This is a genomic window from Campylobacter sp. W0066.1 (assembly GCF_024723635.1).
In the GTDB taxonomy this organism is placed as follows: domain Bacteria; phylum Campylobacterota; class Campylobacteria; order Campylobacterales; family Campylobacteraceae; genus Campylobacter_D; species Campylobacter_D lari_C.
Window position 1 is genome coordinate 1 of the sequence record NZ_JANQCW010000006.1, and the last position, 57,474, is coordinate 57,474.

Here is a 57,474-nt window from a genome sequence, read left to right on the forward strand (position 1 = left end):
TGCTTTTTTAAAACACAACTATTACATTTAAAATAGTTATCGTTTTAAACATACAATATCTTTACTAACTTCTAAAACTATCTAAAGCATAGCATTTATATTTTATTTTACAGTATAAACAGGACATAAAATAAAATATTTAGTATAGTATAATGTAGAAGAAAAAATTTAAATGGTAATGATTTTAAAAATGTTTATAGCTTTGAAAAAATAGCTAAAATTATACTAGGGGTTAAATCTTTAAAATAAGATTAATCTACTTTAGCAATTCATATAATAGCAAATATTCTATTTTTGAAATTGTTTCTTGAATATATTAACACTTACTCTTCATTAGTCAGGCAGTATTTTTCTTTATTAGAATTTAAATTCACAATATTCTTTCCTTGAAATTCACACTCTAAAAATTTTAATACATCACCTATTTAGCAAAACAATATCACTTTTTTACACATTTTTACAATAAAATACAAAGTATGTGCAAATGAAAAATATTTCATTAAAGTATGGATATTTAGGAGTTTAGTTGGTAAATTACACGCCTGCTAAATCCACCATTTTATTTAATCTCGTATTTTTATTTTGGTTAAAACTTTTTTTAAATTACATTCTATTTTGATTATTTTTATATGTTTTATATTAAAGCCAAAAAGCACATAATTTCAAATTTCTTATATGTTTAATTAGAGTATTAACAATACTCAAGAGGCTAATGAAAATCATTAAAAGTAAGATTAACAGTTTTTATTTACTCTATAATTAATTTAAATTCTTTGAAAAATTTTATAGGGAATTGGTTGCGAAGGGGAGATTTGAACTCCCGACCTTCGGGTTATGAGCCCGACGAGCTAACCACTGCTCTACTTCGCGGCATCATATGAAGTGGATGGGGTAAAGGGATTCGAACCCCTGAATGACAGGACCAAAACCTGTTGCCTTACCGCTTGGCGATACCCCAATAAATGAAGTAATTTTTAAATTAAAAGTGGTATTATATATTATTTTTTACATAATGTCAAGAAAAATGCTATAATATTTTTAAAAATATTATCAAGGAATAATTTTATGGGATATATAAGCATAGAACAAGCTATAAAAGAACTTCAAGATGGCAAAATGCTAGTTATGGTAGATGCAGAAGATAGGGAAAATGAAGGGGATTTAATTTTCCCTGCGCAATTTAGCTCACAAGAAAAAATAAATTTTACCATTACTCACGCAAGAGGTGTGGTGTGTGTGGCATTGAGTGAGAACTTAGCTAAAAAATTTGAACTACCTTTAATGGTACCTAAAAATACATCAAATCACGAAACAGCTTTCACCATAACCGTTGATGCAAAAAATGCAACAACAGGAGTAAGTGCTTATGAAAGGGATATGACTATACAAATTTTTGCTGATGATAATGCAAAGGCAAGTGATTTTGTGCGTCCTGGTCATATTAATCCTTTGATAGCAAAAAAAGGTGGAGTTTTAGAAAGAACAGGCCATACCGAGGGAACAGTGGATTTATGTCGCTTGGCAGGATTAAAAGAAGCGTGCGTGATATGTGAGATTGTTAAAGATAATGGAGATATGGCTAGAAGAAGCGATTTGCTTGAGTTTTGCAAAAAACACGATATTAATATGATTACTATTTCAGATTTAATCGAGTATCGTTTAAAAAATGAAAGTTTGATTTCTTTAATCAAAGAAGAAGACAGTATTTTAGCAGGTTTTAAAGCTAAAAAAATGACTTTTAAAGATCACAATGAAAATGAACACATAGCTTTTAGCTTTGGCGCTTTGAAAGAATGTGAGAATGTTAAATTTTATCTTAGTGGAAGCGACTTTGAACTTCTAACTTCTAATAAATTTAATGAATTATTAAAACAAATTGAGTTTTTAAGCCAAAAAGGTGGTGTAATTATTTTCATGAAAAATGAAAAACAAGAAAACACACAATTTAAAAATTACGGCATAGGAGCGCAAATTTTAAGGTATTTAAAAATTTCAAAAATCAAACTTCTAAGTCAAAATACCGATAAAGAATTTATAGGCTTAAAAGGTTTTGGGCTTGATATTACGAGCAGTGATTTTAAAGCTTAAATTCTAAAAACTTAAACTTATCGCCAAAGTTAAACATCAAATTTTTACTTTGGCTGGTAAAGTTTTTACAAATTTGGGGGTTAGTATTTTTAGCATGTTCGATAATTTCTTCTAAGCCAAAGTCAATTAAGGCTTGATTTTGGTTTTTATACTCTAACACTTCAAAGCCCTCTTCTTTTAAAACTTGTAAAAAATGATCAAAATTTACATTATATGTAATATCACTTTTAGCAAAAAAATCTTTTAAATTCTCTTCAAAAAGACTATACACTTGGTGATTTTTATACATTCTAATGCTAATTTTTTCTTCTTTTTTTGCATAATCAAAACATGCAAAAGTTAGTTTTTCACAAGTTTGTTTTAGTTTGGATAAAAAAGGTTTATAAGAGATACAAAGCTCGCTATTGGTGATAGCATATTTTTCACATTCTTTTAAAAGATCTTCATGCATAGGCTTAAAAACAATGTTTAAATCATCATCAACATATGCCATTGTTTTATCTTTTATAAGCTCACACGCAAAACAATCAAATAATTCATTAGCATAAAAAAAGGCATTTTTAAAATGACATTCTTCTAAAGAATTATAAATTTTCACGTCCAAATCATATTCATCAAAAAGTTTTTTTTGAACACATCTTAACTTTTCATGCGGCTCTATGACAAAACATTCAATCTGCTCTAAAACATCAGCTCTAAGAGTGTATAAAGCTTGTATGAAATCAAGCATTAAATGCCCTTCATTTACCCCTATTTCTACAACTTCAACCGGTAAAGTTAATTTTTTATCATCTATAAGTTTTAAAAAATGATTAGCTAAGAGCACTCCAAAAAGATTTCCCACACTAACTACAGTATAAAAATCTCCATTTTTGCCAACACTCACAGCTTGGGAGTAATATTTATCAATCCAGTTTTGAAAAAACTCACTAAAAGCTATCATTATAAAGCATTAAATTTAGCTATAAAATCAAGCGGATCAACTTGCACACCATTGACTAAAATTCCAAAATGCAAATGTGGTCCAGTAACCCTACCACTAGCTCCACTCAAACCTACAAGCTCGCCTTTTTTTACCTTTTGCCCTACTTTTACATTAAGTTTTGATAGATGATAATACTGAGAATAAATCCCATATCCATGATCAATCACTACCGAATTTCCTGCATAGTAACGATTTGAAGCAATCCTTACAATACCATCATTGCTCGCATAAATTTTTGTTCCACTTGCTGCTCTAAAATCAGTTCCGCTATGATAACTTTTAAGAGTATCATTAAACAATCTTGCTTTTCCAAAATCACTTGTAATTTTACTTTCTAAAGGGTATGTAAAATTGCCTTCAAATAAAGCTGTATTAGTATAAGTATTGTAAACCTTAATAGCTTCTTGATATTCTTTGCTAATGCGATCAAGTGTTTCTTTAGGTGGATTAACCTTAGAAGCACTAACTTTTAAAAATTCTTTTTTATAGTTTCCTTCGCTAAATTTTATGTTAATTTCTTCTTTGGAATTATCTTTAAATTCAGCTATTAACTTTCTATCTTTAGGATTTTTATAAGGCATAGCTATGCTAACAACGATTTTATTTTTATACTCAAAAAAAGGAAGTTTTTTAGAATTTGAGCTAACCTGCAAAAAATTATTTTTATCAAATTCTAAAAAAACTACTTGACCTTTTACAAGCTCAATCTCTCTAGCTTCTAAAGTAAAAATCAAAAAACATAGAAAAAAAAGAATTCTTCTCATACACTAAGCTCTTTAATATCAGCTATTTTTAAAAACTCACGATAGATTGCACACACCAAAGCTTGGCGATTATTTTTGATATTTTCATCTTTGTCATTAATCATTACTTTATCAAAAAAAGCATCAATTTGTGGTTTTAGCGCAAAAAGGCTTTCTAAAAGCTCTTGGGTATTATTTTCTTTTGTTTTACAACACGCAAGTGCTGCTGCCGCTGGAAAAGGAAAAAAAACTTTACCTTGAGTGTTGTTTTCTTTTGTTTTACACTGCATAAAAGCTTGGTATAAATCTTTTTCCTCTTGAGTCTTAAACAATTTTTCATCAATTTGAGCTTCACTCAATACTGCAATATTTGCTAAACGCTTAAAAGTAGCAAAATTTTGACTAAAATCTGCCTTATTTGCGCTTTGAATCAAAGCTTTCATACAAGAATCAATATAAATAACATCATAAGTTTTAGAGCTAAGCACAGCTTTAACAAAAGAAGCATTTACTTCATAAAAAGTATATAAACGCTCTAAGATAAAATCTAATAAAATTTTCAAATCAAAGCTTTTATATTCACCAGCTATTGCTTCTAAAAATATCTTAAGATCAAAATTTTTATTTAAAGCTAGGATAATTTTTAAAACACCATTTGCTGCTCTTCTTAAAGCATAAGGATCTTTTGTGCCACTTGGGATTTTCCCCATTGAAAAAAGCCCCATAAGTGTATCAAACTTATAAGCTAAAGCTACAATAGAGCTAAATTCATTACTTGGCATAGCTGAATTATCGCCATTTGGAAGGTATTGCTCTTTAATCGCCAAAGCAAGCTCATCGCTCATACCCATAGCCTTAGCATAATAAGATCCCATAATACCTTGAAGATCAGTAAATTCATACACCATTTGAGTACTTAGATCAGCTTTTGAGTATTCTATGGCTTTTAAGATTTCATCTTTTTGGGTATTAGCAAAAACCTCACAAAGCTTAGCAGCGATTTTTTGTTCTCTAATGATTTTATCTTTTAAGGTTCCAAGTCCTTCAAGATAAACCATTTGGCTTATTTTATCATTATTTAAGCCCTGTGCTAAGTCATTTTTCCAAAAAAACATCGCATCACTTAATCTTGCTCTTAAAACCCTTTCATTTCCATTAATGATTTTAGAATAATCCTCGCAAACCGCATTAGAAACCACAATAAAATGATTGCTTAAAGTATTGTTTTTAAATACTGCAAAATAGCGTTGGTTTTCTCTCATGGAAGTGATGATTACTTCACTTGGGATTTCTAAATACTCTTTTTCAAAATGCCCTAATAATGCTTTTGGATACTCTGTAATAGCTACAACTTCAGCTAAAAGCTCATCATCTTCTGCAATAGTAATATCATTTTCTTTTTCAAGTGTTTTTAGCTGTTCAATAATAAGTTTTTTTCTTTGTTCTTGATCTAAAATAATATAATTTTGCTCTAAAGTTTTAAAATATTCATCAATATTTGCAAAAGGTATTAAATCATAACTAACACTTCTATGAACAAAAGTGCTTTTTGTGCTTTTAACACCATAGCTTTCAAACTCAATCAATTCATCATTTAAAATACAACAAAGCGAGCGGATAGCTCTAATAAATTCAAAGCTACCATCACCCCATCTCATAGTTTTACCAAAGCTCAAGCTTTTTAAGAAAGCTTCAATCATTTGATCTAAAACCGCTTTACTTTGTAAGCCTTGCACTTGTTTTTGACAATACAAGACTTCTTTACCTTTAATTTCTTTAAATTCAAGCTCTTCTTCTTTTAAACCACTTTTTTCTAAAAAACTAAGCCCTGCTTGAGTAAGCTTTCCGTCTTTATAAGCTATCGCCTTAGGTGCACCTATAAATTCCACAAAAGAATCATCTTGTTTTTCTTTAAAATTTTCATGGATAAAAACCAATCTTCTAGGAGTATAGAAAAATTTAAATTCAGATTCTAAATGATACTCTTGTAAAATCTTTTCCCATTTTTTAGTAATATTTGGAAGTTCTTTTAATAAAGGAATAGCAGGAAGCTCTTCTGTGCCTATTTCTATTAACAATTTCATTTTACACTCTTTTTTAAAAATTTTTTAGTGTATTTTACCTATTTTTTTTAAAATCTTTCTTTGTTTTTAATTTTTCTTCTCTTTGTTTGGCTTTTTCTTGCATTTGGCGGTTAAAGCCAAACACAAGAAAAACCATAAAAGCTACAAACAAAGCAATAATAATATAATCTATCATTAGTCCCAACACTCTGCGTTTTTAATACCAAGTTTTGAAGCGCTAAATACCGGATCTCTGCCTTGTCTTTTTTGCTCGCTAAAGTCTTTTAATACCTTTTTCACTATACCACCAAGTAATAAAATAGAAATGATATTAATCGTAGCCATAAACGCCATGGTAGTATCAGCCAAATCCCACGCAAATTTTAAATCCATATTTGCACCAATAAAAATCATAAGCACAGCACTTGCTTTAAAAAGATTGATAATAATAGGATTTTGAGTAAGGTATTTAATATTTGCTTGAGCATAATAGTAATTTCCTATCAAAGAAGTAATAGCAAATAAAACTATACTAACAGTAGTAAAATGTACACCTAAATTTCCATAATACTCTCTCATAGATTCTTGCACCAAAGGCAGGGCTGTTAAAATAGGCTTGCCATCTACGCCGATATTATTTGCATAAGCAAGTGAAAATAACACTAAAAATCCTGAACTTGTACAAATAATCACATCAATTAATACAGAAAATGCTTGAATAACCCCTTGTTTTGCAGGGTGAGTTGTAAGAGCTGAAGCTGCTGCATTTGGCGCTGAACCCATACCTGCTTCATTAGAAAATAATCCTCTTTTTATACCTATAACCAAAGCAGAACCTGCAAATCCACCAAAAATAGCTTCAAAATCAAAAGCACTTTTAAAAATCATAGAAAACACTTCAGGAATTTTATCAAAATTCATAAACATTGCTATGATAGATAAACCAACATAAATCATCGCCATAATAGGAACGATAACTGAGCTTACTTTACCTATTTTAGTATGATCACCAAAAAACATATAAGCTGCAAAAACAGCTAAAATTGCTCCTATTGCAATAGGCCACCAACTTTGAGCAAAGCTTACTTCACTAGCATCAACCATACCTTTATAATAAAACTCAAATGCTGAAGTCATAGTTTGGCTTTGAAGACCATTAAATCCATAAGCATAAGTGATAATCAAAATCACCGCAAATATAGCACCAAGCCATTTTAAATTTAAAGCTTTACTAATATAATAAGCAGGACCACCTTTAAAGCTTTTACCATCACGGCTTTTATAAACTTGCGCTAAAGTACTTTCTGCAAAAGCTGAGGCACCGCCAAAAAACGCCATAGCCCACATCCAAAACAAAGCACCTGGTCCACCCAAAACAACTGCTACTGCGATACCTGCAATATTTCCTATACCAACTCTTGAAGCTGTTGAAATCATCAAAGCTTGAAAAGGAGTAATATGGTGTTTTTCATGCTTTTCTTGCTTTTCTGTTAAGATATCAAACACATAAGGGAGCATTCGAAATTGCACAAAACCGGTCAAATAACTATAATAAAACCCTGTGACAATAAGTAAAATTACTAAAATAGAATAATACTGATTATTCACAAAGGCAACAAATTGGGATATCAAATCCATATTTATCTCCTTTTTTATAATTTCTGAGCATAAATTTATCATAAAAAAATGAATTTGTCATAAAAAAATATAATTTTAGGTTAAATTTATTTTATTTTTTAAAGCTATGTGAAAATTTAACTCAAAATACTAGTAATAAAATCATATAAGACACCTTTAAGTAAAAAGAAAACTTAATTTTTATACACTTAGATTTTTAAAATTTTACAAGGTGCGTAAGTTGAAACAAAATACGATGAAAATTTTTGTATTTTTTGCCATTATTGTTTTTTGGGCTTATTTTTCATTTCCTATTGAAATTTTACAAGTTAAAGATCAAAATGGTTTAGCCACAGGTGAATATGCTTATACTATAGAAGCCAAAGCTTATGTTCATAGTTATTTCACAACACTTGGTTTAACAGTGGGTGGAATTCTAATAGGCATTGTGCTTGGTTTTTTTCTAGCATTTTTAAGATTTTTAGAAATCCAAAGTTTAAATTTTATTATAGATGAATACATAGACATTATACGCGGAACCCCACTACTTTTACAACTTTTAATTTTTTCAGTAGTGATTTTTGCTACTTGGAGTGATAATTTTTATGTGGCTATTATCGCGCTTGGACTTAATAGTTCTGCTTATGTAGCTGAAATCGTAAGAAGTGGAATTCAAAGTGTAGACAAAGGACAAATGGAAGCAGCAAGAGCAATGGGGCTTAATTATTCTGCTTCTATGAGACTAATCATCTTCCCACAAGCAATTAAAAACATTTTACCTTCTTTAATGAATGAATTTATTTCTTTATTTAAAGAAACTTCAATAGTAGGCTATATTAGCGTTATGGATATTACCATGCAAAGTAAAAGCTTGCAAGCAATTTATTATAATCCTAAACCTATTATTTTTACAGGACTTGTGTATTATATAAGTGTTAAAATTTTAACGCTCATTGCAAGATTTATAGAAGTGAGATTAAATAAACATGATTAAAATAGAAAATTTGATTAAAAAATACGGAGATTTAGAAGTTTTAAAAGATATTAGCGTTGAAGTGCATAAAGGCGATATTATTGCTATTATAGGGCCTAGCGGGGGTGGAAAAAGTACTTTTTTACGCTGTTTAAATAAACTTGAAACACCAGATAGTGGTAATATTTATATCAATAATATTAATATACTTGATAAAAAAACAGATATCAATAAAATTCGTCAAAAAGTTAGCATGGTGTTTCAACATTTTAATCTTTTTAACAATAAAAATGTTTTAGAAAATTTATGCTTAGCACCAGTGCAAACTAAAATCATGAGCAAAGATGAAGCAGTAAAAAAAGCACGAGAATTACTCAAAAAAGTTGGCTTAAGTGATAAAGAAAGCTATTTTCCTCACAAGCTTTCAGGTGGACAAAAACAACGTATTGCCATAGCAAGATCATTAATGATGAATCCTGATGTGATTTTATTTGATGAACCAACTTCAGCATTAGATCCTGAGATGATAGGTGAGGTTTTAAACATCATGAAAGAAGTGGCTAAAGAAGGTCTAACCATGCTTGTAGTTACACATGAAATGGGCTTTGCAAGAAATGTAGCTAATCGAATTTTCTTTATGGATAAAGGCATTATAGCAGTAGATGAATGTCCTAAAATAGCATTTGAAAATCCAAAAAATGAAAGATTGAAAGAATTTTTAAATCAAGTTTTGAATCATTAAAATTTTTCAAAAGAGGCAAAATTTTGCCTCAAAGCCTCATAACTCACTATACCTACACTCGTAGCTAAATTTAAACTTCTGCCACAATCTCTCATCGGTATAGTAATAGCATTTTCCCATTTTTTTTGCATTAAATCCATAGGTAAGCCAAAACTTTCACTTCCAAAAAACAAAAAATCGCCTTTTTGATAATTTACGTCAAAGTAAGCTTGAGTGGTTTTAGTTGTCGCAAAGAAAAATCTATCTTGAAATTTTTCATATTCTTTTAAAAAATCTTCTAAATTATCCCATAATAAAGGATTTAATTTTTTCCAATAATCAAGCCCTGCTCTTCTAACCGCCTTTTCATCAATACTAAAAAGTGGATTAATAATATGTAAAGTAAATCCTGCATTAAAGCACATTCTACCTATACTTCCTGTATTTTGTGGTATGCGAGGCTCAACTAAGACTATATGAAACATCTTTTTCCTTAAATGGTGTCCCCAGCAAGGTTTGAACTTGCGGCCTCAGAATTAGGAATTCTGCGCTCTATCCAGCTGAGCTATGAGGACAAATATTTTTATTATTTTAAGAAAAAATTTATTTTATAGAGCTTAAATTTTAAGCTCTATAAAAAAACATTTTGGATTTTCATCAAAACCTAAAATCCCATTATGCGCATCAATAATTTGTTTTGATAAAGAAAGACCCAAACCATTGCCTTTTAACTTAGTTGTTTTAAAAGCTTCAAAAACCATTTTTTTATCTTTGATACTCACACCATTATCATAAACTTTGATAAAAACTTTATCTTCTTTTTGCTCGCATTTAACTTTTATACAACCATCATCATTTTCACTTTCTTCAATAGCATCTATGGCATTATAAAGCAAATTTTGCAAAACCAAAGCAAGCAAAGATTTATCTGCATTGATTTTTAAATCCAAAAATTCAAATTTAAAGTCAATATTAGCTAAATAATTATACGCACCAATAGCCTGCTCGCATTCATCTTGTAATTCTTTTAAATTAAACTCATTTAAATTAACATGCACACCTTTTGTAAAAAGCAAGGTAGAATTTACAATACGCTCTACTCTTGAAATTGCTTTTTGAATTTCTAATACTATATGCTTATTTTTTAACTCACTTCTTTCAAACAAAGTAGAGCTTAATAAAGAAATAGAGCCGATAGGATTACGTATTTCATGTGCTAGGTGTGCAGCAACTGTTCCCATACTGGCTAATCTTTCATTTCTTTTTTCATCGCTAATATCTGTTGCATTTACTATAAGTTTATCAATATGAGAGGTGATTTTGATTAGATAAAATTTATGATCAAACTCAAGCTCATAATGTGTTTTATCAAGATCAATACATTCTAAAAGCTTTGGCTTTTGTGTAGCTAAATTATTTTGCAAAATAATATTTTTATTTGCGTCTAAAATCCACAAAGCCATAGGTAAAACTTCTATAATTTCACTTACCATTTGTCTTAATGCTGTGTAGTTTTCATTAAGTTGCTTATATTCATTTTCTATAACATAGGTTTGTTCTATTAATGCTTTTAAACCTTGCTGTAAGTTTTCTTTTTCACTAGAATCTAAACTTTTTAAAATATTTTCATCCATATCAATCCTTAATCAAAAAATCAAAATCATCTAAAGTATATAAAAGCAAATTACGCTCTTTATTTAATACAAGCTCTTTGCTGAAACCTTGCTTTGAGAAAAGCACATATAAATTAGGTTGGATTTGCAACTGCTTTGCCTTATTTTTTAAAGTATTTAAAATATTTTTACATATTTTTCTTTCTTTAAATTTAACCTCACCTAAAACACAAAAATTATTTTCATGATAATACAAATCTATTTCATGGTAATAATTCCAAAAACTATATACTTGACCCACTTTAAGCTTTTTGGCTAAAAATTCTTTACACAAAAGCTCAAAAGTAAAGCTTTGATATTTTTCTAAATTTTCTTGGATTATTTCTATTAATTCATTGTATTTTTTCATCGTAATTAAGTTTAAGTTAGGATATATAAAATAAAAGAAAAATCTCAATCCTTGGTTTTTAAAAATAACCTTATCTTGAATACTATAAGAGCGTAATTCTTTTTTAATTTTTTGTCTTTTATTTTTCATAATAGGCTTTTCTTGACTTTTTTCTAAAATCAAAATATTTCTCTCTAAAAGCTTATTAATAAGTCCTAGTGCTTGAAAATGCGGAATGGATTTATTAATAGAATAGCGTTTTCTATCATTTTTACTCAAAACACTTAAAGCTTTTAAGCTATTTTCATCTAAATTTAAATCAGCTAAAATATCAAAAGCATTTAAAATAAAAACATTTAAAATATTATCATATAAATTTAATTTCAAATCAAATTCAAATTCATCAAAAACACTATAAAAATCAAAAATACTTTTAAGTTCTAAAGAATCACAATGCTTTGAAAATTCACTAAATTTTATAGTCATATCCTTATTTTAAATATTTTGTATGTTATAATTTTAACAAATTTTTAGGGGAATTTTTTGAATATTGAAACATTAAAAAAAGATATTATTTTAAAAAAAGGAATATATTATTTTGACTTTACAGCTAGCGCTTTAGCTCTAAAAAGCATAGAAAAGGAAATTAAAAAAATTCTTATTACCTATGCAAATACACACTCAGATAGCTCTTTAAATTCTTTCATTACACAGCAACATTATGAAAATGCAAGAATAAATTTAAAAAAATACCTTGAATTAGATGATAGCTTTGCTCTTATAGCTTGCGGGAGTGGATCTTCAGCTGCTATTAAAAAATTTCAAGAACTTTTAGGTCTGTACATACCCCCGCTTATTAAAGAAAAATATTTTAAAAATACAGATAAAAACACTTTGCCTTTAGTTATAGTAGGACCTTATGAACACCATTCTAATGAACTTTCATTTAGAGAAGCTTTATGTGAATGTGTTCGCATACCCTTAGATAAAAATGGCGAGCTAGATTATGCTTTTTTAGAAAAATTATTAAAAAAATCTAAAAATAGACAAATCATAGCAAGCTTTAACGCAGCTTCTAATGTTACTGGAATTTTAAGTGATTATAAAAAAATCTATACTCTAATCAAACAATATAATGGCGTAGTTGCTTTTGATATTTCTACTTTAGCTCCTTATGCTAATTTAGATTCTAAATTTTATGATGCAGTGTTTATTAGCTCTCATAAGCTACTTGGAGGTGTAGGATCTTGTGGTTTGCTTGCTATTAAAAAAAGTCTATGTGGTAATACTCCTAGCTTTGCTGCAGGTGGAACCGTAGGCTATGTTTCAAGAACCTCTCAGCAATACTTGTGCGAAGTTGAAAATTTAGAAGAAGGTGGTACACCTGGCATTATTCAACTAATTAGAGCAAGTTTAGCTTTTAAAGTACGCAATGAAATAGGTTTAAAAAATATAGAAAAAAAAGAAAAAGAACTTTGTGAATATTTTTTCAAGCAATGTGCAAATTTTCCAAAAATGATCTTATATGCAAAAAATATCACTCATAGATTACCTATTTTTGCTTTTAATATAGAAGGAATTTCTCCTTTTGATTTAGCTTATAAATTAAGCAAAACCTATAAGATAGAAACAAGAGCAGGTTGTGCTTGCGCAGGACCTTATGGACATGATTTACTCAATCTAAAAGACAATCAAGAATTAAAATCTAAACCAGGCTGGCTAAGGGTAGGTTTTCATTATACACATACAAAAGAAGATATAGAGTATTTTTTTAAAGCCTTGAAAGCAAGTATCAAGGCTTTAAGTTAATTATTGCAAATCGTATTTTTCTACAATTTTTTGGTAAGTACCATCAACTTTAACTTTTTCTAAACCTGCATTGATTTTTTGGACAAGCTCAGTTTGTTTTCCTTTATCAAAAGCTACACAAAAACCTGAACTTCCATCATTTTCTTCTAAAAATGCTTCTAATTCTTCATTGGTTTTTAAATAACCTTTGCCGATATCTTTATCTGTTAAAACTGCATCTACTTTACCAGCTTTTAAAGCTAAAATTGCTGCTAACATTTCTTCACTTGCAACTACCTGAGCATTTGGAATAGCCTTAGCAGCACTTTCTTGAATAGTTCCAAGTTGAACACCTATTTTTTTACCTTCTAAACTTTGCTTATCACTAATGCTAGAGTCTGTTTTTAGTTTTAAATATAAATTTTTAGTATTAAAATAAGTATCACTAAAATCCATACTTGTTAATCTTTGTGGTGTTGAGCTCATAGCAGAAGCTATCATATCAATCTTTCCAGCTTTTAAAGCAGGGATTAAACCATCAAAACTCATATTTACCCATTCAAGTTTTAAATTTTCTCTTTTTGCTATCTCTTCTAATAAATCAACATCAAAGCCGGTAATTTTTGCATCTTTAATAAAATCAAAAGGAGGATAATTTGCAGCTATACCTACTTTATAAACCTTTTCACCAGAAGCACTAGCTTGACTATTATCGCTTGAGCAAGCACCTAAAGCTAATATACCAAATAACGCTAAAACAACATATAATATTTTTTTCATTTTTTTCCTTTGTTAAAATTAAAATAAAATTGATAAATGATTATAATGTGTTTAAACGCCTGTATTTCTTCATAACCGCCTCCTTTATAATAAATGTGAGCATAATTATAGCAGAAAAAAGTTTTTTGTAAAGAGTTGTTATAAAATATTTTTTATTTAAGTTAATTTTTATATATTTTAATTAATGTATTTAAATTTTTACTTTCTTACTAATCATTAAAACATAACCTATTCCAAGACAAATAGACCACATCGAACTACCACCATAACTTAAAAGCGGTACGGCAACTCCTTTTAACGGGGTTAAAGAAATAATTCCAAATGCATTCATAAAAAATGAAAATAATAAAAGTAAAGCTACACCTGAACAAAACAAAAAATGAACCTTATTTTCACAACGCCCTGCTATTCTAAAAATTCTAAGTATCACCATCAAATAAATAAAACATATAATGCCTAATCCTAATAGCCCTATTTCTTCAGTAATCCCTGATAAAACAAAGTCTGTATGCACTTCACTTAAAAATCCCAGTTTAAAAGTTCCAAGCCCTAAACCCTCTCCAAAAAATCCACCATGTGCTATAGCATTTAAACTATGCGAAATTTGATAAGGCTCTGAATTATGACTTACCCTTAAAGCGTTTGCTAACCAATCAGGAAAGAAAGGCAAAAATGCATCTTGGATATTTCCCCACCAAGCAGAAATACGCTGAATTCTTCTTTGATTACTTAAAATCACCAAAACACCAATCATTCCAACAATAACCACACCAAACGCAAAAAGTCTTTTGCTAGCTCCTGCAAAAAAAGCTAAAGCAAAAACCAAGAAAAAAGAAATAACACTTTGCCCTAAATCATTTTGTGTCATATAAATATAACCAATAACAAAAGCAGCTAAAATAAAATAAGGAATTAAGATTAAAACTTCATGCTTGATTGCTTTTTTACTATCATCAATCCTTCTTGTATAAGACCAAGCAAGGAAATAAATCAAACCTATTTTAAAAAATTCAACTGGAGAGATAGATAAAGGACCAAGCCTAATCCACCTTTTAGCACCACCTGCTGCAGTAGCAAGAAAGGTAGGCAAAAAAGGTAAAATAAGTATAAATAAAAAAGAGATGAGTAAAACGCTTATCATTAAATAATGCGCCATTTTACTATCAGGATTTAATCTTGAAACAAAATAAATAATAGCTATACCACTAAGCCCAAAAAAAAGCTGTCTGATAAAAAAATGAAATTCATTATACTCTAAATAAAGCACAGTAAAAGCACTTAAAGAATATGAAAAAAGTATTCCTATAGTTATAAGAATACAACTTAAAAAAAATAACTTTCTATCAGCAATCAATACTATTCCCTAAATTTTTATAAAAAAGTTAATTTTAATAAATTGCAACTTAAAATGATGTTATTTTAACTTCAAGTATTATTTTTATATAAAGATTTTAAACTCTCATAAGCAAGCTGAATTTTCTCAAATTCTTCACGGCAATAAGCTTGCTCGATCTTACTTTTACCTTGATGACGATCAGGATGATAAATTTTAACTAAATTAAGATAATTTTGTCTAATAGTAGCAAAATCATCACTAGAATTACACCCCAAAGTTTGAAAATAATTTTCAAAAAGCTTTGCTAGAGCATTAAATTTCCAATTAGTACTAGCTTTGTTTTTCATTTTATTTCTAAATTCTAAAAGCTGAGTTTCATTAATTGTAAAATCAACACAATATTTTAAATGCTCATTCACACTTGCTAAAATTTCTAAAAGATTTAAAGTATTATCGTCTTTGTATTCTACTGAAAAAATACAATTTTTTTCATCATACACGCTTTTATGATCTTTAAAATACTGCTCTAAATATACAGCAAATAATTTTTCATTCGAACTTAGTGTGATTAAAATATTCTTTTGCGCAAAACCTATTTTAGCAAAGATTACAGGTTTTAAAGTATTTGCTTGAGCAAGGTTTAACTTAAAGGTTTTATAGTGCGCAAAGGCAAGATTATCGATTTGATTTCCAGTATTTTTTTTATATTTGTGATTAACAAGTTTTAAAAAATACCTTCTTTGAGGAATTTCATTTTCTACAAAAAAAGATAAGGTTTTATTTTTATTACCTATAACTTTAGAAAAATTTTTACGGATAAGATCTTGAAAATATTTAAACATTAAAAAATCATCAGTATTAACACTAACTGATTCTAAAGTTTGCACTACTTGCATAAAATCCTCTCTATAAAACTAACTCCACAAAAATGCTTGCTCATTTAAAGCACTAGTGTGTTTTAAAATTTCATTTGGACTATAATCGGCTTTATATGATAAAGATTGACACCCTTTTACAAAATATCCCAAATAAATATATTTTAATTTTTTTAATTGCGCAAGCTTGATTTCTGTTAAAAGTGAGTATTTACCAAGACTTAGATGAGAAAAATCAGGATCATAAAAACAATAAATACTAGAAATTCCATCTTCTAAAATATCAATCAAATCAACACAAACCAACTTATTATCGATATAAAAATCAAGCTCGTATCCAAAAGTACCTGCATTATCTACATAAAGATTATAATATTTTCTAAAATTTAAATCATAAATTTTCCAATTTCTTTTATCTTTTTGATAATGGTGGTATTTTTCATAAAGTAATAAATGCTCATCACTTAAAGAAGGTTTTTGTAAGATTATTTTAGTAGCTGTATTTTTTTTCAATACCCTACGATAGCTTTTGCTAAAATGGAAATTTTCTACCAAAATACGCAAATTTTGACATTCATTACAATCACTACATATTGGTCTTGAAAAATACGAGCCAAAGCGACGCCAACCTCTTGAAACTAATTCTTGATTTTGTGCTTTATTAATAAAAGATACATAATTATACTCATTTCTACAATATCTATTTTCAAGATAAGGGCATTCTTCCTCTAAAGTACAAAAACCAATAATATTATTCATTAGATCTTTTTTATATCGCTATTTTTTACAAATTCCATAAATTCATTAGCTAAACGCTCTTCTTTTAAAAACATATCTTCAAATTCTTGTTCTTGTTTTTTATCTTCCTTTTGCTTAGCTAAGTCTTTTTCTATAGTATCTAAGTCAGCATTTTTCATACTCACTCCACTTTTACTCGCTTTAACTTTTTCTTTTTTTGTTTGACCTTGTTCTTTTTGGAGTGCCTTTTTTATATCTTTTAATTCATCTAAAAAACTCATGATTGCCTACTTTCTTTTATTTTTTGCAAGGCTGCAGCTATAGCAGCAATTACTTCTTCTTTATTTTCTTGGTGTCTATCTTCTGTTTTTTCCAAAAGCTCTTCCATATGTGTTTCTATAAAAGAAGTATCAAAATACCCTCTTCTAAATTCTCTTATTTTGGTAATTGCAATCAAAAACGGCACAGTTGTTCTAATATCATCAATCACAAATTCTTTCAAAGCTCTCTCAAGTCTATTAACCGCACTATCATAACTTGAGCCTTTAACGATTAATTTTGCAAGCAAAGAATCATAATAAGGTGGCACAGTGTAGTCTTTATACAAATGACTATCCACTCTTACAGACGGCCCTAAAGCTGGAAAATACTCTGTGATTTTACCCGGACTTGGAATGAAATTTTTCCATACATTTTCTGCTGTAATCCTAGCTTCTATCGCAAAGCCTCTTGGTTTTATATCGCTTTGCTCAAGATCTAAAATTTCTCCATTTGCTATACGAATTTGTCTTGTGATAAGATCAATTCCTGTGATTTCTTCTGTGATTGGGTGTTCTACTTGAATTCTTGTATTCATTTCCATAAAATAAAATCTATTATAATCATCAAGTAAAAACTCAACTGTCCCAACATTGGTATAACCCACAGCTTTTGCAGCAGCTACTGCAGTAACCCCTATGGTTTTTCTTAGTTTTTCTGAGATACTTGGACAAGGTGCAATTTCAATTATTTTTTGGTGCCTTCTTTGTATTGAGCAATCTCTTTCACAAAGATGAATGATATTACCATAATTATCTGCTAAAATTTGAAACTCAATATGCCTTGGATTAATAACATATTTTTCCATAAAAACTTCATCATTTTTAAAAAAGCTTAATGCTTCTCTTTTACAAGCTTCAAAAGATTTTTCTAAATCTTCTTCTTTATGCACTACGCGTATACCCCTACCGCCACCGCCACCGCTGGCCTTTAAAATCACCGGATAACCTATTTTTAAAGCCTGAAGTTTGATTTCTTCTAATGTGCAATGATTTAATTTTTCAGTACCTGGAACCACAGGAATTCCATTTTTTTTCATTAGATATCTTGCTATATTTTTATTCCCCATTTTACGAATAACATCTGATTTTGGCCCTATAAAGATAATCCCTGCTTCTTCGCATTCTTTAGCAAATTCATAATTTTCACTTAAAAAGCCATATCCAGGATGTATAGCATCAGCACCACAAGCTTTAGCAATTTCAACTATTCTTTTGCCATCTAAATACCCTCTTATTGCATCAGTTCCTATTCTATATGCTTCATCAGCAACTTTTACATGCAAACACTCATGATCAGGTTCAGTATAAACAGCAACGCTTTTTATATGCAAATCCCTACAAGCACGGATTACCCTTACTGCAATCTCACCTCTATTGGCTATTAAAATCTTATGTATCATTACTTTGCCTTAAGCTAAAATATTATTCAAAGAAGATTAGCATAAAAATATAAAAATTCTATAAAATTACTTGTTTTTGCTAATTTTAAGAATTTTTTGATAAAATTACTCTTTTATTTTGCGCCCATAGCTCAGCTGGATAGAGCATTTGATTGCGGTTCAAAAGGTCAGAGGTTCGAATCCTCTTGGGCGTACCACTTTATTTACATTCTTTGTCTATAAAATTCTTTTCTAAAATTTTCAAATTCATCTTTTATGATAGCTTCACGCATTTGCTTTACCAAATTTAGATAGTAATGCAAATTATGAATACTTGCAAGTCTAAAAAAGGTTAATTCTTTAGCTTTAAACAAATGATTTAAATAAGCCCTTGAAAAGTTTTTACATGTATAACAAGAACATTTGTTATCTATAGGGGCATGATCGGTGATAAATTCTGCTTTTTTGATATTAAATTTTCCAAAGCTAGTAAACAAAGTTCCATTTCTTGCATTTCTTGTTGGCATCACACAATCAAACATATCCACACCTCTTGCTACATTTTCTACCAAATCTTCAGGTGTGCCAACTCCCATTAAATACCTAGGACGATTACTATCAACATAAGGCATCATAGCTTCAACCGTATCATACATAACCTCATTTTCCTCTCCTACGCTTAATCCACCTATAGCAAGACCATCAAAATCCATCTCACAAAGTGCTTGAGAACAAATTTTTCTAGCTTCAAAATCCGTTCCACCTTGGATAATACCAAAGATATTTTGCCCTATTCCCGCACCTTGGCTTTGCTTTAATTTATGATAATCAATAGCTTCTCTTGCCCATTTTATAGTGCGTTTTAAAGAAAGCTCTATCCTTTCTTTACTTGCAGGCAAGGCTACTAAATCATCTAAAATCATCATAATATCTGAATTAAAATCATACTGTGCATCTAAAACGCTTTGCGGGGTAAAATAATGCAAACTTCCATCAATATGACTTTTAAATTGAATTCCTTTTTCATCAGGTTTTGAATTTTTACTTAATGAAAAAGCTTGAAAACCTCCACTATCTGTTAAAAAAGAGCCTTCAAATTTACTAAAACCATGCAAGCCACCCATTTGTTTAATCACCTTAGATCCTGGTCTTAAATACAAATGATAAGTATTTGCTAAAATGATTTTTGCATTTAAAATTTCACTCATATCAACAGCATCTAGACTTTTAATCGCAGCTAAAGTCCCAACTGGCATAAAAATAGGAGTTAAAATTTCACTATGTGTAGTTTTTATACGACAAGCTCTAGCATTTGCACTTTTATATTGAACTTCAAATTCCATTGATTTTCCTATATTTTTTGCATAATCATACCAAAGACTTGCTTATAAGTTTTTTGAAAAAGCCTGTTTTAACAGGCTTAAAAAATTAGTAGTTTTTTACAAATTCAACGATTTTTTCACAACCTTCAATAATATCTTTTTCATTAGTTGCATAAGAAAGTCTAAAATACCCTTCCATACCAAAACCTATACCCGGTACTAAAGCTACTTTTTGTTCTTCTAATAATCTTTTACAAAATCTCATAGAATCACTATCAACTTCTTTACAAGAGATAAATAAATAAAAAGCTCCTTGTGGAATTTGTTCTAATTTTAACTTATCGCTTTTAGCTAAAATTTCACACGCTAATTCTCTACGCTTTAAAAAAGCTTGTCTCATCATTTCAATATCACTATCTGCTTTTCCAAGTAAAGCTGGTAAAGCTGCATGTTGAATGATTGAACAAATATTTGAAGTACTTTGTCCTTGTAATTTTTTAACAGCATTGTTAAACTCACTCATTTTGCTCGCCATATAACCAAAACGCCATCCTGGCATAGCACCGCATTTACTAAGACCATTAATACTTACAGTTCTATTTAAAGCATCTTCACTAACTTGCGCAAAAGCACAAAATTCTCCATCATAAACTAATTTTTCATAAATTTCATCACTTAAAACTACTATTTTAGTTCCTTCTAAAACCTTAGCCAAAGCAGTAATTTCTTCTTTAGAATATATAGCTCCTGTAGGATTTGATGGAGAATTAAACATCAAAACCTTAGTTTTTGAAGTAATAGCTTGTTTTAATTGCTCAGGGGTGATTTTAAATCCATTTTTTGCTTCACCTTCTATAAATACAGGAGTTGCGCCTGCAAATTTTACCATTTCAGGATAACTCACCCAATAAGGACTTGGTATGATAACCTCATCACCTTCTTCAACTAAACACTCAATCGCCATAAATAAAGAATGCTTAGCACCAACATTGGTAATGATTTCGCTTGCTTTGTATTCTAAATTATTATCATTTTTAAATTTATATTGTATAGCTTCTATAACTTCTTTTATGCCAACAACTGGCGTATAAGCCCCACAACCTTTTTCAATAGCTTCAATTGCTGCTTTTTTAATGATTTCTGGAGTATCAAAATCAGGCTCACCTGCTGAAAAACTAATAACTTTTTCACCATTTGCTTTTAAAGTTTTGGCTATATCAGTCATTACTAAAGTTAAGGATTCTCCTAAATTTTGAGATCTTTGACTTAGCATTTTTTATCCTTTATTTTGCTTTGATTTTTATTTGTGTTAATTGTTACAACTTGGAGCTTAAAAAAATCTACGAATAAAATTAAGAGCGTATATTTTTATAAATTTGTGTAGAAACTATACATTTTCTACACATAAGAATTTTATATTGTTTCTTTGAGTAATTATTCTAAAGCTTCTATGTCGCTTTCATTATGATGAATAAAACGTTCATCTTTTTCTATAGTTTCAACCAAACGCCCTACTCTTTCCCATCTAACTTTTTTATTTTCATCCCATGAAAAATAAATAAACCAAGGTTGACCAACTATATATTTATAATCTACACTTCCCCAAAATCTACTATCACTAGAATGATCACGGTTATCACCCATCATAAAATACTCATTTTCAGGTACTTTATAATAATAAGCATTAAAACCATAAATATTATTAGCACCTAATTCATCAAAAGAAGCAGGCTTCATAGCAAATTGACCCAAATTTAAATAGCGAAAAAACACACTTTCTATATCCACTCTAGAATCATAATGTATTCCTTTTTCCACAAAAGGTTCTTTTACAAAAAGTCTTCCACCCATAATTTTTGTTTTATTAGGATAATAATCTTTCATATATTCATCACCCTCAACCATACGCACATATAAGGTTTTATTTGCAAAAACAACCTCATCTCCACCCTTAGCCACACATCTTTTTACATAGTGAATTTTTGGCTCATGTGGATATCTAAATACTACAATATCCCCTCTTTTAGGACCTTCAGCGCTTACTAAATGTCCATTTTTATTAAAATCAGGTAAAACAGGTACTTCTATCCAAGGAATATGCGGAGTTGGAATACCATAAGAGAATTTTTTTACAAATAAAAAATCCCCTACTAATAAAGTATTTTTCATAGAACCACTTGGTATAGTAAAAGCTTGTATAAAGAAAAATATAATCAATAAAACAACTATTAAAGTTCCTGTCCAAGATTGCGTAAATTTATAGATTTTTTTGAAAAAATTCATTTTTTAATCCTATTTTTAGCTGATTTTATAGTATTTTCTAAAAGCATTGCTATAGTCATAGGCCCTACTCCACCTGGTACAGGAGTAATATAACTAGCTTTTTTACTTACATTTTCAAAATCAACATCACCTACTATTTTTCCATCAACCCTATTAATCCCCACATCAACTACTATCACACCCTCTTTAACCATATCTTCTTTTAAAAGATTTGGACAACCTGCTGCTACGATGATAATATCAGCATTTTTTGTATAAGCTTTTAAATCTTTTGTATAAATATGACAAATACTCACACTAGCATTAGCGTTTAATAAAAGCGTCGCCATAGGACGACCTACTATATTAGAAGCTCCTATTACAACTACATCAGCACCTTGTAATTTTATATCATAATGTTCTAAAATTTTCATAACACCCAAAGGCGTACATGGCAAAAAACCACCTTTTAAATTTAAATTTAAATTCCCAACATTAAAAGGATGGAAACCATCTACATCTTTATTAAAATTAATGCTTTCTAAGATTATATCTTTATTAATATGCGCTGGCAATGGAAGCTGAACCAAAATCCCATCAACACTATCATCATGATTTAAGGTATTAATCAAAGCCAAAAGCTCATTTTGAGTTGTGTTTACATCAAGTCTATAAACCAAAGACTTAATCCCACACTGCTCGCAAGCCTTTGCTTTAGAACCCACATAAGTAGCACTAGCAGGATCTTCTCCTACTAAAATCACAGCCAAGCAAGGCTCTATACTTTGGGTTTTGAGTTCTAATACTTCTTGTTTTAGATTATTTTTTATCTCATCACTTAGCTTTTTACCATCTAAAAGTGTCATTTCTTTCCTTAAATTTATAGCTTTCTTTAACTTAAAAAATTGTATCATAATAAAACTTCTTTTTTTGTTAAAGGTGATAAATGAAAATTATTTTATTTTTGTTTTTTATAGTTTATGGTGCTTGGGCTGAAGATTTCATCTCACCTAAAGAATACCAAGAGTCCCTTTACAAAAATCCAAGAGGCATAAGTTGTGCTAAATGTCATGGCGATGGAGGGCAACAAATACTAGGATATTATACTAAAAATGGAGAAAAAATTCCTTTTATTGTGCCAAGTATTAAAAACACTCCTTATGCACGTTTTAGAGAAATTCTAAGCCAACCTCAAGAAGCAAAAAGCATTATGCCAACTTACTCATTAACAGAAGATGAGATGAAATCGCTTTATGATTATATTACTAATAACAAAAGGAGTAAAAAATGAAAAATAATAAAAAAGCCTTTGAAGAAGCTTGTGAATATATAGCAGGTGGGGTTGATTCACCTGTGCGTGCCTTTGCTAGCGTAGGCAGCAATCCTTTATTTATCAAACAAGGAAAAGGTGCTTATATTAGCGATATAGAAGATAATACTTATATAGATTATGTGCAAAGTTGGGGACCTTTGCTTTTTGGGCATTGTGATGAAGATATTGAAAAAGCTTGCAAAAAAGCATTGGAACATGGTTCAAGCTTTGGCGCACCAACCCTAGCTGAAACTAAATTAGCTAAATTTATCTTAAAAGATTGGCCACATTTAGACAAAATACGCTTTGTAAGCAGTGGCACAGAAGCTACTATGAGTGCTATTCGTCTTGCAAGAGGATTTAGCAAAAAAGATAAAATCATCAAATTTGAAGGATGTTATCATGGACATTCTGATTCTTTATTAGTAAGCGCTGGAAGTGGTGCAGCTACTTTTAACACCCCAAGCTCACTAGGAGTATTAACCGATGTAGCTAAAAATACTCTAGTGGCTATTTATAATGACATTGAAAGTGTTAAAAACTTAATCAATAATGATGATAATATAGCTTGTATCATTATAGAACCAATTGCAGGAAACATGGGCTTAGTGCCTGCTAAAATAGAATTTTTACAAGAACTAAGAAAACTATGTGATGAGCATCAAATTCTTTTGATTTTTGATGAAGTTATGAGTGGCTTTAGAGCTTCATACCTAGGCTCTTTTGGAATTAATAATATAAAAGCTGATATAGTAACTTTTGGTAAGGTTATAGGCGGAGGTATGCCTGCGGCTGCTTTTGCTGCAAGGGCTGAGATTATGGATTTATTAAGTCCTTTAGGCGGGGTATATCAAGCAGGAACACTAAGTGGCAATCCTCTTGCTATGGCTGCAGGTTATGCAAGCTTAAAAAAAGCAAGAAATTATGAAGGTTTATACGAAAAATTAGAAAAACTAGGCAAAAGACTTACCCAAGGCTTTAAAGAGGCTGCAAATGATTGTAAAATTCCTTTGCAAGTTAATTGCATTGGTTCTATGTTTGGATTTTTCTTTTGTGAAAACCCTGTTAATAATTATCAAGATGCTTTAAAATCAGATACTAAATTATTTGCTAAATTTCATGCACAAATGCTAAGCAAAGGCGTGTATTTAGCACCATCTCAATTTGAAACAGGTTTTATATGTGAATGTATGGATAAAAAAATCATTGATAAAACCATACAAGCAGCACAAGAAAGTTTTAAAGCCCTATGAATAAAAGACAAAAAATCATTCGTAAAGGTATAGAAGCTGCAGATGGATTAAGCCTTGGCATATCCATGGTTGTGGCTGTTTTAATCGGGGTTGGCATAGGCTATTTTTTAAAAAATTTAACTGGTATAGTTTGGCTTTTTTGGGTAGGAGTGTTTATAGGAGTAGCTGCGGCGATTTTAAATGTTTATAAAGCTTACAAGGCACAAGTAAAAAGCTACGAGGAATTTAAAGAAGAAAATCGCTATAAAGATTTAAAAAATGATCCTAAAGCCTAAAATTTTACTAAAACTCTTGCTAGGATTAAATTTACTTTTCTTAGCAGGAGTTTTTTTCTATAAAGAGTTAAGCTTTAAAACCTTTATAAGCTTTGAATTTGGCTTTTTGGCACAAAATTTAATCATTCTGGTATCTTTTTTAAATTATAAAAATTTTATTTTTAAAGCAGCTAAAAATTATGATTTTACACAAAGACCTTTGCAAATTTTTGCTAAAAAACAATATTCTTTGCCAAAAATTATAAAATTTATCCATATAGATGACGATTTAAAACCAAAATTTAAAAGTATTTTTAAAAACGCATTAGCTTTTTTTTCTTTGTTTAAAATTTTTGCTTATGTGTTTTTAATAGCAGGATTTTTATTTTTAGAGTTTCAAGGCTTAATGAGTATTTTTGCCTTGTTTTGTGCAATGTTTGTCACACCCATAGCGGTATTAATATATAATTTTTTAATAAGAAAATGTTGAGCTCAAAAAGAACGATTAGATCATTAACTGCATTGTTTTTTGGTATGATTTTTATTTTTATAGGAAGCGCTTTAACGGTAAATTCTATAGCAATTATTTTAAAACATAACGATGTTAGTAATTTTTATATAGGGATAATAGGAAGTTGTTATTTTCTTGGTGCTATGGTAAGCACTATTAGTGCCCATAGGATAGTCTCTAAAGTAGGACATATAAGATCTTTTGGAATTTTTGCCATCATTTTTGGTATAGCCACTATGCTTCATAGTTTAAACTCTAATCTATATTTTTGGATGGTTTTGAGATTTTTGCTTGGTTTTTGCTATTATGCACTTTTAATGGTCATAGAATCATGGCTTAATGAAAAAGCAAAAAATGCTATTCGCTCAAGAGTAATAGCCTTTTATGAAGTAGTATTTTACTCATCATCAGGCTTTGGAATTTTACTTATGTCATTTGATTTCCCAAGTAATACAGTATTTATTTTAAGCGCTAGTTTTATTATGTTTGCTTCTATTCCTTTGTTTTTAATCCGTATTAAAGAGCCTGTTTTACCACAAAAAACCAAAATTTCCATCCCTAAAGTTTTTGATATAGTGCCTTTAGCTTTAGTGACAAGCTTTATAGCAGGTATGCTTTTGAATGGATTTTTCTCCATGGCTTCTTTATTTATACTCATACAAGGATTTGGCGCAAAAGAAGCTTCAATTTTTATATTTTGTACCATGCTAGGAGGGTTTATATCTCAACTTTTCATCGGAACCCTTTCTGATAAAATTAGTCGTAAATTTGCTATTATTTTATGCGCTTTTACCGCTTTAAGTGCTATGCTTTGTATTTTATTATTAAGCTATAATATTTATTTAAAATACTTTTTTGGCTTTTTACTAGGTATGGGAATGTGTTGTTTATATGCTCTTTCTTTAGCTAGAGCAAATGATATGCTTGATGATTCTAGCAAAAGAGTTGAGCTAGGTAGAGCCGTTCTTTTTACTTATTCTTTTGGTGCTTTATTTGCGCCTGCTGTGCTTGGAACTTTGATGTATTATTTTGAAGGCAATGGTTTTATGTATTTTTACATCGTTTTATTAACTGTTTTAATTGCCTTTGCTATAGATAAACCAAAATTTAAAAATCTAACCAAATTTAAAAGAAAACCAGGTAATATGGTAATGCTAGATGATAACTAATATTTCTAACAATCAAAATCAATTTGCAAAAAACGAAACAAGCAAAGACAACAAAAGCGAGAAATCAGACAAAAAAACCTCACTTAATGATGCTTTAAAAAATCCTTTATTTTCTAAAAATGATCCTGAAGTCAAATTACATAAAGATTATGTAAGCAAAATCGATCAAAAATTACAAGAATTATTAAATAAACTTTTAGATCAAATCAAAACCAACAAAGATCCTGATTTAGCAGTATTAAAAAATCACAAAGATTTAAATTTTGCACCTAATTTTGCTAATGAAGTTAAAAAACTTCAAGCAGAGCTTTCTAAAAATCCTGAATTTGAAAAACTACTTAAAGTTTTAGAAGATCTAGTTAAACCCGCTAAAGATATCAACAATAAAAATCTTTCATCCTTGGTAAAAAATTCAGGTGTTTTTTTAGAAGCAAAACTCAATCATTCTTTAAAAGAACAAAATTTACCACAAAGCTTTTTTAATCTTTTAAATACCATAAAAGGGGCTACTAGTGAAAATCTAAAACGCGATATAAGTAATTTAGATCTTAAAAATCTTGACACCACAAGCACCTTAAAAGAACTTATTCACATCTTACAAAATCACAAAAAAGATAATAAAATTTCTTTAGAAAATACAAACTACAAGACACTTTTTAAACTATTTGATAAAATAGAAAATTTTAAAAACTATATCAATAAAAATCCAAATTCCATTAGCCAAGAAAAGCTACAAAATATTGCTAATAATTTCATTAAAAATCTCAGTAAAAATTTAGCACTTATCAACAAAGAACTAGCCAAACCTGAAAATATAAAAATTCAAAATACACATATATTAAAAGAGCTTAGTCAAAACATTAAAGATCTTATAACACTTTTAAAAGACATAAAAAATCACAAAAACAAAACTGAAACAATACAAGAAAATTTAAATAAAACTCCACACACTAAAGACATCAAAGAAGAATCAAAAGAGGAAATAAAAACTCCACAAAAAAACACAGAAGATAAAAAAGAAACTCAACAAAAACAAGAAAGCATGACAAAAGATAAAGAAATTCAAAACACAAAAGAAGAAAAAACACCACAAAAAAATACTGAAGAACCAAGCAAAAATGACAACAAAAGTCAAAATTTACAAACAAATAACACTAAATTAGAAGATATATTTAAAAGTACTTCAGGTAAAATTTTACTAGAAGATATTTTCAAACAAAATGTAAGTAAAAATCTTAATTTTAGTCAAAATTTACAAGAAGAGCTTTTAAATAACCTAAACAAAGAACTAGGCTTAATAGGAAGAAAACTCAATGAGGTTTTAAAAGCTTTAGATCCTAAAAATTATGAAGCAAAAAATTCTTTAGATGATATAAAAAACATAGAAAAAAAATTAGAACTTTCTATAAAAGATCTTGGAAAAATTACTCCAAAAGATACTGCAGAAATTTCTTCAGAATTGCAAAAAGATATCAAATCCACTCTTTTGCAAGTTTCTAATCTGGCTAAAAATTTAGACAATGAAAGTATACTAAATCAAGCAAATCGTCTTATAGCTCAGCTTGAGTTTAATCAACTTTTATCTTTAGCTAATAATAGCATTCATACTTTTTTACCTTTCTTTTGGGATGATTTAGAAAAATCTAATGTAGTTTTTAAACGCGGTAAAAAAGATAAATTTTATGCACAAATTAATCTTGAATTTGAAAAATTAGGAAAAATCAATGTATTTTTATCTCTAAGCAATGATAAATACATCGATATAAATATGATGATAGAAAATGCTAATTTTAGAAAAAAACTTTACGAAAGAGCACATGAGCTAAAAAAAGCCTTAGTTAAAGTAGGACTTCTAAGCTCTAATTTTTTCATCAGTGATATAGTTAAAAGCAAATTTCACAATCAAGAAGAATACAATGACTTTAATATGGGTTTTGATACAAGGGCTTAAAAATGGCTAAAAAAACAAAAAAAGCCGTTGCGCTAGGCTACAACAAAGAAGATCAAAATGCACCAAAAATTCTAGCTAATGCTAAAGGTGAAAACGCTGCTAAAATCATCTCTTTAGCTAAAGAAAATGGCATACCCATAAAAGAAGACAAAGACTTAGTAGAAGTTCTTAGCAAGCTTGACTTGGGCGATGAAATCCCACCTAATATGTATAAAGCAGTGGCTGAAATTTTTGCCTTTTTATATAAAGTTGCTAATGAAGATGAGACTAAGCAAAATCCGCAATCTTCTTAGAAAATTCAACTTGCTCATAAGCGTTTTTACTAAATTTTAAAAACCCTTTTTGAGCAATTAAAACTATAGTTGAACCTAGCTCAAAATTTCCAAGTCTTTGACCTTTTTTTACAAAAAGATCTTCATAAGTATGAGTAAAATCAAAATTTGCAGCATTGGTTTGTATACTAGTATCAAAGCTAAAGTGCATTTTACCGACATTTAGCGCACCCACAAATACCATCCAAAGTATAAATTTTCCCTCCACTAAGCACTTTAAAACTACTCTTTCATTTTTAGTATAAAGGTTTATAATCTTAGCTAACTTTGCCTCACTCACACTAAATAAAGCTCCACTCATATAAGTAGCACTTAAAATTTGCATATTACAAGGTGCATGATAATGATGATAATCTTTTGGAGATAGATAAATATTTGCATAATCTATGCCATTTTCTAATTCTTCTTTGCTAGCTGAGTTTTTTAAAAGCTCTTCTATACTATAACTTGAACCTTTAATGCTAAAGGCTAAATTTTCTTTTAAGTCATTTTGAAAACTACTTCCAAGTTCTAAAATTTTACCATCACTTGGACTTATAAAGCCATCTTCTAATTCTCGCTCATTTAATAAAGTTCTTGTAAATAAAGCATTTAAGCTCTCATATTCTTCTAAAGACTTAAATTCACTCATATTGATATTAAAAGCATTTACATAAGCTTTATTAATATTTTTTTGTATGATTTTTGGAAATTTATATTTTGCTATGATTCCAAACATTTTTGAAGCACTATTACTAAATCCCATTCATTCTCCTTTTAATCTAATCAAAGCTATCTCACTAGGAGCTAAAAATCTCACAGCAGGTCCCCAAAATCCAGCCCCGCTACTTACATAAAGTAAACTATCTTTGCTTAATTTATAAAGCCCATACACAAAACCTTGTTCTAAATATACTAGCAAAGAAAAAGGGAAAATTTGTCCTGCATGAGTATGTCCTGATAAAATCAAATCAAACCCACTCACATCATAAGTTTTTACATATTTTGGTTGATGTGTGATTAAAATATTAACTTTTTCTTGATTGATTTGAGTTTTGATTTTTTCTATATTACTTTCTTTAAAACCCAAACGTTTAGCAGCCAAATCCAAAGTCCCACTTAAAGTAAAATCCCCAAAATCAATACTTTCATCTTCTAAAACTTTGAAATTCTTAAGCGTTTTAAGCTTTTTGCTTATTGCATTTATATCATTATAATACTCATGATTTCCATAAACATAATAAGTGCCATATTTTGATTTAAAATTTTCTAATAAATTAATATAAGACATACTAGCTATATCTGCATCAATTAAATCCCCAGCTATGATGATTATATCAGCATTTAAAGCATTAACCTCATCGATTAAGGTTTTTAAAAAATCTTCTCCTAAATTTTTTCCCAAATGCACATCAGAAAGCAAAGCTATGTTTAAATCTTCTTTTAAATTTTTAATTTTAATATCTACCTCATTAACCTTAGGTGTACTAATAGCATTTACAAAGCCTTTAAACACCATACTAACGCTAAGTATAATAAGCCAAGAATCAAAAATTAATTTTAAAAACTTTCTTCTTTGAAGGCTAAAAATTTGCTCTTTTTTGTTTTCATTAAAAAAAATCCAAGAACCAATTTCAAAAACCACTCCAAAAAGCAAGAAAAAGCAAGTAACGGTAGGAAAAATCGCTAAAATATAATAAAGCTTTTCATGTAAAAAATCCCCGCGCATATTTACAAAAAAGATTAATTCACATACAAAAACTATTAAAACAAGAGCTAATACAAACTTCTTATAAGGTTTTAAAAAATCAACCTTACTTAAAAATCTTTTATAAATATACCAATTTGCCAAAGCAAAAAATAAAACTAATAAAGTAAAAAAAACAAACACTCTCATAGCGTAATTTTATTTAAGCAAAATTAATACTTTTTAAAGTAAAATCGCAAAAAAACATTTGGGAAAGAAATTTGGCTTTAATAGATTTAATTGACGCAAATAAGAAATTTAATACAAAAATAGTTTTAGAAAATGCAAATTTTAGTGCAAATTTAGGAGAAAAAATCGCCATTATAGGCAAAAATGGCGAAGGAAAATCAAGCTTTCTAAAAGCCCTTATGGGAACTTTAAAACTAGATAGCGGTAGAGTGATTAAACAAAATAATGCTAGCATAGGCATGCTAAGCCAACAAGTAAGCTTTGAAAGCACCTTAAGTGTGAGCGAAGCCATCAAAAAAGAACTTGAAGAAATTTATCAAGCCTTAAAAGAATTTGAAAACTATAACGAAAAACTAGCTCTTGATCCAGAAAACAAAGATTATTTAAAAAAAGTAGATGAACTAAGTTTATTTATAGATTCAAAAGATGCATGGAATTTAGACCAAAAAATACAAAGAATACTAGAAGAGTTTAAACTATTAGAGTATAAAGACAGAGCACTTTGCTCTTTAAGTGGAGGCGAAATAAGACGCGTAGGGCTTTGCACGCTTTTGCTGAAAAATCCTGATATATTATTGCTTGATGAGCCAACCAACCACCTAGATGTATATATGAGTAGCTTTTTAGAAGAAAGATTAAAAGCTTCTAAGATGTGTGTTATTTTCATCTCCCATGATAGGTATTTTATCGATGCGATAGCACAAAAATGCGTAGAAATAGAAGCAGGAAAATTAAGCATTTTTGAGGGTGGGTATACGCAATATCTAGAAAAAAAAGCAGCTATTTTAGCCTCCTTAGCTAAAAGTCATGAAACCTTACTTAAGCAATTAAAAAGCGAAGAAGAATGGCTAAGAAGAGGAGTTAAAGCTAGACTTAAACGCAACGAAGGACGTAAAGAACGCATTTTTAAAATGCGTGAAGAAGCTAAGAAAAATCCAGGAGCTATCAAACGTTTACAACTTGAGATTAAAAGAGCGAGTAAAAATTTCAATCAAACCCAAAGTCAAAACCGTAAAAAAATGCTTTTTGAACTTAAAAATATCTCAAAATCCATAGCAGACAAGACACTTTTTAAAGACTTTAATGCACGAATTTTACAAGGTGAACGCATAGCCATAGTAGGTAAAAATGGCTGTGGTAAATCTACTTTTTTAAAAATTTTACTTGATCAAATTCCGCTTGATAGCGGGGAAATTAAAAGAGGTGAAGTTAAAATAGGCTATTTTGATCAAAGTAGAAGCTTACTCAATACTGATAAAAAACTTTTAGAAATTTTTTGCCCAAATGGTGGTGATCATATTCAAGTGCGTGGTAAAAATATGCATGTTTATGGGTATTTAAAACAATTTTTATTTCCAAAAGAATTTTTAGAACAAAGTGTGAGTGTGTTAAGTGGGGGCGAGAAAAACAGAGTTGCTCTTGCCTTGCTTTTTACTAAAGAATATGATGTATTAATCTTAGATGAACCAACAAATGATTTAGATATAGCTACAATAAATATCTTAGAAGAATATTTACTTTCTTTTGAAGGTGCGATTTTGCTTGTATCACATGATAGATATTTTGTTGATAAAATAGCAACTAAACTTTATGCTTTTGAAGAGAATGCAAATATTAACATAGAAGTTCTTTCTTATAGTGAGTATTTAGAAAATGAAAGAGAATACAAAGACTTTGAAGAATTTTCTAAAAGTTTAGAAACAAACACTACAACAAGTGCAAAAACAAAAGAAAAATCAAGTAAAAAACTAAGCTATAAAGAAAATGAAATTTTAAACTCATATCCTGATAAAATTCATAAATTAGAAGAAGAAATAAAAGAAATAAAAAATGCTCTAAGTAATCCTGCAATCTATCAAGAACTAGGTATAAATACCCTTTATGAAAAGCTAAATTCCTTAGAAAATGAACTTAGTATTTTAGAAGAAGCTTATTTTGAGGTTTTGGAAAAAAGTGAAAGTATTGATTAACTTTATATATTTTAAATAAGATAAAATTACTCAAATTTATTTAAGGAAAAATTATGACTTTAATAACTATTTTATGTATTTACACAGCCTTTTTGGTTTTTATATCTTATATGCAAATTTCTTTTTTAAAAAAAGAAAGAGAAAAGCATGCAATTATTTTAAATGAGCATGATTATAAAAATGCTGCAAATATCGCCATAGAAAATGAAAAATACAAAATCTTTTCTAATCTTTATAATCTGATGATTAATATTTCTTGGATTAGCTTTGGCTTTTTATATTTAAAAGAAATTTTCATCAAAGAAAATTCTACTTTAGAAAATACTTTATTTTTACTTACATTTTTATTGATTATTAGTATTTTAAATTTACCACTTAGTTATTATGAAAGCTTTATAAAAGATAAAAAACACGGCTTTTCAAATATGACTTTAGCACTTTTTATTAAAGATAGCATTAAATCTTTAGCTCTAATGCTTATTTTTGGCTTTTTAATCATCTATGCTTTAGTGTTTTGTTTTGAATTTTTTAGCACATACTGGTGGGTAGTGGCTTTTGCTTTAAGCTTTATAATCATACTTATTATAAATCTCATCTACCCTACTCTTATTGCACCTATGTTTAATAAAATGAAAAAACTTGAAGATGAAAATTTATTAGAAAAAATCACTAATTTAATGCAAAAATGTGGCTTTAGTGCAAATGGTGTTTATGTTATTGATGCAAGTAAAAGGGACAAAAGATTAAATGCTTATTTTGGTGGCTTATTTAAGAGTAAAAGAGTGGTGCTTTTTGATACACTTTTAAATGCTTTAAAAGAAAAAGAACTCATCGCTGTTTTAGGTCATGAGCTAGGACATTTTGTGCATAAAGATTTACTAAAAATGTTATTTTCTAGTGCTTTGATGCTTTTTGCTTTATTTTTTATCTTTGCACATTTACCAAGCTTTTTTTATATTGAAAGTCATTTAGATGGGGTTAATGCTGGAGTTTTTGTGCTTTTATTGATTTTTGGAAATATTTTTACTTTTATTATCTCCCCGCTACTTAATAAAATGAGTCAAAAAAATGAATTTAATGCTGACTTACATGGAGCAAAACTAAGTTCTAAAGAAGATATGAAAAATGCCCTCATAGCCTTAGCAAAAGAAAATAAAGCCTTTGTTAAAACAAGTAAAATTTACACTTTCTTTCATCTAAGCCATCCTTGTATTTATGATAGAATCAAAGCTTTGCAATGATTTCAATCAAACAAACTTTAAAGCAAGCTTACGCAAAAGATCCTACTCACAAAGAATATATACTTTTTATTCTTTGTGAGCTTTTGCAAAAAGATAAGGCTTGGATTTTTTTAAATCCTGAATTTCAAATCGATGAAAAAGTTTTTTTAGAATACGTAGATAAATTTTTAAATGGCGAGCCTTTTGAGTATTTATTTCAAAAAACACAGTTTTATGGTTTTGATTTTTTTACTAAAAAAGGGGTTTTAATACCGCGTTTTGATAGTGAAATATTACTTGAAAGATGCTTAGAAATTTTAGATCATAACTCTTTTAAAAATATACTTGAGATCGGCTTTGGGAGTGGAATTTTAAGTATCTCTCTAGCAAAGTTAAAGCAAATTTTTATACAAGCTTGCGATATTAATCCAAAAGCGCTAGAGCTTGCTAAAAAAAATGCAGATTTTCATAATGTTTCAAATTTAATTAATTTTCAACTTTGTGATTTTAAAACTATGCAAGGAAATTTTGACTTTATTTTTTCTAATCCTCCTTATATAAAAAATAATTATCCTTTGGATAAATGGGTGCAAAATGAACCGCATAATGCTTTATTTGGCGGGGATAAAGGTTGGGAAATTTTACATGAAATTATCCTTTTTGCCAAAAATCATAACACAAAAATCTTAGCGTGTGAGTTTGGCTATGATCAAAAAGCAATTTTAAATAAAATTTTAGAAGAAAATGATTTTAAAGCTACTTTTTATCAAGATTATAATGGATTTGATAGAGCCTTTGTTGCGTGGAATTTAAAAAATTAGACTATAATTATCTTTTTATAGGAGAAAATATGAAATCAATATATTTATTTTTACTAGCAAGTTTAATTGGGATTGAAATTAGCATAGGCGTATTTTTAGCTCCGACTATATTTTATCCTGCTAAATTCATAGGCGAAGGGGTTTTAACTCATTTTCAAAGCGGACTTTTAATGACACACATTTTTGTGCAATTTGGTTATGTTTTGCTAGGTGTGAGTGTTTTATCTACTTTAATGGAAATTTTCTCATTTAAGGATAAAAATTTAACTTTTAAAATAAATTTTTCAAAATTTATGCTTTCTTTAATCATTTTGGCACTAAGTTTGCTTTTTGTATTTTACTTCACTGCTTATGTTTTAGAAGCACAAAGCTTAGGAGAAGAAGCAACTAAGACTCAGGAATTTATAAAAATTCATGCTGCAAGTGAAGTTGTGATGAAAATTATCATGTTATCACAAGTAATTTTGTTTTTTTTAAATTTTAAAACAAAAAAGTGATATAATAAAATAAGTCTTTAAAAGGAGTCAAAGATGAAAATAGGCGATATAGGAACAACTCAACAAAACCATTACTTAAATCAAGCTCAAAAAAGCCAAGAAAAAGCTTTAGAAAATATAGCCGCAATGCGTTCTATAGACGGGAGCGATGGGGCAAATTTAGCCATAGCTGATTCTTTAAGAAGTCAGTATAGCACTATAGATCAAGGTATTTTAAACGCTTATGATTCAGTGGGTGTTTTACAAATTGCAGACTCAGCGCTAAATAATATCTCAGCTACTGCAGATAGACTTAATGAACTTTCAGTACGCTCAAATAGTGCTGCATTAAATGATAGACAAAAAAGTATGCTAAATACCGAAGCAAATAAACTCATCAGCTCAATCAATGATGCATTTTCAAATGCAACTTTTAATGGAAAAAATGTTTTCCAAAGTATGGATTTTGTTGTTGGATCTGGGGTTGAAAGTATCAATTTAAATCAACCAAGCACAGCAAATTTAAGCCTTGAAAACCAAGATGGAATTCGTGATTTTCAAGATCAAGTAGGTTCTTTACGCGCAGATATTGGTGCTGGGATTAATGCTATCCATTCTAATATCAACTCATCTTTGCAAACTAGCATTAACACTAAAGAAGCTGAAAGTAAATTGCAAAATAATGACTTAGCACAAAATATCAATGATTTTAATGCAAATTACCTAAAAGAAAATGCATTTTTATTTGCAAATGCTCACTCAAATGTAATGCTACAAACTAAATTAGCAAGTCTACTTCAATAATAAAAACTCCCAAATAAGGGAGTTTTTTAAGGAAAAATATGCAAGATAATGCTTTATTAAAGCAAGTTTTAAAACATCCTTTATATGAAAAAATTCAAAAACTTAGCACAAAAGTTCAAAACTCAAATTACCTTATAAATGAAAGTTTTGATATTTTTTGTGATAAAAGCTTAGATGATGAGATTAAGGACATTGCCTTGGAATTAAAACCTTGGCGCAAAGGACCTTTTAAAATCAATGATTTGTTCATAGATACAGAGTGGCAAAGTTTTATTAAATTTAACATATTAAAGCCTTATATGCAAGAAATCAAAGACAAAGTGGTTGCGGATATTGGTTGTAATAATGGTTATTATATGTTTAAAATGCTTGAATTTAATCCTTCAAAGCTCATAGGTTTTGATCCTTCTATTAAGTATTATTTGCAATTTTTACTTTTAAACTCCATTGCAAAAACTCCTATACAATATGAGCTTTTAGGTGTGGCTGATGTACCAAATTATGGCATAAAATTTGATGTGATTTTTTGTCTTGGCGTAATTTATCATCGTAGTGATCCTATAGCCATGCTAAAACAACTCAAGCAATCTTTAAATAAAGATGGCATAGTTTTTTTAGATACTATGTATATAGAAGATGAAAGAGAAATTGCACTTATTCCTCAAAAAACTTATTCAAAAATACCAAATATTTTTTTCATTCCGTCGATATTGGGTTTAAGAAATTGGTGTTATAGAGCTGGATTTAGTGAATTTGAAGTTATAGCAACTAAACAAACTGATTTTGAAGAACAAAGAAAAACACTATGGATTGATTCTTATTCTTTAGATCAATTTTTAGATGAAAACGACTCAAATTTAACTTGCGAAGGCTATGAGGCACCAAAAAGAGTTTATGTTAAATTAAAGGTGTAAAAATGGCAAGAACAGTAAGTGCTGTTAGCATAGAAGAATTAATAGATCCAGAAGAATTAAATCGCATTAAATCAGAACTTATCACTTGTCCAGGGATAAACAATACTTTAGCAGGAAGCATTTCTCATATAGAAAAAAATTTCGCCAAGGGTATTTTAATCACAACTCATGATATGGCAGTAGATGAGTTAGGATTAGTGCATAGTGGTTTTGTATTTAATGCAGCAAATTATATAGCACAAGCTGCAATCAATAAAGAATTTAGTGTATTAATAGGCTCAAGAAGCTTTTTTTATGCTCCTTTAAAAGTTGGAGATGTTTTAAATCTTGAAGCAAGCGCTCTATTTAGCGACGACTCAAGAAAAAGAGAGGTTAAAGTAGTTGGTTTTGTCAATGAGATTAAAATTTTTGACGCATCATTTCAAGTAATTACCACCGATGATCATATATTTAAATTAAAACAAAGTCAAAGCACAAGCTCTAGCAGTCAAAACCAACAAGAAACCTCCAAGCAAGATGCTACTCCAGAGGAATTAAATGCTGTTTTAAAAGGAATCGGGGGTTAAAGGTAAATCCACCCAATTCTTTGGGCATTCTTTATGGTAAGTCCCGCTTGCATCATAATATTCTTTACAATCATCATAAAAGCGGTTTGAAATTCCTCTTTCATTTACAAAACAACCGCCAAAAAATAATGCTAAAAATCCAATGAAAAATATTTTTTTAAACATCTCTTTTCCTATTTTAATCTTATTTGTTTACGCCATTTGTAAGGCTCTATAGGATTTTCATCAACCCATAAACCTTTTTTGTTTTCTTTGGCATAATTTTGCTCATTTACATATAAATCACTATAATGTTCATAAGCCCAAGCAAAGCCATTTTTAACCATAACTTGATTGATATCTTTATCATTTAATATACAATGGCTAAAATTCTACCATATTTATCCTCATCTTTTACATTCAAAACAACTTCTTTATTTAATACAATAGCTTTTAAAAATTGCGTAGCCATCTTTCCATAAGCTTGATCACTCTCAGGCGCGTCTATACCAAAAAGTCTGATTTTAAGCTTTTCATCTTCAAATTTAGCCTCAATAGTATCCCCATCTATCACGCGACTTATTTTAGCATTAATATACGAGCCGCTATCATAATTTAAAATATAAGCAAAAGCAAACAAAAAAAGTACAATTAAAAATTTCTTTGGATCTTTTAATAAAGTTATCAATAATTTAATTTGCTTTTTAGAAATTTTCATTTAAACCTCATCTATATAAAAATATGCCATAATTACAATAAAAAGGAGATTTTATGCAAGAAATTATACAAAATTTTAAACAAATTACTCAAATACCTCATTGTAGTTTCCATACTGAAGAATTAAAAAATTTTCTCATTGACTTTGCTAAAAGTCAAAACTGCCAAGTAAGTGTTGATAAAGCAGGTAATATCCATGCATATAAAGGAAACCCTAAAATTTGCTTACAAAGTCATTATGATATGGTTTGCATGGGAGAAGCTCCAAATATACAAATGTATGAAGAAAATGGATATTTAAAAGCTAAAAACTCAAGTTTGGGTGCAGATAATGGTATAGGTGTGTCATTAATGATGCAAGCTTTAAAAGAATTTGAAAATATCGAATGTCTTTTTACTAATGATGAGGAAGTTGGCCTTTGTGGAGCAAATAATCTTACCCATATTTTGATTTCAAACAAGCTGTTAAATTTAGATCACGAGAGTGATGATGAAGTTGTTATAGGTTGTGCTGGCGGTGTGGATATTTTTGCTAGCTTAAACTTAGAAATAGGCGAAAAAGAAGGTGAATGCTATGAAATAGAGGCAATTGATTTTAAAGGTGGGCATTCAGGGATTGATATAGTAAAAAATATTAAATCATCTATTAAAGAAGCAAGTTATTTTATCACTCAAAACCAAGGCGAGCTTTGTGAATTTAGTGCAGGTGAGAGGATCAACTCCATACCAAAACATGCTAAAATCATAGCATTTTTTAAAAATCCTCCAAAAGAAAATAATCATTTTAAAGTAAATTATCTAGGTAAAATCAAAAGAACATATTATAAAAATTCTCAAATCATTTTAAATCTTATCAATGCTTTTGCACAAGGTGTTAGAACTTTTAATCATCAATTAAATTTAGTCCAAACAAGTATCAATCTTTCATTAGCTTATGAAAAAGAAGGCAAATTTCATTTTGAACTTTTTGCAAGATCAAATGATTTACAAGAGCTTAAAACTATAGAATTTGAAACCTTAACTTATTTTAAAATGCAAAATTGTGAAGTTTTAAGTGCGAATTTTTATCCACCTTGGGCTAATAAAGATACTAATTTTGGAGAAGAAATTCTAAGCTATTTTAAAAAAGAAAATCCAAATGCCAAACTTTACACTATACATGCTGGTTTAGAATGTGGTATTATCAGTGAAAAACAACCGCTAGAATGTTGCTCCATAGGGCCAAATATCCATAGCCCTCACTCAACAGATGAAAAATGTGAAATAGCTTCTATTGAAAAAATCAGCAAAATTCTTTTTGCTGTCTTAAAAAATTACCAATAAGCAAAAAACCAATATTTTGACAAACAAATTCAAAATATTGGTAAATATTTATTTAAATAAGAAAAAAATTTTATTTACTATTAATAAAACTTACACTATACTCTCGCATATTTTAAAAACAAGGAGAGAGTATGGAAATGCTAACTAGCCTTAGCGAAGGCACTCAATTTAGTATCCAACTAGCCGTAGTTCTCATTTGTCTTTTCTATGGGGCAAAAAAAGGTGGTATCGCTCTAGGTTTATTAGGCGGTATAGGTTTATTAGTTTTAAGTTTTGGTTTTGCTGTAGCACCTGGAAAACCTTCAATCGATGTTATGCTTACCATATTAGCTGTTGTTGTTGCTAGTGCAACTTTACAAGCTAGTGGTGGTTTGGATGTAATGTTGCAAGTAGCAGAAAGAGTTTTAAGAAAAAATCCTAAATTTTTAACCATCTTAGCTCCTTTTGTAACTTGCTTTCTGACCATGCTTTGTGGAACCGGACATGTTGTTTATACTATGATGCCTATTATTTATGATATTGCTATTAAAAATGGCATACGCCCAGAAAGACCAATGGCTGCTTCTAGCATTTCTTCTCAACTTGGTATTATAGCAAGTCCTGTTTCAGTTGCTGTTGTAAGTTTAACCGCATTACTTTTAAATCCAGAAATCAATAAACATCCTTTAGCGGGATTTGATGGCTATGTAGATTTACTTGCTATTACTATACCTTCTACTTTAGTGGGTGTTTTAGCTATAGGAATTTTTTCTTGGTTTAGAGGAAAAGATCTTGATAAAGATGCAGACTTTCAAGCTAGAATTAAAGATCCAGAGCAAAGAGAATATATCTATGGCGATAGCAAAACTCTTCTTGGGCAAAAACTTCCAACTATTCAATGGGTAGCTATGTGGATTTTCTTAGGTGCTATTGCAATAGTGGCTATACTTGGAGCCTTCCCAGAGCTTAGACCACAATTTACCTCAAAAGGCGTTACTAAACCTATGAATATGGTTGCAACCATTCAAATGTTTATGCTTTTAGCAGGTGCAGCACTCATCATCTTTACTAAGCTTGATGCAAGTAAAATTGCAAAAAATGAGATTTTTAAATCAGGTATGATAGCTTTAGTAGCTGTTTTTGGAATTTCTTGGATGGCAGATACTATGTTTGCAGTACATACTCCTATGATGAAAGAATCTTTAGGAAATATCGTTATAGAACACCCTTGGACTTATGCAGTTATGCTTTTATTAATTTCTAAATTTGTTAATTCTCAAGCAGCAGCGATTGCAGCATTTGTACCACTTGCATTAGGTATTGGTGTTGAACCAGGTATTATCATTGCTTTTGCAGCAGCTTGCTATGGATATTATATTTTACCAACCTATCCAAGTGATCTTGCAACTATACAATTTGACAGATCAGGTACTACAAAAATAGGTAAATTTGTTATCAATCACAGCTTTATCTTACCAGGTTTAATTGGTGTTATTGTTTCTTGTATAGTAGGTTATTTCTTAGCTTTAGGTGCAGGATATTTATAAAAACTAAAGGGCTTTAAAAAAGCCCTTTTTTTTATTTAAATGCTTTTTCTAAATCAATAGGCATAACCTGATAACCAGTACTTGCTCCACTAAAACGAATTTGCACCGAAGGTTCTTTAGCCCCCCCCCATTTAAACTCATCTATTTCAGGTTTTGGTTCTCCTATAGCAACACCCTTGCTTAAATCAAAAGCCATGCCAGCACTAGCGCTATAAACCATAATAGAATTTTTATCTTTATAATACTCAGTTAAAGAAGTAATAGGTGAAAACCATTCATTACCTCTTTGCTTTCCGTATTCCCAAATTTGCTCTACGGTTTTATTTTTTTGATCTATTTTATATGCAACCGCTCTTGAATATTTCATCGAAGCAAAAGCAGGTTGTGTTATAGCTCTTGCATCGCCATTATCAAAAGCTGTAATGTAAATATATCTTTTATTAGATTTTTCATCTATTCTAAAGGCAGTATGCTGTGTCCATGTAAAATCAAAGCCACCTTCCTTGTTTTTATAACCAGGACATTTACTATAATCATCTTCACAAATTATATTTTTGCCATTTTTATCAATAGGTTGTAAAAGTGCTTTTTTATACTTTTCTCCCCAGCCCTTATGTGCTCCTAGTATCCATTTTACTTTTTTATCACGTCCGATTTTTATAATAGCGCTTTGATGACGACTTGAAATGATAATGCTATCATCACTTGGATCATAATCTACACTATTTACATGAGTCCAGTTACGCCCTACTCCAGTGCCTGCTATATCCCCAAAAATTTCACTTGTATCCATTTTGGCTAATTCTTCATTGCTTAAAGTTTTACCCGCTTTTGAAACATCTACATTTAAACAAACAGCACCTTGATCTAAAACTTTGATAATATTAGCTCTATATGGATCTAAAATTTCAAAAAGCCTCCACTCATCTGCTACATTGCCATTTTTATCAACTTCTATTATCACATCACGCACCGAACGCACATTTTTACCATCAGGACGCTTAACATTAGCCAAGGCCACTCTTAAAAGATAATTACCATTTGGCATTTGGCTCATAGAATGAGAAAAATCTATATAAGAAGAAGGTAAAAGGCGGTTAAAAATTTCTCTACCCATTAAATCATATTTTACATATCTTTGACCAAACCCAAAGCTTAACGCTCCATCTGAGTTTTGTCTAAAGCCCATCATAATGCCACGATTATAAATATTGTTTTTATCCATTAGTTTATCATTATCTAAATACCAACGAATTTCACCCTTTGTATCGACAATAAAGACATTAGAAGCCTCATCCCATTCTAAAGCACCACCACTTGGGTTATTCCATATAGCTTGAGAGCTTTTTGCGCTGTATTTTCCTGGAGTATTATTTACTAGATACAATCTATCTTCAAATTCTTTATCTACTTTAATCACTTCCACTTTTTCAAAAGGCACACCTCTTTGCATAAGACTTCCACTTGGCTCTATATTTACCCCACTAGTTGCTATTTTATATACCTCATCTATTATTTTTTCACTTTTTCCAAAAGCACTTTTAGCATAACTTACTTTTACTGTATTAAAATACGATGGATAAAGTCCAAAAACAGGAATTCCCCCATAAGTTTTGATTTTACTAGGGCTAACCTTATAAGATATAGTTTGCCCATTTGGTTTTGGAACTATAGTTACGCTTACATCGCTTAGTTTATACCCTCCATCCATAATTACAGCGCTAAGCGGAGATAAACCATAAGGATTAAGCTTTATAGCTCCAATTTGTCCTTGCACTTGATAATCCACTTTAGCACCACTCATCCCACCTATACCAAAAGCAACATTAGGTAATAAAGCCATGCTTGCAAGCAAGCTAACGCTAATGATTTTTTTAAATTTCATATTTTTTCCTTTTTTAGCGGATACATGTCACTTAGCAGAAAGTTCTTTAACTATACGGATTAGTTCTTCCAAAGAAGTGATATATTCAGGATTGATTTGATATTTACCATTTACCACAAAAGCAGGTGTGCCATAATTTCTTGAAATTTCATTAGCCACATCATAAGCAGCTAAAAGCTCTTTGGCTTCTTTAGTTTGTAAAAATTTTTGCAATTCTTCTTTGCTAGCACCAATAGCATTTAAACCTATTTTATAAAACAAATCAAGATTATTTAAATTTAACTTTTGCTCAAAATGACTTATAAAATACACATCAGCAAGCTTATAAGTAAGACTTTTTTCACTAGCAACATCTAAACCTAAGGATTTTTCTTTAAAAGAAGCTAAAGCAAACATCTCATTTAAAGCACCACCATACTCACTCATAGAACTTACCGAAAAAAGATCATATTTTAAATTTGGCAAAACCTCTTTAACCTTTGCTAAAGTGTGAAATTGATGATGGGTGTAACAATGAATGCAACGATAAGAAAATACCTCTATTAGAGAATTTTGTGCATTTGGGATAGGTGTTTTTAAAGTAATATACTCTTTACCCTCACTTAACGCATTTGCATTTATAGCAAAACTGAGCGTACAACAAACAATCAAAAAAATATTTTTTAAATTCAATTTTAACTCCTATATCATGATATTGCAATATAATTATATTGCAATATCATAAACATCAGGATTCAACCACACCTCCAGCATCTTTTCTTGATTGCTCACTAGATTGAACCATAATTCCTTTTGTATATTTCAACAGTTCCTCCCATTCTTTCTTTTGTAGCAAGATGCCTTTTTGAACACTCTCTTCGTAATTTTTTTCAATAATATCATGAGAAATACTTACATTCTCATCATTTCTGATTAAAGGATTTTTAGAAATTTCAATATAAAGTGCTCTTTCATCTAAATCACAAGGTATATTTTTCATTAAAACATCTGGAAAATCTTCATTATTTTTTATAAAGTATTCCACATACTGAGATTGTTTTATGTCATACCAATAAGCTTTAACATATAAATTTTTATTTGACAATCTTTTTAACTGAGAATACACAAAATATCTATTATAACATTTTGAAATTTTTATATTTAAAGAATTATATTGATTTAGAAAATCGAGTGCATACGCAATAATAATTTGAATATGACACAATATGCTATGATTATTAAGATCAACACTTAAATACTCGTTTGTAATATTTAGTGTTATATCTAAATTGTCGCTTTTTAAATAAGGTGCAGCTTTAAGAAAATTTGATAATCCATTTAATCCAGCCATTTGCATGTCAATAACCATAGATGCAATTAAATCAGCTTCCCCAAGATTTAATTTTAATCCATTATAAGCTTTAATACAAGCAGCTTTGAGTTCGTTTTTAGAAACATAAACATTATTACTAGATAAATCACAAACACTATGCTTATTTTTTGGCAATAATGGAAACATCCACTCATTAGCATGAATTTCATCCATTAAAGGTGCATTCTGAAACAATGTCACTTGAACCCATCTATCTGATCTTGGATCATACTTTGTTGCACCAAACATAGACAATTTAGCTCTTAAAAGATGCATAGGCAAAAAGTCTTTTGCTAAAACATTAGCTCTTATATCACCCATTACACAATTTCCCATAGTCCAAACTCTTCTAGCTATAGATGTAAAACAAGGGTTTTCTAATAAAAATTTACTTATATGTAAATAATCATCCTGATTTTTTAAAGCATTGTAAAATTTAACCACTTGCCTAGCAATATCTAAAGGTTGTTCTAGTTCATCTCCATTATCAATACCTCTTACTCCAAGCCTAGGCTCTTCTTTTTCTTCAGATATATACCAAAACCAATAATTATTTTCAGGATTTTCAAAATTAATACCTAAAGCCCAATCATATTTTTTCTCTATTACATTTTTAATTTCAGAAATTTTAACACCAGTAAGTTCTAATGGAGTTTCATCGATTGTCATCATTTTATCGTGTATATCAACTAATTCAGGATACAGTTCTAATAAACACGAAAGTACGATTTCTTGTGCTTCCAAAGAATATTTTTTTGTATATTCTACAAATTCCTCAATAACCATAGAAGCATTTATTTTTGTTTTTATTTCTTTTACTATATAAGAAAGCTCACTTGAAGCTATTTTGTTTAAATTATCTTGCCTTGAATCTATTGTTGTTATTTCCTTAAGATGTAAACTTGCTCTTTTTAAATAATCAATCAATTCTTTAGCCTTACTCATATCAAGCTTTTGTTGCATAACTTTTGACAAAGCTAATTCTCTTTGATAAAGCCAATTATCAACAACTTTTGGGTGTTTAATCAAATAAGGAGCCATACCAAGTCCAGTAGCATTTCCCACGCCTAAATATCTTTGAATATCTCTATCAAGTTCTACAGCTTTATCTCCACCACGCTGTTTGGCTATATAATTTACCCAATCTAAACTAAATTGCCTTACAACATAAACAGCGCACATTTCAGCAGAAAATGACTGAGAAAAATCTCCATTTTTTTGCAGATTATCAAAATCAGAAATTCCAAATTTTCCACTTCCATATACAGCTGTGGTTCTTAATATATAACCAACTTTAGCTAGTTCATCTAAATCAGGTTGTTTTCCATTAGCTAAAGAATTAACAATATATTCAAAAATTCTTACACTTTTATTGGCCCTTGCTAAAACAAAAGCATTGTTAAAATTTCTACCAGCTTCTTGCAGTGGAACATTTTCTTTTAAAACAGTCAATAATCCACTATCAATCTCTCCATTTACAAAAGTAAAAGTAACATCCCACTTATTTGCTATAACTCTATCATTTCTTTCTTCATCTTTTATATAATTAGCAAATATAACAAGATGATATATTCCATGAGGTGTTCTAACTTGATATATTACATCACCAAATCCTTTATCATCTAAGTCCCATAAAATATTTTTTAATACCCATTTTTCTTGAGCAATTTTCCTCATCAAAGTTCTAGTAAAACTAAGTCTAGATGAGTGCATAGAGCCTAGTCTTTCTAAAGACATGACTTCTTGTGGACTTCTTAATTTCATATCATTTTTCATTTTGTCTCCTTTTTTGTATTAACGTAAATTTTGCTCATCTGCCATTTTAATTGCAATCTGTATAGAGTTCCATAAGGTTGGTAATAATATAAACGAAACAGGCACAGCAGTAATTACTATAAATGATTGTAAAGCCGAAATTCCTCCCTGTCCAATAGATATTAAAATAATTGCCAATACCCCCATTAAAATTCCCCAAAAAGCTCTAAGAAGCTTACTAGGTTCAGTGTTCCCACTAACAATAACACTCATAGTGTAAGTCATAGAATCACCAGTTGTAATAATAAAAATAGCTGCTAATATCAAAAATAATGCTGAAATAAATGTTGACAATGGCAACGACTGTGTTATTGCTATTAACGCAGCAGGTATATTAAAACCTTTAAAAGCAGAGCTTATGCTGCCTGGATTTTCTATTTCAAAATACAATCCTGTTCCACCAACAATAGTAAACCAAAACATTGTAATAATTGGCGCGCAAATACTTACAGCTATAATAAGCTCTCTTAAAGTCCTACCTCTTGAAATTCTAGCAATAAAGATAGCCAATACTGGACCATATCCTAAAAACCACCCCCAAAAAAACAAAGTCCAAGATGCAAGCCAAACAGTATCTTCTCTATAAGTAGCCATAGGTATAAAATTTTGTATCAAAGTTCCAACACCTTGAACATAAACATCCAAAATAAATTTTGTAGGACCAAAAATAAAAATAAAAAACATCAAACCTACAGCTAAAATAACATTCCATTTACTAAGAATTTGAATGCCTTTTGCTAAACCCCTAAGCGAAGATATAGTATAAACTAAAATAGCCAAAATAATAATACTCATTTGAGTGATTATATTATCTGGTATTTGAAAAATCATATTTAGTGCATAAGAAATTTGTAAACCTAAAAATCCTATAGGTCCTATAGTACCAGCAGCAACAGCCACAATACAAAAAGCATCTATTAAAGAACCAATCCATCCGTGTATAACTTTATCACCAAAAATAGGATAAAGAATAGTTCTAGGTCTTAAAGGAAGGCCTTTTTCATAGTGTAAATACATTAGCACTATTGTGGTAATAGTTCCAGAAACAGCCCAAGATAAAAAACTCCAATGCATGTAAGATTGCGCTAGAGCTTCTGTGATTTTTTGAAAAATATTACTAGTATTTCCAAATACAGGAGATGGAGAAACAAAATGAGCTATAGGCTCTCCAGCAGCCCAAAAAACACCTCCGCCTGCAAGTAAAGTACACATAATAATAGATATCCATTGAAATGTACTCATTTCAGGATTTTTAATATTACCCAAAACTACGCCGCCTGTTCTTCCCCAACTAAGCCCGATTCCAATAATAAAAGTCAAAAGTAATAAAATTTGCCAATAAGCACCAAAGTATTTTGCTGAGACATTAAAACCAAACTCAACAATCATACTGAGTAATTTTGAATCAATTAAAGCTATTACAACAAATATCATCAAAAATCCACTACTACAAATTAAAGTCAACTTATCAATACGAGTGTTATTTTTAGGAGTATTGTTTAACATTTTAACTCCTTAACAAGTTTGAGCTTTCAAGCCATCTTGTAAAAAATGAAACCAATTAAGACCCATTATTTTTTTTACATCATTCTCAGAAAACCCATAATTAATCAATCCTTTATAAATATTATGTAAGCCACTAGAATCATCAAACCAAGACACATTTTTAGGCCATGTGGAATTAGTAGCACTGCCTTCGCCATAATCTTTTATCTTAGACCATCTACCATTGCGCATCCATTCTAATACATCTAATGGTTGATTTAAGCATAAATCACTTCCTATACCTATATGATCAACCCCTATCATATCTGCCAAATCAGCACTCATTTTACAAAAATCATCCAATGTACAATCACTTCCATTTGGCAAATGAAAAGGATATAAAGACAAACCTATCAAACCTTTTCTCTTGGCTAAAGCTTTTATCACCTCATCACTTTTATTTCGCAATCCATTATGCGCAAATTTAGGATTAGCATGAGATATACATATAGGGCGAGACGATATGTCAATAGCTTCCAATGTTGATCTATCACTACTATGAGACATATCAACAATCATACCAACCCTATTCATTTCTTCAATCGCTTGTTTACCAAAGCGAGTAATGCCACTATCGTTTTTTTCATAACAACCAGTAGCCAATAAGCTTTGATTATTATAAGTTAGCTGCATAATTAATAAACCAAGCTGTCTCATAACAGATATTAATCCTATTTCATCATCAATCAAAGAACAATTTTGTGCTCCAAAAAAAATCCCTACCTTATTTTGAGCTTTTGCTTTTAAAATATCTTCGCTTGAAAAAACAGGCAATATATATTCATCAAATTCTTCAAAAAATCTATGCCATTGGGAAAATCTAGTGAGTGTTTCTCTAGCATTTTCATGATATACTAAAGTAACATGCACAGCACTAACACCGCTTGATTTTAAAAATTTAAAATATTCTTTATCCCATTTGCAATATTGCAAACCATCTATAATGATATCTTTCCCAAACATAACCACCTCCTTTTTGTAAACAACATTTAATAAGCTTTTACATAAGTTGTTTTTACAACTGTGTAAAATTCCTTCGCATAAGAACCTTGCTCTCTTGGACCAAAGCTAGATTCTTTTCTGCCTCCAAAAGGTACATGATAATCTGTTCCAGCTGTAGGAAGATTAATCATAACACAACCACTTTTTGCTTCTTTTTTAAATATGTTTGCATTTTTTAAACTCGATGTTACAATCCCTGAAGTCAATCCAAAACGAGTACCATTATTAAGCGCAACAGCTTCTTGTAAATCTTTTGCTTTAATCACACATGCTAATGGAGCAAAAATTTCTTCCTGATTAACATCCCAATCATTTTTAGTATTAATAAATAAAGTAGGAGACATATAGTAACCATTTTTATCAAGTGATAATTTTTCACCGCCAAATACCAATTCCGCTCCAAGATCTTTAGCTCTTTGAACCCACTTGAAATTAGATTCAAATTGTTTATTATCGGCTACTGGTCCCATAAAAATTCCATCATCTAAGCAATGGCCAACCTTTAATGTTTTCATTCTAGAAACCATTTTCTCAACAAAAGCATCGTGAATACTTTCCATAACAATCAAACGAGAACTTGCTGTGCATTTTTGTCCAGTACCCGAAAAAGCTCCTGCAATAGCACACTCAACAGCAAGATCAAGATCTGCATCATCCATAATAACTAAGGCATTTTTACTACCCATTTCTAATTGACATTTAACAAAATTTGCAGCCGTAGCACGTGCTATTTTTCTACCAACATCAACAGATCCAGTAAAAGAAAGTGCGTTGATATTTCTAGAATTGATAATAGTCTCACCAACTTCTCCACCACTACCTAAAACTAAATTAAATACACCACTTGGCAATCCATGCTCATGAATAATCTCAGCCAAAGCTACAGCAGAAGCTGGAGTGGTATTAGCTGGTTTCCATACTATACTATTACCAAAACAAAGAGCAGGAGCTATTTTCCAAGAAGCTGTTGCGATAGGGAAATTCCAAGGAGAAATAATACCAACAACACCAACAGCCTCTCTTGTAATCTCAACATCAACACCACTTCTTACAGATGCTGCATTTTCCCCAATTTGCCTTAATACTTCAGCTGCATAATATTGAAAAAATTGACCCGATCTAAACGCTTCTCCTTTTCCTTCTATTTTTGTTTTTCCTTCTTCTAGGGATATAATTTTTCCAATCTCATCGCTTCTATTCATTAAAGATTCACCGATTTTATAAAGCAAATTTGCCTTTTCTTCTAAAGGAGTTTTTTCCCAAGAAATTTGAGCCTCTTTGGCAGCATCAATAGCTAGCTCTACTTGTTTTTTATCAGCCTGTGCTACATCCCCTAGATCATTATCAATATCAGATGGATTAATATTTTTTATAGTATTAGCACCCTCTACCCATTGACCATTAATATATAAACCCTTAGTACAATCTAACATTTTATCTCCTTTATAATTTTAATTATGAGTTTGCGCATAAACTACAAATTCAACCAGCATTTCTTCTCTAGCCAAACCAGAAACAATAAATGCAGCTCTATTTGGATAAACTGTATTGAAATAGGTTGAATATACCGAATTTACAAATTTTAAATCTTCTCTTTTTGTAACATAAATTAAAATCTGTAACACATCATCTAATTTAGAACCAGCACATTCTAAAGTATGAATAAGATTTGAAAAAACTTGTTTGGTTTGCGCTTCTATACCACCAGTAACAACCTCTCCATTTTTATCAATAGGAATTTGTGCTGTATATAAAATATTATTTGATACAACCGCCCATTCTAATGGAGATTTTGAGGGGAATAATTTTGTTTTAACCGCTATTTTACTTGACATACAACTCCTTTTTGTATTGTTATATTTTCAAGTCTATAGGAAAAAAACTTAATAAATACTTAATGCCGACAATAAATATATTATATATTTTATTACCTTGAAAAAACTTATAAATATGTGAATATTGGTAAACACATCTAAAAGATATTCCTATGATTAAAACATCAAATAAGTTAGTAAGGTGGTTTTAGTTGTAAAATTGAATATATACTTATTATATGATTATATCAAATCAAATATTGTTTAACAAAATTCTCAAAATAATCAATAATATCATCAACATATTCCAAAGCTTTTTCTGTGTTTTTTTGATACACAGCTTTTAATATATTCTTGTGTTTTTCTTTTACAATATCATGTTGACTATTTTGAGCATAGCGATACCAAAATCTCCTTGAAATCCCTTGCACGTTTCTCAATTCTTCGTAAATAAAATAATTTTTAGAAGCTTTAGCTAATACATCTTGTCTTTTATCAAGCCATGATAAAAAATTTATTTCATCATAATTTTCAATTTCATTTAAAAGTTCATTTATAGCTTTTTTATCATCCTCAGTAAGTCTTTTTATAGCACATTCTATACAAAGTTTCAAAATAACTCTTCTTACTTCCAAAAGTTGCATTTGTAAAGAAGCATTCATTTGTGGAACCATTATTCCTGCTTTTGATATATTCACTAAATAACGTTTTGAAAGCAACAATAATGCTTCTCTTACAGGCGTACGTCCAACATCAAGCATATTTGCTATGCCCTGTTCTGTCAAAATACTACCAGGCTCTATTTCACAAAAAACTATTCTTCTTTCTAATTCATCATATACTTGTTCGGCTAAAGTTTTATTTTTCACTTTTTTCATGTAATTTCCAAATATAAAATAAAAATTATAGAATAATATCTAATTATTAATGTATTTAAGACAGAATATTAATGATTAAAATTCATAATTGATATTCAATTTACTTTAAATATAATGTATTATAAAAAAACAAAAAAGGATTTTAAATGCAAATACGAATTTATTATGAAGATACCGATGCAGGTGGAGTGGTATACCATAGCAACTACTTAAAATTTTGCGAAAGAGCAAGAAGTGAGATTTTTTTTCAAAAAAATGCAAAAATTTTTGACAAAAGCATAGGACATTTTCTACTTACAAAAGCAAATTGTAACTTTTTAAAACCCGCTAAACTTGGAGATCTTATAGAAGTAAAAACATTTATCACAAAGCTTAAAAAAGCCTCAGTTTGTATAAAACAAGAGATTTACAAAGATAGCACTAAGCTTTTTGAGGCTGAATTTACCCTAGCCTTTTTAAAAAATGAAAAAGTAGCCCCTATAGATGAGGCTATAGCTAGGGTTTTTACTGATCTTGCAAAGGAGCAAAACCTAAGCCTTGCGAGCGTATGATCTTAACCTTATAGTCAAATTGATTATCATTTAAGCTCTCATCGAAAATTCTTTGAGAGTCTTTGTCTAAAAACTGCGTATAAAAATAATCAAGTCCTACACTAGTTGCATACGCTATCCAGTTATAGTTAATATTTTGCGAAAAAAGCTCATTAAGATAGCTTAGAGTTTGATCCTCATTAGAAATGGAATTTGCTAGCAAAAGTTTTTTTCTATCGTTAATTTGTGTTAAACTTAACAAAATAGGATTATAATTAATCTGAGTTGATAACAACACAAAAGGTTCTATATCATAAGTTCTTATTTGCGAGCTTATGAGCGCTGTTTTTATCAAAGAAGTATTTAAAATAATACTAGAATCTTGAAAACTTCTATTTTGATTTAAAATACTTCTAAAATCAAATTTAGAACTATTAATAGTGTAAATTTTCTCGCTACCATTACCTGCGTTTAAAACATTCTCATCTAAGCGATTTGCCAAAGGCGTTCCATCTGAAAAAATAATATTTTTACCATTTGAATACTCTAAAAGTCTTTGAATTTGTTTTTGATAATCTATACTTCCAAAATATACATTTTCATTTTGCGTATCAAAATTTCTTTTGTGTGCAGTTGGTATGAAAACTTTTACATTTAAATCAAGATTTTCTTTTAATAAATTTTTCACACCCTTATCTGTAAAACCTGCTATGATATAGTTAAATTTTTCATCTTGAGCCTGTTTAAGTGCTTTAGCTATCTTGCTCTCATCTTCTGTACCTATTAAAAATACCTTTACTTTTATCTGCGCTCTTTGTCTTAGCAAATACGCTATGCTTGAATTTATAATAGTATTAGAATAACTTTTAATCGTTTGCTCAGGTATAATAATAGCTAGTTTTACACTAGCATTTTTTTGAATTCTTTTTTCAAAATCTATAATGGAGTTTAAAAGTTTAGTATAGATATTAACCAAAAGTTCATTTGCATTATCATTGTTAAATCTTGATAAAAAATTAAAATAAAGTCCTGTTTCTAGCAAAGTAAATAAACAATCATTGTCACAATTTTGAAATTCTAAATTAGGATAAAAAGACTCGCTAGGTTCTATGGGTGATGGCTTTTGTTCTTTTGCAAAAACACTTAAAGTTAAAACAAAACTCATCATCAAACAAACTAAACTTTTTCTCATAAATAACCTTTTATTTTTTTAATATCATCTATAAATTCAGTATAAAAGCTAGGATTTTTACTCACAAAATTCAAATCATAACTTGGCAAAAGCAAAGCATTATTAAAACGCATACATTGCCCTTTGTATTTTTGAAAATTCTCAAAACCCAAACTCGCAAAAGCTTCTTGACCAAGACATAAAATAATTTTTGCTTTTATAAAATCAAGCTCGTTATAAAAATATGGTAAGCATGATTTTAATGCTTGATCATCTATTTTAAAATTACTAAAACATTTAAACATATAAGAAAAATATATTTCATCTTCTTTTAAATTTAAAAGCTCTTTACATAATCTTAAAAACTCTTGCTTATTTTTAGAAGCAAAAAACTTTCCACTTTCATTTTCTTCTTTATCGATAAAGGCTTGATAAATCAAAATTTTAGCATTTTTGGCTTCTTTTTCCATTAAACTATGCTTTCTTAATTTAGAAAAATGACAAAGATTGCAAGTTTTCACTCTTTCGTTTAATTCTTTAAAGCTTAAGTTAAAATGCCTAATTTGCTTTTGCTCATTAAAGTATTCATAACCAAAAGCTTTTAGATAATACAAACTGCGTTTATTCATTACATCAATGCTTCTAAATTTTTACCCTCTAAACGATAAGTTCTCCACTCATTCATATGTCTTGCATTTAACTTGGTATAAAATTCAATACCCAAATCATTATCATTTAAACAAACCCACTCTAAGCGTTTGAGATTTTTTTCTTTGCAAATTTGTGCTAAGTATTTAAAAACAGCTCTAGCATAGCCTTTTTTTCTATGTTTTGGCTGTATGTAAATATCTTCTAGGTATAATCCACCCAAACCCCAAAAAGATGAAAAAGTAAAATAATACATCACATAACCTATTATCTCACCATCAACCTTTAAACTCAAAGCCTTAGCATATTCATGTATAAAAAATGATTCTTCAAGTTCTTTAGTTGTGCATTTTACATCATCAAGCATATTTTCATGAATAGCAAGCTCTTTGAGTAATTCCAAAATTTTTTCTAAATCTTCTTTTTTACTCTCACAAATTTCAAAAGCCATTATTTTTCCTTAATTTACAAAATAAAATCAAAATTTAGCAAAAAGTTTTAAAATAACTCTTAATTAAAAGCAGATTTAAGTAAGATTTTGCTAACATACTCGCTTATTATTTTGTTTTTTATTTTAAGTTAAGGAAAAAATATGAAAAGAACATACCAACCACATAAAACCCCTAAAAAAAGAACTCATGGTTTTCGCGTACGTATGAAAAGTAAAAATGGTCGCAAAGTGATCAATGCTAGACGTGCTAAAGGTAGAAAAAGATTAGCGGTATAAAAGATTTTCTAAGTATTAACGACTTAGGAGAGTTTGCAACAATTTACAAAGAAGGTAAAAAATGGCATTGCGAAGGCATGATCATCTTTTACTCTTTAAGTGATGAAAAAAAATTCGCTGTTGTTGCTAGCAAAAAAGTTGGAAAAGCTGTCGTAAGAAATAGAGCCAAAAGACTCTTAAGATCAGCTTTTTTTCAGGTTAAAAATCAAGTTGAAAACGGAAAATATATACTTGTAGCCAAAACAAGTATCACTGAAATTCCTTTTTTAAAATTAGAAAAAAACTTGAAATGGGGTTTGAAAAAAATAGGATGTATAAAATAGCTTGTCTAAAACTTATCAGATTTTATCAACTCTTTATCAGTCCTTTTAAACCACAATGCTGTAGGTATTACCCAAGTTGCTCTGAATATGCCTTGTGGCAATTTAAAAAAAATAATATTTTTAAGGCATTTGGTGCAGTTTTTTTAAGAATTTTAAAATGCAATCCGTTTTTTAAAGGTGGTATTGATTATCCTAAAATACGCAAGAATAATCTAAACTCAGGTATATGTTTTAAACCTAGTTTTAATGCTTTAAAACAACTCAACTATCTTTATATCCCTTGCAACGATAATCAATTTTTTTTAATTAAGATTATATTTCCAAAGGACAATCCGTGTCAGAAAATTTATCTAAACAAAAACGCATATTAATTGCTGTTGTATTATCATTTTTATTTTTTGTAGTTTATGATTATTTTTTTATCCCCAAAGCTCCACAAACTGAGCAAAATATCACCCAAATAGAACAAAACAATTCAGCACCACAAAGCACTACAAACACAAACACTCAAGCTCCAAAAACAGAACTTAGTGTTAATCAAAAAGAAGAAATAGCAGTTGTTAAAAGTGAGCATTTTGAAGCACATATTGACTCTTTAGGTAGAATAGCTAAATTTTATCTAAGTGATGAAAAATATAAAGACGAAAATGGTAAAAGTATTAATCTAGTAGATACTTCTTTGTCGCCTTTACCACTAGAAGTAAGATTTAGCGATGCAAAAATTAATCAAGAAGCTTTTAATACTTCATACACCACAAGTCAAAAAACTATCAATGTAAGCGATGAAAACACAACCTTAATCCTTACTCAAAATCTAAACGATTTAGTAGTAACTAAAAAAATTACTTTCCATAAATATGGAAACTATGATTTAGAGGTTAATCTAAGCAAGGACGCAGCTTATTTTATCACTCCAGGTTATCGTCCAAATATAGCAGTTGATAGCTATACAGTGCATGGGGTTTTAATCTTAGATAAAGATGATAAAATCACAATGTTAGAAGATGGTGATGTAGAAAATGATGAAAGTTTTTCTAATGTAACCCTTATGGCGGCTTCAGATCGCTATTATAGTGCTTTCTTTTATAATTTTGAAAAACCACTTAATGCTGTAGTTACTAAAGATAATCACGAAAACTCTATCGTTTTTGCAAGTGCGACAAATACTTTTAAAGCAAGCGGTTATGTTGGCTCAAAAGAACATGAAATTTTAAGAAGCATTCATGCGGATTTAGATGATGTTGTAGAATATGGTTGGTTTACTTTTATAGCTAAGCCTATGTTTGAATTTTTAAATTTCTTACATGGCTACATGGGCAACTGGGGTTGGGCTATTGTAGTGATGACTTTAATCGTGCGTATTATTCTTTTCCCACTTACTTATAAATCAATGATTTCTATGAATAAACTCAAAGATTTGGCGCCTAAAATGAAAGAAATCAGAGAGCGCTATAAAGGTGATCCGCAAAAAATGAATCTTCATATGATGGAACTTTATAAAAAACATGGCGCAAATCCTATGAGTGGATGTTTGCCTATACTTATTCAAATTCCAATTTTCTTTGCAATTTATAGAGTTTTACTAAATGCCATAGAACTTAAAGCTGCACCTTGGGCTTTTTGGATTACAGATTTATCTGTAATGGATCCATGGTTTATTTTACCTATATTTATGGGTCTAACTATGTTTATCCAACAACTTATCACACCAATGGCCATACAAGATCCTATGCAAGAAAAGATTATGAAATTTTTACCATTAATTTTCACTTTCTTCTTCTTAACCTTCCCAGCAGGTTTAACTTTATATTGGTGTGTAAATAATATATGCTCACTTATTCAACAAGTGATCGTAAATAAACTTTTCAAAAACCACAAAAAAGAGGAAATAGCTAAACATGAACATAGAAGCTAAAGACTTACAAACCGCACTCATAGAAGCCTCAAAGCAACTTGAGTGCTCTGTGATTGATCTAGAATATGAAGTTATTCAGCATGCTAAAGCAGGATTTTTTGGTTTGTTTAGAAAAAATGCTATTATTTGTATCAAAGGGCATAAAAAAACTCAAAAACCTCATCAAGAAAAAACTAAAAAATTTCATAATGAGAAATTTAACAAGCATACGCAAAAAAACTTTGATAAAAACGAACCAAAGAAAGAATACAAGGAAAATTTTCAAAAACCAATTGAAGATATTGCTCAACCTAAGGAGCATTATAAAGTAAAAAATGATGCTATTTTTGATTCATTTCATAAAGAATCTTCAGAAGAAAGAAATATCACTTCTTATATCGATGAGATAAAAATTTCACTAGAAAATTTACTGGCAACTTTTGATTTTGACATCAAAGTTGTACAAGTTAGCATTTGGGATGAAAATTGTGTATTGATAAAACTTGATGGAGAAGATGCGGCTTTACTTATAGGCAAAGAAGCTCATAGATATAAGGCTTTTTCTTATTTGCTTTATAACTGGCTTAGCGCTAAATACAAAATTCAACCAAGACTAGAAATTGCTCAATTTTTAGAAAATCAAACCCAAGCTATAGAAAATTATTTAAAAATTCTTATAGAAAAAGTAGAAAACATAGGAAGAGTTCAAACAAAACCACTTGATGGTATTTGGTTAAAACTTGCTTTAGAAAAATTAAGAGAACGCTTTCCCGACAAATATGTAGCTATCAAACAAAATGACGATCAAAGATATATCGTTGTGAATGATTTTTTGAAGAAAAATGAATGAATGATACTATAGCTGCCATTGCCACAGCCCATGGAGT

General features: G+C 29.6%; 59 protein-coding genes, 4 tRNA genes and 1 pseudogene (1 of these 64 only partly in view). 28 read left to right on the plus strand and 36 right to left on the minus strand.

All coding sequences use genetic code 11. The features are described from left to right. Positions 1-794: 794 nt before the first annotated feature. Positions 795-870: transfer RNA gene (locus CAMP18497_RS03285), tRNA-Met, on the minus strand. 13 nt (positions 871-883) lie between these two features. Continuing rightward, positions 884-958: transfer RNA gene (locus tag CAMP18497_RS03290), tRNA-Gln, on the minus strand. A 107-nt stretch (positions 959-1,065) separates the two neighbouring features. Between CAMP18497_RS03290 and CAMP18497_RS03295 the strand changes: the two genes are divergently transcribed. Then, the gene (locus CAMP18497_RS03295) at positions 1,066-2,088 is read left to right on the plus strand and encodes a bifunctional 3,4-dihydroxy-2-butanone 4-phosphate synthase/GTP cyclohydrolase II (RefSeq protein WP_039628213.1); all 1,023 of its coding nucleotides are present in this window, start codon (positions 1,066-1,068) and stop codon (positions 2,086-2,088) included. Here CAMP18497_RS03295 and CAMP18497_RS03300 read toward each other — a convergent pair. The 5 genes from CAMP18497_RS03300 to CAMP18497_RS03320 are packed head-to-tail and all read right to left on the minus strand — an operon-like array spanning position 2,078 to position 7,517. Then, complete coding sequence (locus tag CAMP18497_RS03300; RefSeq protein ID WP_318529907.1) at positions 2,078-3,028, minus strand: SAM-dependent methyltransferase; 951 nt, start codon at positions 3,026-3,028, stop codon at positions 2,078-2,080. The two genes, CAMP18497_RS03295 and CAMP18497_RS03300, sit on opposite strands and share 11 nt — an antisense overlap. Before the next feature lie 2 nt (positions 3,029-3,030). Next, positions 3,031-3,837 carry a M23 family metallopeptidase gene (locus CAMP18497_RS03305; protein WP_115645339.1) on the minus strand — a complete coding sequence of 269 codons (807 nt, stop codon included), beginning with the start codon at positions 3,835-3,837 and terminating at the stop codon, positions 3,031-3,033. Continuing rightward, positions 3,834-5,900, minus strand: a complete 2,067-nt coding sequence (gene glyS / locus CAMP18497_RS03310; protein WP_337212462.1) for a glycine--tRNA ligase subunit beta — start codon at positions 5,898-5,900, stop codon at positions 3,834-3,836. The genes CAMP18497_RS03305 and glyS overlap by 4 nt, the downstream gene beginning before the upstream one ends. A gap of 34 nt (positions 5,901-5,934) precedes the next feature. After that, a complete protein-coding gene (locus CAMP18497_RS03315; protein WP_087685579.1) occupies positions 5,935-6,075 on the minus strand; it encodes a hypothetical protein in 141 nt (46 codons plus the stop codon). Next, positions 6,075-7,517, minus strand: a complete 1,443-nt coding sequence (locus CAMP18497_RS03320) for an alanine/glycine:cation symporter family protein (protein ID WP_337212463.1) — start codon at positions 7,515-7,517, stop codon at positions 6,075-6,077. The genes CAMP18497_RS03315 and CAMP18497_RS03320 overlap by 1 nt, the downstream gene beginning before the upstream one ends. Positions 7,518-7,737: 220 nt before the next feature. Between CAMP18497_RS03320 and CAMP18497_RS03325 the strand changes: the two genes are divergently transcribed. Then, positions 7,738-8,490 carry an amino acid ABC transporter permease gene (locus CAMP18497_RS03325; protein ID WP_263667367.1) on the plus strand — a complete coding sequence of 251 codons (753 nt, stop codon included), beginning with the start codon at positions 7,738-7,740 and terminating at the stop codon, positions 8,488-8,490. Continuing rightward, complete coding sequence (locus CAMP18497_RS03330; RefSeq protein ID WP_039625796.1) at positions 8,483-9,211, plus strand: amino acid ABC transporter ATP-binding protein; 729 nt, start codon at positions 8,483-8,485, stop codon at positions 9,209-9,211. The genes CAMP18497_RS03325 and CAMP18497_RS03330 overlap by 8 nt, the downstream gene beginning before the upstream one ends. On the opposite strand, the gene CAMP18497_RS03335 is transcribed toward CAMP18497_RS03330, so the two are convergent. The 4 genes from CAMP18497_RS03335 to CAMP18497_RS03350 form a co-directional block, all read right to left on the minus strand. Next, on the minus strand, positions 9,208-9,675 hold the full coding sequence (locus CAMP18497_RS03335; protein ID WP_263727212.1) for a tRNA (cytidine(34)-2'-O)-methyltransferase: 468 nt from the start codon (positions 9,673-9,675) through the stop codon (positions 9,208-9,210). The genes CAMP18497_RS03330 and CAMP18497_RS03335 overlap by 4 nt on opposite strands. A 13-nt stretch (positions 9,676-9,688) precedes the next feature. Continuing rightward, positions 9,689-9,765 (minus strand) — tRNA-Arg (locus CAMP18497_RS03340). A 42-nt stretch (positions 9,766-9,807) separates the two neighbouring features. Then, on the minus strand, positions 9,808-10,824 hold the full coding sequence (locus CAMP18497_RS03345) for a fla regulon two-component system sensor histidine kinase FlgS (RefSeq protein ID WP_047208128.1): 1,017 nt from the start codon (positions 10,822-10,824) through the stop codon (positions 9,808-9,810). Position 10,825: 1 nt separating this feature from the next. Further along, positions 10,826-11,677, minus strand: a complete 852-nt coding sequence (locus CAMP18497_RS03350; protein ID WP_337212464.1) for a DUF234 domain-containing protein — start codon at positions 11,675-11,677, stop codon at positions 10,826-10,828. Between the two features lie 57 nt (positions 11,678-11,734). Between CAMP18497_RS03350 and CAMP18497_RS03355 the strand changes: the two genes are divergently transcribed. Next, complete coding sequence (locus tag CAMP18497_RS03355; protein ID WP_214115083.1) at positions 11,735-13,000, plus strand: aminotransferase class V-fold PLP-dependent enzyme; 1,266 nt, start codon at positions 11,735-11,737, stop codon at positions 12,998-13,000. On the opposite strand, the gene CAMP18497_RS03360 is transcribed toward CAMP18497_RS03355, so the two are convergent. The 6 genes from CAMP18497_RS03360 to CAMP18497_RS03385 form a co-directional block, all read right to left on the minus strand. Beyond that, complete coding sequence (locus tag CAMP18497_RS03360) at positions 13,001-13,759, minus strand: basic amino acid ABC transporter substrate-binding protein (RefSeq protein ID WP_263677673.1); 759 nt, start codon at positions 13,757-13,759, stop codon at positions 13,001-13,003. It lies immediately after the preceding gene. A gap of 190 nt (positions 13,760-13,949) precedes the next feature. Continuing rightward, entirely contained in the window at positions 13,950-15,113 is a 1,164-nt protein-coding gene (ftsW, locus tag CAMP18497_RS03365) for a putative lipid II flippase FtsW (protein ID WP_337212465.1), read from the minus strand. A 71-nt stretch (positions 15,114-15,184) separates the two neighbouring features. Next, on the minus strand, positions 15,185-15,991 hold the full coding sequence (locus CAMP18497_RS03370; RefSeq protein WP_039617961.1) for an adenylosuccinate lyase: 807 nt from the start codon (positions 15,989-15,991) through the stop codon (positions 15,185-15,187). Positions 15,992-16,009: 18 nt separating this feature from the next. Further along, on the minus strand, positions 16,010-16,729 hold the full coding sequence (locus tag CAMP18497_RS03375; protein ID WP_337212466.1) for an arginyltransferase: 720 nt from the start codon (positions 16,727-16,729) through the stop codon (positions 16,010-16,012). Further along, a complete protein-coding gene (locus CAMP18497_RS03380; RefSeq protein WP_263724009.1) occupies positions 16,729-16,989 on the minus strand; it encodes a hypothetical protein in 261 nt (86 codons plus the stop codon). Before CAMP18497_RS03380 ends, CAMP18497_RS03375 begins: the two co-directional genes overlap by 1 nt. After that, positions 16,986-18,428 carry an acetyl-CoA carboxylase subunit A gene (locus tag CAMP18497_RS03385; protein ID WP_039617956.1) on the minus strand — a complete coding sequence of 481 codons (1,443 nt, stop codon included), beginning with the start codon at positions 18,426-18,428 and terminating at the stop codon, positions 16,986-16,988. Before CAMP18497_RS03385 ends, CAMP18497_RS03380 begins: the two co-directional genes overlap by 4 nt. A gap of 120 nt (positions 18,429-18,548) precedes the next feature. Between CAMP18497_RS03385 and CAMP18497_RS03390 the strand changes: the two genes are divergently transcribed. Continuing rightward, positions 18,549-18,625: transfer RNA gene (locus CAMP18497_RS03390), tRNA-Arg, on the plus strand. Positions 18,626-18,631: 6 nt separating this feature from the next. Here CAMP18497_RS03390 and tgt read toward each other — a convergent pair. From tgt to folD, 4 genes are all read right to left on the minus strand, one after another. After that, entirely contained in the window at positions 18,632-19,750 is a 1,119-nt protein-coding gene (gene tgt / locus CAMP18497_RS03395; RefSeq protein ID WP_337212467.1) for a tRNA guanosine(34) transglycosylase Tgt, read from the minus strand. Between the two features lie 85 nt (positions 19,751-19,835). Then, entirely contained in the window at positions 19,836-21,002 is a 1,167-nt protein-coding gene (locus CAMP18497_RS03400; RefSeq protein ID WP_261530004.1) for a pyridoxal phosphate-dependent aminotransferase, read from the minus strand. 161 nt (positions 21,003-21,163) lie between these two features. Then, the gene (gene lepB / locus CAMP18497_RS03405; protein ID WP_337212468.1) at positions 21,164-22,012 is read right to left on the minus strand and encodes a signal peptidase I; all 849 of its coding nucleotides are present in this window, start codon (positions 22,010-22,012) and stop codon (positions 21,164-21,166) included. Continuing rightward, positions 22,009-22,857: a bifunctional methylenetetrahydrofolate dehydrogenase/methenyltetrahydrofolate cyclohydrolase FolD gene (gene folD / locus CAMP18497_RS03410; protein ID WP_240386712.1), complete on the minus strand. Its 849-nt coding sequence runs from the start codon at positions 22,855-22,857 to the stop codon at positions 22,009-22,011. Before folD ends, lepB begins: the two co-directional genes overlap by 4 nt. 80 nt (positions 22,858-22,937) lie before the next feature. Between folD and CAMP18497_RS03415 the strand changes: the two genes are divergently transcribed. Genes CAMP18497_RS03415 through CAMP18497_RS03445 form a run of 7 tightly spaced genes read left to right on the plus strand, consistent with a single transcriptional unit; the run spans position 22,938 to position 28,734 of the window. After that, on the plus strand, positions 22,938-23,282 hold the full coding sequence (locus tag CAMP18497_RS03415; protein WP_337212469.1) for a c-type cytochrome: 345 nt from the start codon (positions 22,938-22,940) through the stop codon (positions 23,280-23,282). Then, complete coding sequence (hemL, locus tag CAMP18497_RS03420) at positions 23,279-24,556, plus strand: glutamate-1-semialdehyde 2,1-aminomutase (RefSeq protein ID WP_087685532.1); 1,278 nt, start codon at positions 23,279-23,281, stop codon at positions 24,554-24,556. The genes CAMP18497_RS03415 and hemL overlap by 4 nt, the downstream gene beginning before the upstream one ends. Then, the gene (locus tag CAMP18497_RS03425; RefSeq protein WP_039641170.1) at positions 24,553-24,831 is read left to right on the plus strand and encodes an AtpZ/AtpI family protein; all 279 of its coding nucleotides are present in this window, start codon (positions 24,553-24,555) and stop codon (positions 24,829-24,831) included. Before hemL ends, CAMP18497_RS03425 begins: the two co-directional genes overlap by 4 nt. Continuing rightward, entirely contained in the window at positions 24,815-25,300 is a 486-nt protein-coding gene (locus CAMP18497_RS03430; RefSeq protein WP_052241350.1) for a hypothetical protein, read from the plus strand. The genes CAMP18497_RS03425 and CAMP18497_RS03430 overlap by 17 nt, the downstream gene beginning before the upstream one ends. Beyond that, positions 25,297-26,490: an MFS transporter gene (locus CAMP18497_RS03435; protein ID WP_337212512.1), complete on the plus strand. Its 1,194-nt coding sequence runs from the start codon at positions 25,297-25,299 to the stop codon at positions 26,488-26,490. Before CAMP18497_RS03430 ends, CAMP18497_RS03435 begins: the two co-directional genes overlap by 4 nt. Continuing rightward, positions 26,480-28,441 (plus strand): flagellar hook-length control protein FliK, encoded by a 1,962-nt coding sequence (locus tag CAMP18497_RS03440; protein ID WP_337212470.1) that lies wholly within the window; start codon positions 26,480-26,482, stop codon positions 28,439-28,441. Before CAMP18497_RS03435 ends, CAMP18497_RS03440 begins: the two co-directional genes overlap by 11 nt. Positions 28,442-28,443: 2 nt before the next feature. Next, positions 28,444-28,734, plus strand: coding sequence for a FlhB-like flagellar biosynthesis protein (locus CAMP18497_RS03445; RefSeq protein WP_039617937.1), 291 nt, complete (start codon positions 28,444-28,446; stop codon positions 28,732-28,734). On the opposite strand, the gene CAMP18497_RS03450 is transcribed toward CAMP18497_RS03445, so the two are convergent. Beyond that, positions 28,709-29,518, minus strand: a complete 810-nt coding sequence (locus CAMP18497_RS03450) for a phosphatidylserine decarboxylase (RefSeq protein ID WP_337212471.1) — start codon at positions 29,516-29,518, stop codon at positions 28,709-28,711. The genes CAMP18497_RS03445 and CAMP18497_RS03450 overlap by 26 nt on opposite strands. Further along, positions 29,519-30,649 carry a metallophosphoesterase gene (locus tag CAMP18497_RS03455; protein WP_337212472.1) on the minus strand — a complete coding sequence of 377 codons (1,131 nt, stop codon included), beginning with the start codon at positions 30,647-30,649 and terminating at the stop codon, positions 29,519-29,521. It abuts the gene before it with no gap. 71 nt (positions 30,650-30,720) lie between these two features. Between CAMP18497_RS03455 and abc-f the strand changes: the two genes are divergently transcribed. Genes abc-f through CAMP18497_RS03490 form a run of 7 tightly spaced genes read left to right on the plus strand, consistent with a single transcriptional unit; the run spans position 30,721 to position 37,459 of the window. After that, positions 30,721-32,658 carry a ribosomal protection-like ABC-F family protein gene (gene abc-f / locus CAMP18497_RS03460; protein WP_263677661.1) on the plus strand — a complete coding sequence of 646 codons (1,938 nt, stop codon included), beginning with the start codon at positions 30,721-30,723 and terminating at the stop codon, positions 32,656-32,658. Between the two features lie 53 nt (positions 32,659-32,711). Further along, a complete protein-coding gene (locus CAMP18497_RS03465; protein ID WP_337212473.1) occupies positions 32,712-33,899 on the plus strand; it encodes a M48 family metallopeptidase in 1,188 nt (395 codons plus the stop codon). Next, a complete protein-coding gene (locus CAMP18497_RS03470; RefSeq protein WP_442867769.1) occupies positions 33,899-34,699 on the plus strand; it encodes a HemK/PrmC family methyltransferase in 801 nt (266 codons plus the stop codon). The genes CAMP18497_RS03465 and CAMP18497_RS03470 overlap by 1 nt, the downstream gene beginning before the upstream one ends. A 29-nt stretch (positions 34,700-34,728) precedes the next feature. Continuing rightward, the gene (locus CAMP18497_RS03475) at positions 34,729-35,196 is read left to right on the plus strand and encodes a DUF4149 domain-containing protein (protein WP_337212475.1); all 468 of its coding nucleotides are present in this window, start codon (positions 34,729-34,731) and stop codon (positions 35,194-35,196) included. 33 nt (positions 35,197-35,229) lie between these two features. Continuing rightward, the gene (locus CAMP18497_RS03480) at positions 35,230-35,979 is read left to right on the plus strand and encodes a flagellin (protein ID WP_337212476.1); all 750 of its coding nucleotides are present in this window, start codon (positions 35,230-35,232) and stop codon (positions 35,977-35,979) included. A 38-nt stretch (positions 35,980-36,017) separates the two neighbouring features. Then, positions 36,018-36,893 (plus strand): tRNA 5-methoxyuridine(34)/uridine 5-oxyacetic acid(34) synthase CmoB, encoded by an 876-nt coding sequence (gene cmoB, locus CAMP18497_RS03485; protein WP_337212477.1) that lies wholly within the window; start codon positions 36,018-36,020, stop codon positions 36,891-36,893. 2 nt (positions 36,894-36,895) lie between these two features. Next, positions 36,896-37,459 (plus strand): hypothetical protein, encoded by a 564-nt coding sequence (locus CAMP18497_RS03490; RefSeq protein ID WP_337212478.1) that lies wholly within the window; start codon positions 36,896-36,898, stop codon positions 37,457-37,459. Here the strand turns inward: CAMP18497_RS03490 and CAMP18497_RS03495 are convergent. Both CAMP18497_RS03495 and CAMP18497_RS03500 read right to left on the minus strand, forming a co-directional pair. Next, on the minus strand, positions 37,439-37,624 hold the full coding sequence (locus tag CAMP18497_RS03495) for a hypothetical protein (RefSeq protein WP_039668212.1): 186 nt from the start codon (positions 37,622-37,624) through the stop codon (positions 37,439-37,441). The genes CAMP18497_RS03490 and CAMP18497_RS03495 overlap by 21 nt on opposite strands. A gap of 8 nt (positions 37,625-37,632) precedes the next feature. Next, a pseudogene (locus tag CAMP18497_RS03500) lies at positions 37,633-38,156 on the minus strand (thermonuclease family protein). 53 nt (positions 38,157-38,209) lie between these two features. Here CAMP18497_RS03500 and CAMP18497_RS03505 point away from each other — a divergent pair. Beyond that, complete coding sequence (locus tag CAMP18497_RS03505) at positions 38,210-39,478, plus strand: M20/M25/M40 family metallo-hydrolase (protein WP_337212479.1); 1,269 nt, start codon at positions 38,210-38,212, stop codon at positions 39,476-39,478. A 131-nt stretch (positions 39,479-39,609) separates the two neighbouring features. Next, a complete protein-coding gene (locus CAMP18497_RS03510) occupies positions 39,610-41,004 on the plus strand; it encodes an anaerobic C4-dicarboxylate transporter (protein ID WP_337212480.1) in 1,395 nt (464 codons plus the stop codon). A gap of 31 nt (positions 41,005-41,035) precedes the next feature. Here CAMP18497_RS03510 and CAMP18497_RS03515 read toward each other — a convergent pair whose 3' ends face one another. The 8 genes from CAMP18497_RS03515 to CAMP18497_RS03550 all read right to left on the minus strand — a co-directional run bounded on the left by CAMP18497_RS03515 (position 41,036) and on the right by CAMP18497_RS03550 (position 51,294). Further along, positions 41,036-42,889: an aryl-sulfate sulfotransferase gene (locus CAMP18497_RS03515; protein ID WP_337212481.1), complete on the minus strand. Its 1,854-nt coding sequence runs from the start codon at positions 42,887-42,889 to the stop codon at positions 41,036-41,038. Positions 42,890-42,916: 27 nt separating this feature from the next. Next, positions 42,917-43,561: a thiol:disulfide interchange protein DsbA/DsbL gene (locus CAMP18497_RS03520; RefSeq protein ID WP_337212482.1), complete on the minus strand. Its 645-nt coding sequence runs from the start codon at positions 43,559-43,561 to the stop codon at positions 42,917-42,919. Between the two features lie 55 nt (positions 43,562-43,616). Next, entirely contained in the window at positions 43,617-46,016 is a 2,400-nt protein-coding gene (locus tag CAMP18497_RS03525; RefSeq protein WP_337212483.1) for a DUF3726 domain-containing protein, read from the minus strand. Positions 46,017-46,034: 18 nt separating this feature from the next. Beyond that, the gene (locus CAMP18497_RS03530) at positions 46,035-47,561 is read right to left on the minus strand and encodes a BCCT family transporter (RefSeq protein WP_337212484.1); all 1,527 of its coding nucleotides are present in this window, start codon (positions 47,559-47,561) and stop codon (positions 46,035-46,037) included. Between the two features lie 9 nt (positions 47,562-47,570). Then, positions 47,571-48,563 carry a membrane dipeptidase gene (locus CAMP18497_RS03535; RefSeq protein ID WP_337212485.1) on the minus strand — a complete coding sequence of 331 codons (993 nt, stop codon included), beginning with the start codon at positions 48,561-48,563 and terminating at the stop codon, positions 47,571-47,573. Positions 48,564-48,589: 26 nt separating this feature from the next. Beyond that, on the minus strand, positions 48,590-50,035 hold the full coding sequence (locus tag CAMP18497_RS03540; protein ID WP_337212486.1) for an aldehyde dehydrogenase family protein: 1,446 nt from the start codon (positions 50,033-50,035) through the stop codon (positions 48,590-48,592). Between the two features lie 18 nt (positions 50,036-50,053). Next, positions 50,054-50,437 (minus strand): RidA family protein, encoded by a 384-nt coding sequence (locus CAMP18497_RS03545; RefSeq protein WP_263675187.1) that lies wholly within the window; start codon positions 50,435-50,437, stop codon positions 50,054-50,056. Positions 50,438-50,664: 227 nt separating this feature from the next. Then, positions 50,665-51,294 carry a GntR family transcriptional regulator gene (locus CAMP18497_RS03550; RefSeq protein WP_263663994.1) on the minus strand — a complete coding sequence of 210 codons (630 nt, stop codon included), beginning with the start codon at positions 51,292-51,294 and terminating at the stop codon, positions 50,665-50,667. A gap of 146 nt (positions 51,295-51,440) precedes the next feature. Here CAMP18497_RS03550 and CAMP18497_RS03555 point away from each other — a divergent pair, with 146 nt between their 5' ends. Next, complete coding sequence (locus CAMP18497_RS03555) at positions 51,441-51,845, plus strand: YbgC/FadM family acyl-CoA thioesterase (protein WP_337212487.1); 405 nt, start codon at positions 51,441-51,443, stop codon at positions 51,843-51,845. Here CAMP18497_RS03555 and CAMP18497_RS03560 read toward each other — a convergent pair. From CAMP18497_RS03560 to CAMP18497_RS03570, 3 genes are read right to left on the minus strand one after another with little or no spacing between them, the layout of a single operon-like run. After that, the gene (locus tag CAMP18497_RS03560) at positions 51,799-53,016 is read right to left on the minus strand and encodes a hypothetical protein (RefSeq protein ID WP_337212488.1); all 1,218 of its coding nucleotides are present in this window, start codon (positions 53,014-53,016) and stop codon (positions 51,799-51,801) included. The genes CAMP18497_RS03555 and CAMP18497_RS03560 overlap by 47 nt on opposite strands. Further along, a complete protein-coding gene (locus CAMP18497_RS03565) occupies positions 53,013-53,624 on the minus strand; it encodes a uracil-DNA glycosylase family protein (protein WP_337212489.1) in 612 nt (203 codons plus the stop codon). The genes CAMP18497_RS03560 and CAMP18497_RS03565 overlap by 4 nt, the downstream gene beginning before the upstream one ends. After that, entirely contained in the window at positions 53,624-54,097 is a 474-nt protein-coding gene (locus CAMP18497_RS03570) for a GNAT family N-acetyltransferase (protein WP_337212514.1), read from the minus strand. Before CAMP18497_RS03570 ends, CAMP18497_RS03565 begins: the two co-directional genes overlap by 1 nt. Positions 54,098-54,235: 138 nt before the next feature. On the opposite strand from CAMP18497_RS03570, the gene rpmH reads away from it, so the two are divergent. The 6 genes in view from rpmH to mnmE are tightly spaced (each overlapping or abutting the next) and all read left to right on the plus strand, a layout consistent with a single transcriptional unit that may run on beyond the window. Next, a complete protein-coding gene (gene rpmH, locus CAMP18497_RS03575; protein ID WP_012661270.1) occupies positions 54,236-54,370 on the plus strand; it encodes a 50S ribosomal protein L34 in 135 nt (44 codons plus the stop codon). Continuing rightward, positions 54,367-54,693 carry a ribonuclease P protein component gene (rnpA, locus tag CAMP18497_RS03580; RefSeq protein ID WP_039617894.1) on the plus strand — a complete coding sequence of 109 codons (327 nt, stop codon included), beginning with the start codon at positions 54,367-54,369 and terminating at the stop codon, positions 54,691-54,693. The genes rpmH and rnpA overlap by 4 nt, the downstream gene beginning before the upstream one ends. After that, positions 54,681-55,064 (plus strand): membrane protein insertion efficiency factor YidD, encoded by a 384-nt coding sequence (yidD, locus tag CAMP18497_RS03585; protein ID WP_039617892.1) that lies wholly within the window; start codon positions 54,681-54,683, stop codon positions 55,062-55,064. The genes rnpA and yidD overlap by 13 nt, the downstream gene beginning before the upstream one ends. Beyond that, entirely contained in the window at positions 55,028-56,608 is a 1,581-nt protein-coding gene (gene yidC, locus CAMP18497_RS03590) for a membrane protein insertase YidC (protein WP_337212490.1), read from the plus strand. Before yidD ends, yidC begins: the two co-directional genes overlap by 37 nt. Further along, on the plus strand, positions 56,592-57,437 hold the full coding sequence (locus tag CAMP18497_RS03595) for a Jag N-terminal domain-containing protein (RefSeq protein ID WP_337212491.1): 846 nt from the start codon (positions 56,592-56,594) through the stop codon (positions 57,435-57,437). The genes yidC and CAMP18497_RS03595 overlap by 17 nt, the downstream gene beginning before the upstream one ends. Continuing rightward, positions 57,434-57,474, plus strand: the start of a protein-coding gene (gene mnmE, locus CAMP18497_RS03600) for a tRNA uridine-5-carboxymethylaminomethyl(34) synthesis GTPase MnmE (RefSeq protein WP_337212492.1). Its footprint extends 1,288 nt past the window's final position; the window shows 41 of its 1,329 coding nt (coding positions 1-41); it begins with the start codon at positions 57,434-57,436; the stop codon falls past the right edge of the window. Before CAMP18497_RS03595 ends, mnmE begins: the two co-directional genes overlap by 4 nt.

Excerpts from the sequence above, each read along its gene's own strand:
- CAMP18497_RS03550 (WP_263663994.1), bottom strand. The coding sequence starts at position 51,294 with ATGAAAAAAGTGAAAAATAAAACTTTAGCCGAACAAGTATATGATGAA.
- CAMP18497_RS03345 (WP_047208128.1), bottom strand. The coding sequence starts at position 10,824 with ATGGATGAAAATATTTTAAAAAGTTTAGATTCTAGTGAAAAAGAAAAC.
- CAMP18497_RS03450 (WP_337212471.1), bottom strand. The coding sequence starts at position 29,518 with ATGGGATTTAGTAATAGTGCTTCAAAAATGTTTGGAATCATAGCAAAA.
- folD (WP_240386712.1), bottom strand. The coding sequence starts at position 22,857 with ATGACACTTTTAGATGGTAAAAAGCTAAGTGATGAGATAAAAAATAAT.
- CAMP18497_RS03380 (WP_263724009.1), bottom strand. The coding sequence starts at position 16,989 with ATGAGTTTTTTAGATGAATTAAAAGATATAAAAAAGGCACTCCAAAAA.
- CAMP18497_RS03375 (WP_337212466.1), bottom strand. The coding sequence starts at position 16,729 with ATGAATAATATTATTGGTTTTTGTACTTTAGAGGAAGAATGCCCTTAT.
- CAMP18497_RS03505 (WP_337212479.1), top strand. The coding sequence starts at position 38,210 with ATGCAAGAAATTATACAAAATTTTAAACAAATTACTCAAATACCTCAT.
- CAMP18497_RS03515 (WP_337212481.1), bottom strand. The coding sequence starts at position 42,889 with ATGAAATTTAAAAAAATCATTAGCGTTAGCTTGCTTGCAAGCATGGCT.
- cmoB (WP_337212477.1), top strand. The coding sequence starts at position 36,018 with ATGCAAGATAATGCTTTATTAAAGCAAGTTTTAAAACATCCTTTATAT.
- CAMP18497_RS03455 (WP_337212472.1), bottom strand. The coding sequence starts at position 30,649 with ATGAGAGTGTTTGTTTTTTTTACTTTATTAGTTTTATTTTTTGCTTTG.
- CAMP18497_RS03295 (WP_039628213.1), top strand. The coding sequence starts at position 1,066 with ATGGGATATATAAGCATAGAACAAGCTATAAAAGAACTTCAAGATGGC.
- CAMP18497_RS03430 (WP_052241350.1), top strand. The coding sequence starts at position 24,815 with ATGATCCTAAAGCCTAAAATTTTACTAAAACTCTTGCTAGGATTAAAT.
- CAMP18497_RS03425 (WP_039641170.1), top strand. The coding sequence starts at position 24,553 with ATGAATAAAAGACAAAAAATCATTCGTAAAGGTATAGAAGCTGCAGAT.
- CAMP18497_RS03540 (WP_337212486.1), bottom strand. The coding sequence starts at position 50,035 with ATGTTAGATTGTACTAAGGGTTTATATATTAATGGTCAATGGGTAGAG.
- CAMP18497_RS03400 (WP_261530004.1), bottom strand. The coding sequence starts at position 21,002 with ATGCTAAGTCAAAGATCTCAAAATTTAGGAGAATCCTTAACTTTAGTA.
- CAMP18497_RS03335 (WP_263727212.1), bottom strand. The coding sequence starts at position 9,675 with ATGTTTCATATAGTCTTAGTTGAGCCTCGCATACCACAAAATACAGGA.
- CAMP18497_RS03370 (WP_039617961.1), bottom strand. The coding sequence starts at position 15,991 with ATGCAAGTAGTGCAAACTTTAGAATCAGTTAGTGTTAATACTGATGAT.
- CAMP18497_RS03350 (WP_337212464.1), bottom strand. The coding sequence starts at position 11,677 with ATGACTATAAAATTTAGTGAATTTTCAAAGCATTGTGATTCTTTAGAA.
- yidD (WP_039617892.1), top strand. The coding sequence starts at position 54,681 with ATGTATAAAATAGCTTGTCTAAAACTTATCAGATTTTATCAACTCTTT.
- CAMP18497_RS03530 (WP_337212484.1), bottom strand. The coding sequence starts at position 47,561 with ATGTTAAACAATACTCCTAAAAATAACACTCGTATTGATAAGTTGACT.
- CAMP18497_RS03330 (WP_039625796.1), top strand. The coding sequence starts at position 8,483 with ATGATTAAAATAGAAAATTTGATTAAAAAATACGGAGATTTAGAAGTT.
- CAMP18497_RS03385 (WP_039617956.1), bottom strand. The coding sequence starts at position 18,428 with ATGATACATAAGATTTTAATAGCCAATAGAGGTGAGATTGCAGTAAGG.
- CAMP18497_RS03595 (WP_337212491.1), top strand. The coding sequence starts at position 56,592 with ATGAACATAGAAGCTAAAGACTTACAAACCGCACTCATAGAAGCCTCA.
- lepB (WP_337212468.1), bottom strand. The coding sequence starts at position 22,012 with ATGAATTTTTTCAAAAAAATCTATAAATTTACGCAATCTTGGACAGGA.
- CAMP18497_RS03415 (WP_337212469.1), top strand. The coding sequence starts at position 22,938 with ATGAAAATTATTTTATTTTTGTTTTTTATAGTTTATGGTGCTTGGGCT.
- CAMP18497_RS03480 (WP_337212476.1), top strand. The coding sequence starts at position 35,230 with ATGAAAATAGGCGATATAGGAACAACTCAACAAAACCATTACTTAAAT.
- CAMP18497_RS03465 (WP_337212473.1), top strand. The coding sequence starts at position 32,712 with ATGACTTTAATAACTATTTTATGTATTTACACAGCCTTTTTGGTTTTT.
- CAMP18497_RS03555 (WP_337212487.1), top strand. The coding sequence starts at position 51,441 with ATGCAAATACGAATTTATTATGAAGATACCGATGCAGGTGGAGTGGTA.
- CAMP18497_RS03315 (WP_087685579.1), bottom strand. The coding sequence starts at position 6,075 with ATGATAGATTATATTATTATTGCTTTGTTTGTAGCTTTTATGGTTTTT.
- CAMP18497_RS03305 (WP_115645339.1), bottom strand. The coding sequence starts at position 3,837 with ATGAGAAGAATTCTTTTTTTTCTATGTTTTTTGATTTTTACTTTAGAA.
- CAMP18497_RS03495 (WP_039668212.1), bottom strand. The coding sequence starts at position 37,624 with ATGTTTAAAAAAATATTTTTCATTGGATTTTTAGCATTATTTTTTGGC.
- tgt (WP_337212467.1), bottom strand. The coding sequence starts at position 19,750 with ATGGAATTTGAAGTTCAATATAAAAGTGCAAATGCTAGAGCTTGTCGT.
- CAMP18497_RS03545 (WP_263675187.1), bottom strand. The coding sequence starts at position 50,437 with ATGTCAAGTAAAATAGCGGTTAAAACAAAATTATTCCCCTCAAAATCT.
- CAMP18497_RS03475 (WP_337212475.1), top strand. The coding sequence starts at position 34,729 with ATGAAATCAATATATTTATTTTTACTAGCAAGTTTAATTGGGATTGAA.
- CAMP18497_RS03445 (WP_039617937.1), top strand. The coding sequence starts at position 28,444 with ATGGCTAAAAAAACAAAAAAAGCCGTTGCGCTAGGCTACAACAAAGAA.
- CAMP18497_RS03440 (WP_337212470.1), top strand. The coding sequence starts at position 26,480 with ATGATAACTAATATTTCTAACAATCAAAATCAATTTGCAAAAAACGAA.
- CAMP18497_RS03525 (WP_337212483.1), bottom strand. The coding sequence starts at position 46,016 with ATGAAAAATGATATGAAATTAAGAAGTCCACAAGAAGTCATGTCTTTA.
- CAMP18497_RS03490 (WP_337212478.1), top strand. The coding sequence starts at position 36,896 with ATGGCAAGAACAGTAAGTGCTGTTAGCATAGAAGAATTAATAGATCCA.
- glyS (WP_337212462.1), bottom strand. The coding sequence starts at position 5,900 with ATGAAATTGTTAATAGAAATAGGCACAGAAGAGCTTCCTGCTATTCCT.
- CAMP18497_RS03535 (WP_337212485.1), bottom strand. The coding sequence starts at position 48,563 with ATGTTTGGGAAAGATATCATTATAGATGGTTTGCAATATTGCAAATGG.
- CAMP18497_RS03510 (WP_337212480.1), top strand. The coding sequence starts at position 39,610 with ATGGAAATGCTAACTAGCCTTAGCGAAGGCACTCAATTTAGTATCCAA.
- CAMP18497_RS03565 (WP_337212489.1), bottom strand. The coding sequence starts at position 53,624 with ATGAATAAACGCAGTTTGTATTATCTAAAAGCTTTTGGTTATGAATAC.
- CAMP18497_RS03320 (WP_337212463.1), bottom strand. The coding sequence starts at position 7,517 with ATGGATTTGATATCCCAATTTGTTGCCTTTGTGAATAATCAGTATTAT.
- hemL (WP_087685532.1), top strand. The coding sequence starts at position 23,279 with ATGAAAAATAATAAAAAAGCCTTTGAAGAAGCTTGTGAATATATAGCA.
- rpmH (WP_012661270.1), top strand. The coding sequence starts at position 54,236 with ATGAAAAGAACATACCAACCACATAAAACCCCTAAAAAAAGAACTCAT.
- CAMP18497_RS03360 (WP_263677673.1), bottom strand. The coding sequence starts at position 13,759 with ATGAAAAAAATATTATATGTTGTTTTAGCGTTATTTGGTATATTAGCT.
- CAMP18497_RS03560 (WP_337212488.1), bottom strand. The coding sequence starts at position 53,016 with ATGAGAAAAAGTTTAGTTTGTTTGATGATGAGTTTTGTTTTAACTTTA.